Genomic DNA, 57,671 nt, shown 5'->3' on the forward strand with positions numbered 1-57,671 from the left:
TGATAATCATTCTCATTTGGGGTAAAGTCTTATCCATGCTCGCTAACAGGTTAAATGGTTAACAATGAACACAAAAAAAATTCCCTATAATCTTGCTCTTATCCTGCTCACCACTGGAGCTAGCTTAATTCTTGGTCTTTTAAGCTTTAGCGGCATGTTTGCCCTTGTTCCTGTTTTGCCTTTTGCGATCGCAACATTCGTACTCTCCGTAGCCTATGAGGCAGAAATTTATTTACAAAATATCAAAGGCGCTCTAAGTAAACTTTTTAAATACAATTACTTGCAAAACCAGCTGGCAAAAGAATTTTTGCTGGAGCACTTCCCTAAAAACATCAACCACCCAGATTGCCCACCCTTTTTTGTAAATTATGCCGCGTTACAATTAAAGCTTAAAAAGGCACCTAATAAAGCAGAGAAAAAACATATTAAGAAATTACTCAAGGAGATGGAGCAACAATTTGCCTTGCACTTATTTTCCAACGCAGAAAACATGCCTATTTCAGAGGGTACAAACCAATTACACGTTTGGTTAAGCCAACATAATCAAGCTGCCTGGCAAGCTGATTTCGAAAAACGACGTCGAAACGTCCAAATCGTTGCCGCATTTAGCTCGCTTTCCTCTCTGTTTATGGGATTAGGAAGTACCTACCTTATCATGGAAGCCTTTAGTGCCATTCCCTGGATTGCCGTTATCCCCTTTGCTTATTGGCCGCTTATAATTGTGCCTATGGCAGCGGTTGCGGGAGCGGCTTATGGTTTGTTGACATACAATACAGTTACCGATCTTATTAATAATGACACCATCACGAACTGGTTTACGAGAATTCACAAGCATTTTAAAGAAGAGCGCTTTTCTGTGCGTAACCTGTTTATGGCGTCGATGTCCGCATTGCTAGTGGGCTTAGCAATCGCCCTTACAGTTTGTACTGCAGGCACTTGGTGGACTATCGCAACGAATGCACGTCCATTATTCGACTGGATGGGTAAAATGCCCAAGTTTGTCATGGGAGTTATAACCCCTTTGATTACAGGACTTTCGGCTCTGGGTTTTAATATTCAAAATACAGCTGAGTCAATCGAAAAGTTAGACAAATCCATCTATGCAGAAGAGACCAATTCATCTACTAGTACCTATGATTCAATAAAAGAAACATGGAATGGCCTATGGGAAAATAAAAACTGGCTCCAGGTATTTAATCCATTCAGAATTATCAAAGCACTAACCATTACTCCATTGCGTATAATGCTGTTTATGGGACATTTAGTCAGTATTGCACTAACCGCCGATCGGATGCCGGGAATTCCACAAATTTGGGCGGCATTAATTGCTTTTATTAGCGAAGGCTTTGAAGATGCACACTATTTCATTGGACGTGGGCATGTAGGAAAGGCCTCTGCACCACAAGACATTGAGGACATTAATACCTTTACGCAAAAAATGCTAAACAAACGGCTCCGCGAACAAGGTGAACACAGTTATGATCTCGACATTCCGGCAAAAATATTGTTTGCTCTGGCAACACCGCTGGATATGTTAGCCTCCAAATGGGATTCCATGGCGGCCTGGCTAATTCCTGTTAATAAGGAGGTAAAGCCACACTCCCTTGACCCTGTAGCAAAAAATCAGCAACCAGAGCTTAATCTCGATCTATCTGAAAATTGGCGAGCAGAGCATACGGTTGGATTGATTGAAAAGCACATACAAAAACATTTAAATGGCGTATGGTTTGGCGCTGAGACGGCAGCACAGAAGGAAATAGCGCTTAGAGCGTTGCAACAAGAAATACGTCGTGCCAAGAGTAAAGATTTAGACGAGATACTTACTTCAGAAAAAACCAAACCGGTATATAATCAACATCGCTTATTTGCGCATAAAGATGAGAAGACGACTACTCAAATCTTTGTTGAAGAGTTATCACAACGGGTAACATTGGCTAGTTAAAGATTACATGATAGTGATATCTGGAGTGCCCTTGCCTCTCACTCGAACTTATGGATACCGCGGTCACGCCGCGGTAATTCATCGGTATTATTTATTAAAAATGTTTAAGACTAATTAGATGAACTCAAATAATTAAATTAAAACAAGGTGTTAAACCGTTTACACCACAAAAAGTCAGATTTCACCGCGTAAATACACGGTTACCTACTCTAAAAAAATCGCAAGAACTACTAAGAATATGATAAAGTAGCTCGCAAATTAAGCGATATTAGGGCTGTTCACATAATAAATAGCCCCTAGTGGAAATTCAGGCGTCAAGAGAGGCATAAATGAAGAAAAGTTTGATTAGGAATTCAAGGGCCTGGTTCGTCATGGGCCATGATTTAACCATGGCGCTATTTAGTTGGTTTATTGTCCATTCGTTAATTTCAGGACAGCCTGATACATTTTCCCTGACACAATGGCTAAGCATTACCGTAGCCTTTACTATTTCCATTAAATATTTTCGTGTGTATGCGGTTGTTTGGAAAAATGCTTCCACCAAAGATGTAAAAAGAAACATTTATACCGTATTGACTGGCTCGATTTTATTCTTCTTTCTGGAGTTCCTCTTTAATAGGCTCGCGCTAATTTCGCGTTCAGAAATTATTTTCTATCCAGAATTAACCTTAATTCTTATCCTGTCAAGTCGTTATTTTTATCGCCAACATTTACAATCCACCCCCAAAAATCGGGCACCAGGAACAGGCTTGATTGTAATTGGTTCGGGAGCTGGCGCAAATTTATTCTTACGCGAAAATGATACACGCTTAAATCCCTACAAAATTGTCGCCATACTCGATGATAACCCCTTGCTGCATGGTACCTTAATGCAAAATCACCCCATTATAGGTTCCACTGATTTATTATTATCCCCCAAGTTCATACAGCGTTATCCGGCAGATGAACTATTAATTGCAATTCCTTCATTGCCCAAGGAACATTTACAAGACATCTATAAAAAATGCAGTGCAACCGCTTATCCTGTAAAAATATTACCGTCACTAATGAAGATCCTTGAAGGCTCAAGCCCTACAGCGCTAGAGCAGATTAAATTAGAAGACTTATTAGGGCGTGCGCAAATTGAATTAGCATGGAATGAAATTTCTACTACCATTTATGAAAAAAGAGTGGTGGTAACCGGAGGTGGCGGCTCCATCGGCTCCGAGTTATGTCGACAAATTGCCAAACTTAATCCAGAGAAACTAATCATTATTGATAACTCCGAATTCAATCTCTATCAAATTGAACATGAGTTACGACAGAATTTTGAAAATCTCCCACTGCATATCAGTCTTACTTCGGTTCTGGATAAGCATGCGATTAATCAGCTTTTTGAAAAATTTAAACCACAAATTGTGTTTCATGCCGCGGCATATAAGCATGTACCCATGCTTGAGGAGCAAGTGCGCATCGCAGTCATGAATAACGTGCTGGGCACACAAGCCGTTGCCGAAGCCAGTGTCGACTTTAATGTGAATAAATTTATTCTGATTTCTACTGATAAAGCAGTTAACCCAACCAATATAATGGGTACTACCAAGCGTGTAGCTGAAATTTATTGTCAAAATCTCAATGGGCATTTCGCAACTCAATTCATTACCGTTCGCTTTGGTAATGTACTGGGTTCTGCTGGCAGTGTGGTACCACTATTCAAAAAACAGCTAAAGGAAGGTGGACCGTTAACGGTAACTCATCCTGATATTACGCGCTATTTCATGACGATTCCGGAAGCTTGCCAGCTCATTTTGCAAGCGATGGTGAATGGCCATGGCGGCGAAGTATTTGTGCTGGATATGGGCGATCCCATTAAAATTAACTATCTGGCAGAGCAAATAATAAGACTCGCGGGGAAAGAACCACACCGTGATATTCAAATCAAATACACGGGTCTGCGCCCAGGTGAAAAACTGTATGAAGAACTTTTTCATGAAACAGAACAACTACGCCCAACGATGCACGAAAAAATTCTACAAGCCAAACATCGCGTTATGGATTGGCAGCAATTGATACATGCTTTTGATGCGATTGAGCAGGCATGTCACACCATGAATGAGCGGGAGTTACGTAAGTTATTGGTGCAACTGGTGCCCGAATATTGCGAGAAAACAGAAGCATTGCCTTCGACTTAATGGATGCTTGTAGGCAAAAGAAGTTCTATGAGTAAGAAAAGATAGTTGATAATGAAAACCTGGTTGCAAGCAACCAGGTTACTAGAGTGTACCATTTTACTTGGCCAGATCAGTTCACTTCACAAAACAAAATGCATCGATGAATTCAACAAGCCGTTTAATCAGCTTATGACAATCCAGCTATAGTCATAGTAATTTTAAACTCATTAGCGCTCTTTTATGCTTTTAACGCCGGGATCGATAAAAGATTTGTCAATTTTATTTGCTTTTTTCACGTTTACTTTATGGTGGAATATTACGATGATACCCCTAGTTAATTTCAACGAAATTTATTAGGGGCACTTGTTTCTCTTTTACAATGAATGCAATAAAACAATCACTTTCAACAGCTATTTTGTGCTTCGATTTTTAACAGTCCTTGCAGCATAGAAAAGGCGCTCGAAAACAATACATGAGACTTCTGAATGAGTACTAACAATGATGATGCTAAAATAAACTCAAAAAGGTTAATTACGCCTAAATAAGGGATATTCAACTCTGTCAAAAAAAATGCTAACAAAAAACCTTGCAGCGATAAGAAATATGTATTTAACCCCAATCGATAATAGAAAAATTGGATAAAGCACATCAATAAACAAACTATAAAAGTACCATAACCTACTATCATGTAGTTATTAGAATAATTTAAAATGCCTATCAAGCCAGGTAATGAGGAAAATATTGTTCCTTGGTTTATGTCGAGGTAACTCTGAGATACCTTCGAATAAACACTGATTTTTTGCGTTGTTTTTTGAAAAATTGCCTTTTTAAACAAATCTGTACCACCATCAGGATAGGCAGTTGTAGCCAAAATTCCTTCGATCCCTATCCACCGACTAACGGGTAATGACATCACTTGTTGCAACTGAGATTTTAAATTGGATTTATTATGAACTATTAATTCATTCAGTATTGAGCCATCAGATTGTTCATTAATAGATGTGGGCTTGTGTAAGGGGGCATAAAAATAATAACTACACAACATACTCACCGAACATAATGAGATAATTACAAGAGCAACATAAGTGCTCAACAATTTTTTATGTTGCGTAACCAACTTATAAGCCCCCTCTTTTTTTAACAGTCCTTGCCGCATCATAGAAAAGGCTCTCGGAAACAATATATGAGACTTCTGAATGAGTACTAACAATGATGAGGCTAAAATAAACTCAAAAAGATTAATTACGCCTAAATAAGGGATATTCAACTCTGTCAAAAAAAATGCTAACAAAAAACCTTGCAGCGATAAGAAATATGTATTTAACCCCAATCGATAATAGAAAAATTGGATAAAGCACATCAATAAACAAACTATAAAAGTACCATAACCTACTATCATGTAGTTATTAGAATAATTTAAAATGCCTATCAAGCCAGGTAATGAGGAAAATATTGTTCCTTGGTTTATGTCGAGGTAACTCTGAGATACCTTCGAATAAACACTGATTTTTTGCGTTGTTTTTTGAAAAATTGCCTTTTTAAACAAATCTGTACCACCATCAGGATAGGCAGTTGTAGCCAAAATTCCTTCGATCCCTATCCACCGACTAACGGGTAATGACATCACTTGTTGCAACTGAGATTTTAAATTGGATTTATTATGAGCTATTAATTCGTTCAGCATTGAGCCATCAGATTGTTCATTAATAGATGTGGGCTTGTGTAAGGGGGCATAAAAATAATAACTACGCAACATACTCACCGAACATAATGAAATAATTGCAAGAGCAACATAAGTGATCAACAATTTTTTATGTTGCGTAACCAACTTATAAGCCCCCTCTTTAAATAAAATAAAAAAGCATGGAACTATCCACACGATTAAAATAGAGCGGCTTAAAGCAGTTATGGAAATCAAACATGCAATAATCATAGCATAATGCCAATTTTTATAATTATGCGCTATGGCGTCCCATCCCATTAAATGGGCTATTAATAAGGGTAAAAAGAATATCAAGCCCCAAGTTAACAGAAAATTAAGGTGGAAAGGAAAAATAACTGTAGGTAAAAGACCGACCATATAAAAATGGGTTTTGAAATTAATACAACTTATTACCAAACAAATACAAACGAGCAAACCCCAAATTTTTCCAGGATTTTTTAGATACCACATAGGTACTACGTCTGTTTGCTTTTTTAATGATAGAGCATCATTATTGTGATAAAAAAAGCGGCGATAAAGATAAAATGCAAAATCAGCGGCTAAAATACCTAAAGCGGCATAACTTGCAACCATTAAAGCCCTGTCCCAATACAATCCTATGTTGGAAACATCGTTCCAATAGCCCGTAGGCTCTAAAAAATCTACCCCTAATACTAAATAAAACATTAATTTCAGCCAAATTCCTAGAAATAACATGATTTTTAAGTAGAAAAATAAATAGCTCTGAGAAAGAGATAAGCATGACATTAATAATGTTAGCCATATAAAATTAAACACAGAATAATAAAAGGCAGACCCTTCATAACTAGAAACACCACATAAAGAGAAAAGGAACAAACCCATTATTAAAATGATCGAATACTTCATTGACATCAATTTGCTTTGCATTTATTTTCTCTCTATCTCGCTCGTAAAATCCGTCAGAAAACCAGAAGATCGTCCGTGAATGATTTTATAGCCATCGTACACGCACACGCCTGTGCCTATGTATATCTTATACCCACTTACGTGCTCTCTTACGCGTGTCAATTTTCAGTTTTTTTTACTAACAGTACTTTTCCTATCTTTTGAGTGAATATATTTCTTATTATCCTAAAAAATCGATGCAGACTTTTATTAAAAAGTGCATTAAAAATAATATGATATGTATTTATTTTTGTAAGTTTCTGGGGTGCCAGTTTCATCGCTTGGAAAAAATATTTCATTCCCAATTTATATCTCCCTGACCGCCAGTGCGTTCTGCCAGAAATTAAATAGGCTTGACTTAGAATTAATGGTGCCAATTCTAGTAATTTATTATCAGTCGTATCTTTTAAAACAGCTGACATTAATGTAACAAATTCATTAGCACGCTCAGTTGAGGTATTTGCAAAACTTGCTGATTGTTCGTGTACTCGATGACGACCAAGAAGTTCAGGCAGCCTTTTAAAAGTTCCCAGCGTCGCCAGTCTTATATGATATTCAAAATCACCAAGCAAAGAGTAGTTACTATCCCATCCCCCTATTTTACTAAACGCAGATTTCAGGAAAAAAGATCCTACAGCAATGGGGGTAATGCCGCGAATAAGCATTTGATAGTAATCATAATCAGGCGTCGTAAGTTTTCTTATAATCTTAGATTGATTATCAATTAAAAAATTATCACCATAAGTTAATACGATGTTGGAATGTTTATTGAACTCGCGTATTGAACGACTTACCGCGTTTTTCTCCAGCGTATCATCTGCACTCAAATATCCGATAATGGAACCTTGACTCATTGCCCATCCTTTGTTCAAGGTTCGAGCTTGTCCCATATTTTGATGAGTTTCATAAAAGAAACGTCCTTGATATTTTTTTAAAAAATCCGCTGTTTCATCTGTAGAACCATCATCCAAGACAATAAGCTCAATATGGGGATAGTCTTGAGCTAAAACGCTTTCTATTGCCTCCTCAAGGTAAGGGAGAGCATTGTATGCAGGGATAACTATTGAAACTAACTGTTCTACACTATCACTCATGATTATCCCTACCACTAAAATAAAACAAAGAAATGCTCATCATAAAAATCCAGTAAATAATCCAGGTTAGAGCAAAAGCATAAGCCACTCTAACTAATCCAAAGGGCCTTAAAATATATGCCTCAGAAATACAGATATTGCGCATGGAACAACCAATTACCGTGAACTAATGATCAACCTGTTCTTCTCGAGTATAATCTGAGTAAAGGCTATTTTGGAAATTCCGTTTGAAGCCGTAAGTAACCTAGCTCTTTTTCCAAGGTAGATTGACTATATAAGATCTATCTGTAGATATTAAAAAGACTACATGTTTCTATTTTTTTCATACAACCATGAATAACAGCTACTACGCACGCTCTAAAATCTACGACACAACATAACTTCCTTATGGAAAAAATTATATCAATACCATAGTCTAATTACCAGTAGGAGAGTTTTCCAAAATGGAATAAGTTTGAAGGAGGAATCATTTCATTTGGGGAAACTCTATTCTTGGTGTTTGTTTTTTTATTATGCTAGACTTCGCAGCTAATTTAGCTCGAACTTATAAGTCTAATAAGCTTTTGGACACTAATTTTACCCCTGTTGATTCTTTACATATATGCAGTGAGTCAATTCGCAAAAGAATATCTTAGAGCAAAAAAATAAGGAATTTATACTTAATGAGAAATAACAATTTTTTATTTAATTTTGCAGTCTCCTATTCTGGAGGCGGTTTTAAGAGACTTTTTGCTTACGCACAATGGTTTAACCAAAATGGAGGAGCGACGTTTATTATCCATCCTCATTGCACATATTTAATTACTGAATTTCCACAGAATCGCTTCATTGTTGTAAAGCAATCTAAATTACAACGCGTGTTTAATGACTGTAATTATTTAGAGGAGGTTAAGAGAAAGCTAGGGACTCCTGATGTCTATTATTCCTATGGAATACCTATTTATACTCCTTTTGGCAAAAAAAATTGGTTTCATTTAAGCAATGTTTTACCTCTTGGTTCAAAAAATATCCCTCTTTCTTTGTTTGATAAGCTAAAGCTTGGTTATCTTGGGAGACGAATTGTAAGTACTTTTAATAATGCAGATATCATTTCAGCGGAATCACAATTTTCGATTGATTTGATAAAACCCCATTCTTTGAAAAAATTAATCGTGTCCGTTAATGGTAGTGATGATGAGTTAAAATATATCTCATCTGATTCCGCTATAGAAAAAGAGAATATTGCTGTAGTACTCGGCACTTATCGATATAAAGCTATTGAAGACTCATTTGGTATTTTTGAAACCCTTAAAGAAAAAAACCCAGGCCTAAAACTAGTAATAATTGGTAATAAAAAAATGGTCCCAAAGCATATTCAGGAAAATAAGCAGGTGATAATGACTGGATTGCTACAACGAGAACGTGTTATTGAATATTTACAAAAATCAGAATATTACATTTCTACCACCTATATAGAAAACTCGTATAATGCAGCATCAGAAGGCATTTTTTTTGCTAATGAATCATTTATTTCTGATATTGCTCCCCACAGGGAACTGTTATCGTGCCTTCCTTTTGAAACAAGATCTATTCATAATATAAACAGGTCATTTCTTCACGTTAAAAAAAGTGATATTTCACCGATAAATTTAAAATCATGGGACAATGTTGTTGTGGACATGCTGAAGCATTTTTCTTAATAATTAATCAATATTTTTGATAAGAACAATTTAACAGGAATCTCACTCACTGAGTTTCTTTAGTTGTACTCCGTGAGAAAATCTCTTAACATCTGCCATTGGATAGCTTTTTCATTATGGAACCATGAAGCGCTAGATAGTAAAATTCAACCAAATCAATAGAAGAAATAAGTGAAAATTTTAGTTGTCTCACAATATTTTTGGCCAGAAACATTCATTATTAATGATTTAGTACAATGCCTTGCGGCTCAAGGACATCAAATAGAGGTTGTTACTGGTAAACCTAATTATCCTGAAGGTACTATTTTTGAGGGATATTCCTCTTCGGGCTGTACCACAGAGTTTTTTTCTGGGATTCCAGTTCACCGAGCACCACTTTTACCACGAGGAAAAGGGGGTAAGAAATTATTATTAAATTATCTTTCTTTTATCTTAAGTGGTCTCATCTATTTTCCTCGATTTGTAAAGAAAAAGAAATTTGATGCTATTTTTGTATTTGTCCCCTCTCCAATTACCTCAGTGATTCCTGCCATCTATTTAAAATGGCGTTTACGAGCACATCTTGCCGTTTGGGTTCAGGATCTTTGGCCCGAAAGTGTGCAAGCGACCGGATTTATTCAAAATAAGCATTTATTGCGATTAATAGGATATATGGTAAAAAAAATTTATGCTGCCTCGGATACCTTATTAGTTCAATCAAAAAAATTCCCGGCGATGATGGAAAAATACACCCCCCTGGAAAAGGTTCGCTACTATCCTAATTTATTTTTAGAGCCTCCAGAAACAGAATCTATGTCTGCTAAAGATGTGCCTGCTGCTTTATTATCAGAGTTAGAATCTAATACTTGCTTTGTTTTTGCCGGGAATTTAGGCACTGCTCAGGCATTAGAAACCATTCTTAATGCCGCCGAGAAAATAGCGTGTTTACCACAATGTAAAATTATTTTGATTGGCAATGGAAGCATGAGTGATTGGTTGCATCAGCAAATAACCCAAAGAGAAATTAAAAATATATCACTTCCTGGCCGCTTTCCCGCATCTCTTATGCCCGTTATTTATTCTCGAGCAGCAGCTCTTTTGGTAACCCTAAAAAAAGATGAAATTTTTTCTTACACAATTCCAAGTAAAGTCCAAGCTTATTTAGCAGCAGGTCGTCCTATTTTGGCTGCATTAAATGGTGAGGGAGCGAGAGTCGTCGAAAATGCGCAAGCCGGATTGGTATCTTCAGCAGAGGATGCCACTGCGCTAGCTAAGAACATAGAAAAAATATATCATATGCCTGCTGCAGAGCGTGAACAATTGGGACAGGCAGGGAGAGCATACTTTCTTGAACATTTTGAAATGACCAAACAAAGTCATCGACTCATTGAAATTCTTAATAATAAAATTAAATAGAGGTAAACTAATTTGAAAATTCTGGTTTTAGGTGTAACCGGTATGCTGGGAAGTGCAGTGTTTCATACGTTTAACCAGCAACAGAGTAATTTTACAGTTTGGGGTACTTTAAGGAGCAGGGAAAATCTTAAGTATTTCCCAAGTTCTTGCCATTCTCATTTGATCTCTGATATCGATGTACTTGATTTTGATGTGTTATGTAAAGTATTTGCACAAGTTCGCCCTGATATTGTTATCAACTGTATTGGATTGATTAAGCAATTATCAAACGCGAAAGACCCCTTATCTGCGTTACCCATCAATGCCATGTTCCCGCACCGACTCGCCCACTTGTGCGGTCTATCTGGAGCGCGCTTGATTCACGTTAGCACCGATTGTGTTTTTTCAGGGGATAAAGGGTTTTATACCGAAAACGATAAGTCAGATGCAGAGGACTTATATGGTAAATCAAAATTTATTGGCGAACTTACGGAGTTTCCGCATGCGATTACCATCCGTACCTCAATAATAGGTCATGAACTCAATAGTAAGGCAGCCTTGGTTGAATGGTTTCTTTCACAACAAAGTACAGCCAAAGGCTATGTGAACGCTATTTTCTCAGGTTTGCCCACTTTTGAATTGGCGCGAGTGATGCGTGATTATGTTATTCCTAAACCTGAACTTTGTGGTCTTTATCATGTTGTTGCAAATCCCATTAATAAATATGAGTTGATTTCATTGATTGCTGAGATCTATAAGAAAAAAATAAATATTGTAGCAGATGAAGAAGTTAAAATTGATCGCTCTCTGAATGGAGAGCGGTTTAAAGAGGCGACCGGTTATGTTGCTCCGGCTTGGCCAGAATTGATTACCTTAATGTATGAATCAAAAAATTTGATGTGGAGTTAATTTAGCATGTTCAATGATAAGACCCTTCTGATTACTGGTGGAACTGGCTCCTTCGGGCATGCCGTTTTAAAACGTTTTTTAACATCTAACATACGTGAAATACGCATTTTTAGCCGTGATGAAAAAAAGCAAGAGGATATGCGTAATGAGCTAAAAAATGACAAAGTAAAGTTTTATATTGGTGATGTACGCGATTATTCAGCAATCGCTGAAGCGATGACTGGTGTGGATTATGTTTTTCATGCAGCAGCCTTAAAACAAGTTCCCTCCTGTGAATTTTATCCTATGGAAGCAGTGCGTACTAACGTTCTGGGTACCGATAATGTTTTGTCCGCAGGAATTGCTGCAGGAGTGCAAAAAATAGTAGTATTAAGCACAGATAAAGCAGTTTACCCAATTAATGCCATGGGTATTTCCAAGGCGATGGCTGAAAAGATTGTTGTCGCAAAATCACGCGTTGTTACCAATAATGGCCCCATTATTTGTGCTACCCGTTATGGAAATGTGATGGCATCAAGAGGCTCGGTTATCCCGCTTTTTGTAGATCAAATAAAAGCAAAAAAAGCATTAACTATGACCGATCCTAAAATGACCCGTTTTTTAATGTCATTAGAAGATTCTGTTGATTTGGTGTTGCATGCTTTTGATCATGCCAATCAGGGTGATATTTTTGTTCAAAAAGCTCCGGCCTCAACCATTGCTGACTTAACACAAGCATTAATTGAACTCTTTAAAAGTGACAGTGAAGTTAAAGTTATTGGAACTCGTCACGGAGAGAAACTGTATGAGTCGTTAATTTCTCGCGAAGAAATGGCTAAAGCAGAAGATATGGGAAGATATTATCGTATTCAAGCGGATAACAGGGATCTAAATTATAATAAATATTTTGTAGAAGGTGAGGAACATATTTCTGATTTTGAAGATTATACGTCACATAATACTCAGCAACTTAGCGTGCCTGAGATAAAAGACATGCTTCTGAAATTGGATTTTATTCAAAATGCCTTGGATAATGCTCCCACAGAATTGTACTAACCTATCCGCTTGGTGGCTGTAGGTCCACAAGACCTCAAGCCACCTCAGAGCGCCATGTTGGGCTATGAACTAACCTACATCCACTTAGAGATGGTTCACGTTGAGTTAGCTGATTTAATTAATTGCCAATTTATAGTTTTTACTTTCCTGCTTAAAATAAAAAACCGCAACAACGGCCATGAGTAGCCAATAGATAAGATAGGTTAATGCAAAAGCATAAGTTACACCAATTAATCCATAGCTCCTGGAAAATGAATAACTCAAACCAACAAAAACCACACTTAAAATAATTTCCGTTATAACGTATGTTTTTGTCCACGCTTTTGCCAGCAGCAAATAGGTAAATAACCAACTTGCAACGCGAAAAAAATCACCTATAAGTTGATAAGAAAACAACTCCGTTGCAGGAGTAAAGGTTTTACTGTAAAGAAGATTAATTATAATCCCTCGAAAAAGGTAAATACATATAAGCATGACGCCAACAAGAGGCATAAGAGTTCTAAAAGCACTAGTGATCTCTTGTTTTAATGCTTTGGGAGTCTGCAACTCAGATAATCGCGGTAAATAATAAGTAGTTAAAGCCGCAGTGACAAACAATAAATAAGCATCGGATAAACGTACAACCGCTTGCCAATAACCCACGTTTTCCCAACTAAATAAAGTATTTAAGTCATTGCGAACTATGATTTGTGCAAGAGACACTGTTAAGGTACTTACGCTACTCATAAATGAATAACGCAATAAATTAGGTAGATATTTTTTTTCGATTTTAAAAGAAAATAAGAAGCGAAACCAATCCTTACCAAAAACAAACAGCAATGAAATAAAAACAGACGATGCTTGAGCAACTACAAAGGCGAGTAAAATACTTTTTAATGGATATAAGAGCGCAACACCACACACAATGATAAAACTAAGTACACTGCTTATGATGGTAACCGTTATAAATAGTCGTATTTGGCCAAAGCCATTTAAAATAGAACAAAGTAATAAATGCATGGCAATAAATAATTGAGCAACAGCCATCCAACGCATCAAATAAGCAAATTCAGTAGAGCCTAAAATCCATTCAGACAGTTCCTGACTGAATGTTACGCCAAACAGCATCGTTGCAAGTGAGAAAAACAATGTATAGAACGTTGCCGTTGGCAAAAACTTTTGAAGTTCTTGTGTATTAGCATATTCAGCAACGTACTTAATAACGCCTAAAGCAATGCCTCCGCCTGCGATGGTAGCAAAGATATTAACCAACGCCATAAATTGCCCTAAGATAGCGACTCCCTCGGGACCGGTGTGCATTGCTATTATTTTTAGGCTCAATATACCTGTTAGAATTTTAACCAGGGTTGATAGCCCGGAAAAAAATGATGTCTTTAATAATTTATTATGAGTTTTCATTAACCTTGTAACTTTCTAAGCGTGGACTTACAACAAAATCGAGTTTCATTGGTTGCTTATCAACGACTGATTTAATTTTAGGCTATTATAAGAAGCAACCATGATTCTTGCCACCAAATTTTTTATAAATGTTCGTTGATAGAAAAACTCCATGGCTTTTAAACCTGTTTTGGAGACTATATTCCATGCCTGGCTTGTGGATATAACTTTATTCCAATTTACCAAGATCTCTTAAGCGACCATTTTTTAATAATTGCAACCGATAAATAAGACTCTCCCACGCCAAACTAAATTGCTGCAAAAATCGAGACTGCATAGCTGGCAATTCAATAAATTTGTAGGTAAAAGAAGCAAAGGGGATAAGCAACGCAATGACTAAGAAACAGACTACAAATTTTATAAAAAAAGGGGCCTGATATACGTGAGGGCCTAATGTTTTGTCAACTAATCTTAATACCAAATATTGCATTAAATAAACACTGTAGCTAATTTGCCCTAACGCAACCAATGGCTTTAGTGTTAATAATTTAGGCTTAGCAAAGACAATGCAGAGGAATAACAAGCTAGTTAAAATGAAATGTTTAAAATTAAAGACATCATTAGTAAAAACGGAAAAAAGAAGCAATGGAATGATTAAATAAGAAAAAAGCCTGGAAAAGCGCAACTCCGCTAATTTGGGATAATAATGCAGGATTAAAGCGGCTAGAGCGCCACCGATAAAAAAAGGCCAAACAACTTTTACAGCAGGGTAGGTATAGAAATCGCGTAAAGCTAAAATGATTACTAATCCTAAAAGAGTGAGTTTTCGCTTGGTAGAGTTCAGTGAAAGATAATAGATCAGAGGTAGAATAAGATAAAACCTCCACTCATAGCTTAATGACCAAGCAACACCTATTAATTCTAAGGCATTATATTTTTGAAAAACTAAAAGCTCATAAGTGGGCGGATACAGATCGGTATTATTACCAATAAAACCGAAACTGAGTACGTTAATGCAACGCGTAAAGATATCCACGTAGCTCAATATTGGGGTTTCCATAAAGCGAAAACTTAATGCAATGGTGCATAAAGACAAAAATAGATAAAGAGGTACTATACGTCGAATTCGTTTTTGATAGAAGCTTTGAAAATCAAGTGTTCCCTGGAGGGCTTTTCCAATAAATAAATAGGCGGTTAATGCAAAAAATACCTGCACCCCCAGCCCTCCAATTCGATTACCGGTGGCAGGTAGCCCTGGAATGTGCAAATAAGATAAAAGGATTTGATTCACATGACAGCCAACTACAGCTAAGGCAGCTATGCCTCTTAACCCTTCTAAATACTGTTCATTATGATGACTTGTAGCTTGGATATTAAAAAATGGCTTCCATATGAGCATAGATAATAGCGCAATAACAAAAAAAATAAGGAAAAAAAATACCTGCACTACAATATGAAGCATAAATTATCCGTAATAAAAAAATTTATCGTGAAATGACTTTTGAAGCAGGAAGGGTATTGTCTCAAACCTCCCATCAGAAGTCTATTTTTATTAAATTTAGAAAATTAATTATGCAAAATCTAATTGCATTAGCTAGAAATATTTTACCGATAAGTGCATAGAAAAATTCTAATAGCTGTGTTATAAACCAGGGCTTAGCTTTATGTCATGACCTAGATATGTTTTGAAATCAACGCTCGCTTTAAAAGTGGATCCTTATAATTAAGATGAGTTTAGAATGTTAAGTACTCTGCAAAAAAACTGGCGCTATCTGTTCCTTGTACCCTTTTTTCTTATGGCCTTGCTTACCGCCTTTTTAGCAGAAAACAGTATCGATCAATTTAGTTCTGGAGCATTAATTGCTTCGCTCATTTTAATCATTTTAGGATTAATTCCTGGATTTGTTATGGCTTTTTCTAACGTATACGTCAGAATCCTATTAGCCACTACCCTGCTCTTTTTTTTCATTATCAGCCAGATTAAAATCCTCCCACTATTACCCTTCGGATTAAAATATCGTTACATTGCGGCCTTGGCTGCTGTCTTAATTGCAGGCCTCTTATATTTGTGTCGCAATTATTTAGACAAGCTATTATTTATTTTTTTTGGAACACTTTGGCTGGGGAGCCTTTTCATCCCTAAGCATCCTCTGCTGACAACGGAACAATTCAAGCTGGAAAAAAAGACAACGAATGCAAATCTAGCACCTTATATAGAAATTGTTTTAGATGAACATATAGGGCTTGAGGGAATATCCACAGAAAATGAGGGAGACAAACTTGCTAGCGTCTTAAGGGATAAATACCTTAATTTAGGTTTTAAAGTCTATGGTAAAACTTACAGTCGTGATTTTCGTTCCATAGCCTCATTTGCAAGTTTTTTAAATTTTAAACCAATCGATGATTTACAGTCTCATATTTCACATGATTATGAAAAGGACAAGCATAGCCTTACAAAAAATGCTCTATTTGAAGAGTTATCGAAACAAGGGTACTCTATTCACGTGCTACAAAGTTCTTATTTAGACTTATGCACAAAAAAGGAAAACTTCAATTTAGCCGAATGCATCACTTACAAACATACAGCCCCTGTACCCGGCAACCCATCGCTTAGTAATCTAGAACGATCGATAGGGCTATTAGAACAGGTATTTAAAAAACTACATCTCGACTTTACACGAATTGAGCGCTCTAAAATTTGGGCCAAACTTAATTTACCTCGATTAGAAGCACAAAGCATACTATCTCCCTCAACTGCTGCGTTCCAGGCTTTTGATGAGGCATTGGCTCTTGCTAAAAAGGTAGAAGGAAATAATGCCTACTTTATTCACCTGCTATTCCCGCATGCTCCCTACGTATTTAATAAAGATTGTCAGTATCTTGGTGAAGCTGAAGATAAAACAAAGGCTTATTTCGAACAAGTAAGTTGTAGTCATGCGTTAATTGACAAGTTTTTAAATGTATTAGCAAAAAATCCAGCTGCTGCAGACAGTACCATCATAATTCACGGAGACCATGGTTCAAGAATTGAAGAACCCGATATTCGGCTGAACTATGTTTTCACCCCAGAAAACATTATTAAAAACTATAGCGCGTTTTTTATAGTCCGCAGCCCCTTAGATAAACCAGTTTATGATTTATCACAAATATCATTAGATCAATTATTGAAAAATATTGTTTTTAAAACTAAACCAGACGCTCATGATGACTCACAGCGTACAATTTATATTCGTAGTGGTAAAGACTTTGATTTAGGTAAACACTCGATGCCTAATTTCCAAAAAGGTAAGGTTGTAGCTGAAAGCTAACTTCCTATTTAAACTAGGCTAAAGAAAAAAGTCATCCCAAAGGGATGACGGCTTAACTTAATGGCAGTGCCCCAGAGGGGCAGAACAAGTAATCTGAAAAACTATAAAAACCTTAGGGACCTTGCCTAGCCTATTTTTTTCATCAAAAAAAGTGTTCGCGAAGTTTCTTGAATGGCTCGTTCCTCTACTATGGTATAGTAATTAGAAAAAGTATTTCTGAAAGATTCCAGCTGGTAATTCGGGAAAATATCCTCTCTGCTTGCTAAAAGGCGTTGAACTTGTGAGTCTTCCTTTGGTACGAACTCTATCAGCAAATAATCGCCTAATCCGGAGAAATATTCAGCTATATGTTCAAGAGGAACATTATTAGAAATAGCTAAATGATGGATTAACGCCAAGGCCATAATTAAATTTACCTTCCCGCCTCGTTCAAGCAAGCCATCCCTCTCCGTTTGTTGCCAACCCAAGCTTGAACTGGGGTTAGTTAAATCCTGTAGTAGGGGTAGAATGGATTGGTCCTTATCCTTTTTTATTTTTTGATAATTGGTCTCTACTGCCATGGGATCGATATCAAAGCAAATAACATTTGCTCCTGCATCGGCAATAACCCGACTGTAATAACCATTATTTCCCCCCAAATCCCAAGCAGAACGTGCTCCAGAAAGAAGAAATAATTCTTTAACCGTCTCGGCCTTGTGTTTGGTTGCCGCATCCGAATAATTGGTTTGATTATAGTAATCACCCCATTCGGTTTTTATTGGCGACCAGGTTATTTTTTTAATTAGGGAGCTAAGGTTATCAATCAGGCCAAGTAAATTTATTTTAGAAATTTTCTGACTGCGCGTTGCTTTTACATTGGCCGCATTACTATATTTTTGCTGAACTTTTGCATGCGCATGAATGTGAGCAAAAATAGAAAATGAAAACTTGCTTTTAAAAGGTAATAACTTACTTGCCAGGTCAAGTGGTATACCATCAATATATTGCTGAGTAAGCTTGCCCATGCGGATATCTACTTTAGCCATTAATAATAATGGCGCTAAAAAGTGCCTACAGAACTGGTTATAAGCAACCCATGGTTCCCCTTCCTTATAGAGCGCAAAAGAAGACGTATCAATAAAGATAGGTTTCCCATGATGGAATTGAATATTATAAGCACTTGCATCTTTTAAAATCATTCCATATTCAATTGCACGTTTTGCAATTTCAAGTGTCAATAGTGCCGCATCTTTAAACTGAGAAAAGGACCATTCATAACAATACGATATAAATCCTATTTCTTCCGGCTTTAAAACCATTTGAGCTTGTTGGTTGAATGCAAACTCAAGGGCAACTTCCTGGTGAGGAATTAAATAACCTTTAGATTGTAAGTCCTTATATAATCCGGACGTCATAAGATGCTGATAGTCGGTGTAACCCGCTGCCGTAATTTGACGATAGATTTCCCCATTCAACGTATAGACTTGTCCACAAGGATCACGGAAAGAAGAGCGATGCCCTTCTACTTTATTGAGAAATTGATTAGGCTTGTTGGCTGTCATTATCATCTTTTATCTTTTCACTCCTGGAAAACAATTTTGCCTTTAATTTATGCCAATAAGTTTTTAATATAAAAAGACCACCGGTAATTGCTGCAATAGTGGACTGAATGATTAAACTACCTGTTCCAGGATCTAAATAAGCATACGCGTTAGAAACCCATATAAAAGATGAAAGTGCAATAAGAAGGTATTTCATATTGTTCCCTTATGAATTTTGAAATTATTGAATGCCAAAATTATTCTATTTTGACCATATAACTCGATTAATATAATCAACATAACTCGTTACAATTCGGACCATTTTTTTCGAAACACAACCACCCTCATAATCTGAAACAATGTTAAAGGTGCGTGCACTGTGATTATGTTGAGAGGTGACAATACGCACAGCATCCAAAACACTAGCTGATTTGAGTCCACACATAACCAAGGTCGCATCATCCATTCCTTCTGGACGTTCATGCGTGTTGCGAATGGTCACCGCAGGAAGATTTAGTAGAGAGGCTTCTTCGGTAATTGTGCCACTATCAGATAAAACACAAAATGCTTCCATTTGCAGTTTAATGTAATCGAGAAAACCAAACGGTTTTAAAAAGCGGATGCGCGAATCCAATTGGGTGACATTGAGACTCTCTAATCTTTTTCTGGTGCGAGGATGAGTGGAAACCACCACCGGCATATTATAGGTTTGTGCCAAAGTCTGTAATGTATCTAATAAATCCTGCAAGTTTTCGGGAACGTCTACATTTTCTTCACGATGATTGCTGACTAAAAAATACTGCTGGGGTTGTAAATCAAGTTGTGCCAATATGTTTGATGGTAAAATCTTGGGCATAAAATGCTCAAGTACTTCCTGCATATGAGAACCTGTTTTAATGATTCTTTCTGCTGGTATTCCTTCACTGATTAAATAGCGACGAGCATGCTCTGACAACACTAAATTGATGTCGCTCAAATGATCCAGTACTTTGCGGTTTAATTCTTCAGGAACACGTTGATCAAAACAACGGTTACCTGCTTCCATATGGAATACCGGTATTTTACGGCGTTTAGCCGAAAGAACCGCGAGGCAAGAGTTAGTATCGCCATAAAGTAAAAGGGCATCTGGCTTTTCTTTTTCCAATACTTCATCGGCTTTCTCAATGATGCGCGCGATGGCTTGAGCGGCAGTATCTCCTGCTGCTTCTAAAAAATAATCAGGTTTACGGATTTCCAAATCATCAAAAAAAATTTGATTAAGTTCATAATCAAAATTCTGCCCTGTATGCACTAAAACATGGTTTGTATGCTTATCAAACTCAGCAATGACGCGTGACATCTTTATTAATTCAGGCCTGGTGCCCACAATGGTCATTACCTTAAGCATTTGAAATATCCTACTTTAAAAACATGATAAGGGACGTAAATTACCATAAAATGAATCATAATAACAGGACACTCAATAGAACATTTACTTCAATATAAGTGCTTCAACAAGGTCTACGATTTCCTTTACCAAAGGCAAATTCCCACGTGTTTCAACATTTAATCGCAATAGCGGCTCGGTATTGGAAGCGCGCAAGTTTAGTCGCATTTGTTCAAACTCCAGGCTAATGCCATCGGTCCGGTCTATTTTAGGCTGTAAGGCAGAAAAATGAGCCTCTACTCGCTCCATCACTAACATCGCATCGGCAACTTCATAGTTGATTTCTCCGCTGCAAGGAAAGGCGCTAACACATTCATCAATGAGACTTTTTAACGACTTGCCAGTTTGACTCACTAACTCAATCACTAATAACCAAGGAATCATGCCACTGTCACAATAAGCAAAATCACGGAAGTAATGATGCCCACTCATTTCACCACCATAAATCGCATTTTCACTGCGCATGCGTTCTTTGATAAATGCATGCCCAGTTTTGCATTGAATTGCCTGGCCATTGGCACGCTGAGCAATATCAATAGTATTCCAGGTAAGGCGTGGGTCGTGAATTATTTTGCCACCAGGATGTTTCTTGAGAAAAGCTTCGGCTAATAAACCGACCAGATAGTATCCCTCCATAAATTCGCCCTGATCATCAAATAAGAAACAACGATCAAAATCACCATCCCAGGCAATACCCATATCTGCATGATGCGCCTTTACCGCCGCTGCAGTTGCTTGACGGTTTTCCATTAATAAGGGATTGGGAATACCATTAGGAAAATCGCCATCCGCATCGTGATGAAGCTTAATAAAACTAACGGGAATATTTGCCGCGTTAAAACGCGCTTCGATGGCATCAATAACATGTCCTGCAGCACCATTACCCGCATCAACGACTAGTTTCAATGGTTTTAATTGGTGTGGGTTAATATAACTCAGTAAGTGCTCGACATAAGCATCCAAGATATTTAATTGCTTATATTGTCCTTTTTGCGCAACAGGTTGAAATTCATTTTTTAGCACCAGCTCTTCAATGGCTTTTAAACCAGTATCGCCGCTAATAGGGGCGGCCCCCTTACGAACTAATTTCATGCCATTGTAGTCAATAGGGTTATGGCTGGCCGTAACTTCGATTCCTCCATCAACGCTTAAATGGAAGGTAGCAAAATACACCTCTTCGGTGCCAGTCATGCCGATATCAATAACATCTGCCCCAGCATCCATGATGCCGCGTGCTAAAGCCTGTTTTAAGGGTTCGCTACTATGGCGCACATCACTGCCCACCACCACAGAATTTGCGTTTAGAAATTGCGTGTAAGCAAAACCAATGCGGTATGCAAGCTCTTCATTCAATTCGATGCCGAGCTTACCGCGAATATCATAAGGCTTAAAACAGGCGAGTTTCATGAAAATTAACCCCTTCCATAGTTATCTTGAAAACGTACAATATCATCCTCACCCAAGTAATCACCGCTTTGCACCTCAATCATCACCAAATTAAGGACTCCAGGGTTTTCCAAACGGTGTTTGCAGCCTACGGGAATATAAGTAGACTCGTTAACGCCAACAAAAAACTCTTCTTCACCATTAACAACTTTAGCCATACCGCTGACCACAATCCAGTGCTCGCTGCGATGATGATGCATCTGCAGGCTTAAGCTTGCTCCGGGTTTTACTTCAATACGTTTTATCTTAAAGCGTTCGCTTTGCTCGAGTATGGTATAAGTTCCCCAAGGGCGATATACCGTGCGATGTAATTTATAGGCTTCATGACCACATGCTTTTAATTGGGTATAAATATGCTTTACATCCTGCGCCCGTGACTTGTCGGCAACGAGCAACGCATCAGGGGTATCCACAATTAATAAATTATCAAGCCCCACCGCGCCAACCAAGCGATTATTACTTCTTATGTCGCAGTTGGTCACTTCGTGCAAAAACACCTCACCATCACCTTCCAGGCGATTGCCTTGCGCATCAGGCTCAATCAATTCATCAATAGATGTCCATGAACCCACATCGCTCCAGCCAATCTGGCAAGGGATTACGGCGATATTTTTAGCTTTTTCCATGACCGCATAGTCAATAGAATTATCTGGAACTTGAGCAAAAGTTTCTTCATCTAACTCTAAACCAACGACATTTTGATGATGCACCAAGTGCGACTGAGCAAAGCAAGTACGTACTGTCTGCAAAATTTCAGGGCAATGCTGTTCAAGAGCGCGCAACATGGCACCAGCGGAAAATAAAAACATTCCTGAGTTCCAGAGGAAGCGGCCGGAAATTAAATATTCCTGAGCTTTGTCTAACGCGGGCTTTTCTACGAAACGTACTACGTGATTGGCTTCCGCTTCAATGTATCCATATTCTGTTTTAGGCTCAGTAGGCGAAATACCAAAAGTGACCAGCTTATCATTACCAGCCAACTCTAAAGCATCATTCACTGCCCTTTGGAACGCATCTTGATTCAGAATTAAATGATCCGCAGCCAAAACAAGCATCATCGCCTGCTCACCATACAAATGAATGGTGTTCAGTACTGCGGAGGCAATGGCTGCTGCCGTATTACGGCCAAAAGGCTCCATAATGTATGAGGTTGCAATATGATTCGCATTGACCTCAGAGCTTTCTTCAATCATTTTAAATAAAAACTCTTTATTCGTAACGATCATTGCTTCACGTACATTAGGTAAAGAGGCTCCGCGAATAAAGGCTTTTTGAAATAAACTTTGTCCGTCTGCAAGACGCATAAAGGGTTTAGGATGTAATTCACGTGAAACTGGCCAAAGGCGTGAACCCGCGCCACCACAAAGAATGATTGGTATTAGTTGCATTCCTGAGTTCCTTTTTTTGCAGGCCCGTACTCTGTTAACATTTTTTGTCAACAATTACGGACCTAAACTTACCTACGCGCTCTGCTGTACTAATTCTCGTGCATGTGAGCGTGTTTGTTCTGTTATTGTTAAGCCGCCCAACATACGGGCGATTTCATCGATTTTTTCCGCTTGTTGCAGTAAGAAAATACGGGTGAATGTTTGGGTATTATCACTACTCTTTTCCACCATAAAATGGTTGTGAGCTGAAGCCGCAACCTGGGGCTGATGAGTAACACAAAATACCTGTAAACGTTCGCCTAATTTACGCAACATTTGTCCAACTAAGGCCGCAGTGACACCGCCAATGCCCACATCTACCTCATCAAATAACAAGGTTGGTGTTGAACCCTGTTGGGCCGTGATCATTTGAATGGCTAAGCCAATTCGCGAGAGTTCCCCACCGGAGGCAATCTTACTAAGTGCATCAGGCTGCATACCCGGATTGGTGCATACTTTATATTCAACTTTATCCATCCCATGCGCATACATCTTGTCTAATGGGGTTATGTCAATTTCAACCCAGCCCTTCGGCATCCCTAACTGTTGAATACTGGTGGTGATTTCCTGAGCTAATTTGGGAGCATGCTCTTGTCTGCCCCGTCTTAAATTGTTTGCCGCTTGTTCATAAGCCGCCACCAAATCATGGTGTTTTCGTTGTAGCTCTGCTAATTTACCTTCGCGGTCTTGTAATAGGGTTAATTCATTTTGTAAGCGTTGTGCATGCTCTGCCAGTTGGCTGCTATCAACATGATATTTTCGCGCCAATTGATGAATGATACTCATGCGGCTTTCTATTTCATGCAAACGCTCTGGATCAAGATGCACACGCTCGGCAAATTGTTGCATTTCACCAATGGCTTCCTCACATTGGATTAAAGCACCATTAATTAATTCATAGGTATTTTTGATTTGCGCTTGCTCTTGCGGTAGTTGGCTAAGCAATTGCAAAATATGATTTAAGCTCGTACACACATTCGGCTCATCTTCAGCATTTAATAAATCATGAATGTGTTGGCTATGTTGCAGGTATTCTTTCGCATGGTGCAACATTTGATGCTCTTGGTACAATGCCTCAATTTCATTCTCTTGCAAATTTAAAGAGGAAAGCTCTTCAATTTGAAATTTTAGTAATTCGATGCGATCGGCTTGTTGCTCTAAACCTTGTAAGCTATCCATTTCTTGTTGAACCTTTTGGCACTGCTTATAAAGCCGAGCCACTTCATCACACAAGCTATGATTTTTCGCGTACTGATCTAATTGCTGGCGATGGGTGGCATGCTGCATCAGGGTTTGTGTCTGATGTTGTCCATGAATATGCACTAGCTTTTCGCTAAGTTCTTTAATTTTTTGTAAGGGAAAAGGTTGTCCATTAATGTACGATTTTGAACGCCCTTCGGCATAAATTACGCGGCGTAAATAAACTTGGCCATCATCACAAGAAATATCTTGCTCGGCAAGCCATTGTGCAGGCTCAGAATTTTGATGCACGTAAAAACCTGCAGTGATGTCGCATTTATCCTGACCGGGACGAATTACTGACGCATCGGCGCGTTCGCCTAAAGCCAGCAACAAGGCATCGATCATAATCGACTTACCTGCCCCAGTTTCCCCGGTAAAAGCGGTCATTCCCTGAGTGAAATCTAATTCCAGGTGTTGCACGATTGCAAATTGTTCAATGCACAAAGTTGTAAGCATGATTTATCCCTGATGTGTGGATTCCCAACCAAGCTTGGATCGTAATGTATCATAGTAATGATAATCAAGAGGATGCAGCAATCGTAACTGATGTGCGTCTTTTTGAATCGCAACTCGCTGTCCTGATTTCACCATACGCGACTGATGCCCATCACAACTTACACACAGATCTGTCTCATTGCTTTCATTAATGTGTAATTCAATTTTTGATTCACCATCAACGACCAAGGGACGTGAACTTAGACTGTGTGAAAACATCGGCACCAGCACAATTGCATTCAATTCAGGATGCATAATTGGCCCACCGGCAGATAAGGCATAGGCAGTAGAACCCGTGGGGGTCGATAAAATCATACCATCAGAGCGATAATGACTAACCAACTGCTCATTTACGTATACGGAGAATTCGATTAAATGTGTTTCATTACCGCGTGATAAAACCACGTCATTTACGGCATCACCTTCAAAATAAGTCTCGTTATCATCATAGATCCGAGTATGCAATAAGAAACGTTTTTCTTCTCTATATTGTCCCGCCAATACCGCACTAAGCTGGCGTTCAATATCATGAGGTAAAATATCAGTCAAAAAGCCCAGGCGACCACGGTTGATTCCGATAACCGGCGTATTTACTTTCGTCGCCATGCGAGCGGCGGAAATCAAACTACCATCCCCGCCAATCACAATGATCAAATCGTTTTTTTCACCCATCTCATTTTTAGTTAAGACCGGTAATTGCACATCAAAACCCAGCAAAGTATCAACGTCTTGATAGACGCTGACCTTTTGGCTTTCCAAAAACTCAACCAAGCGATTTAAGCTGTCGTTAACCCCTGGGTTTGCACGATGTTGGCGTGCATATAAAATCACACGCTTAAATCTAGTTTTATTCGTCACTGTTTGCTCGAGATGCTTTTTTGCGATCATGTTCTTTCAGCGATTTTTTACGAATACGGATTGAATTAGGAGTTACTTCAACCAATTCATCTTCATCAATAAATTCCAATGCTTGTTCCAATGTTAATCTGATTGGTGGCGTTAGAATAATATTTTCATCAGTACCTGAAGCCCGCATGTTGGTTAATTGTTTTTCTTTAGTCACATTCACTACCAGATCATTATCACGGGCATGAATACCAACCACCATACCTTCGTAACAAGGTGTTTGGTGTTCGACAAATAAACGTCCGCGCTCTTGTAAGTTAAACAAGGCAAAAGCACGTGCAGCCCCTTGGCAATTGGCGATTAATACACCATTCACACGCTTACCAATTCGTCCTTTATACGCAGGACCGTAATGATCATACACGTGATACATCAAGCCAGTACCGGAAGTAGCAGATAAAAACTCGCTATGGAAACCAATAAGGCCACGAGTTGGTATGATGTAGTCCAAGCGTACTCGCCCTTTTCCATCCGGAACCATATCTTGCATTTCACCACGGCGCTCACCCAACTTTTCCATGATTGCCCCTTGATGGTTTTCTTCCACATCAACGGTTAAACGCTCATAAGGCTCTTGTTGTTCGCCATCAACTTCATGCAGAATTACTTCCGGCTTACTGATTGCAAGCTCATAGCCTTCACGACGCATGGTTTCAATCAGAATAGATAAATGCAATTCTCCACGGCCTGAAACACGGAATTTATCCGGATCCTCGCAGTCTTCAACGCGTAGGGCCACATTGTGTAATAATTCAGTATCCAAACGCTCACGAATTTTACGTGAGGTAACAAATTTACCTTCTTGACCGACAAAAGGCGAATCATTTACCTGAAAGGTCATGCTGATAGTTGGTTCGTCAACTGAAAGTGCTGGTAAACCTTCAACCATGGATGGATCGCAAACTGTATCAGAAATTTTCAAGCCTTCGATACCCGTAATCGCTACGATATCACCGGCACTTGCCTCTTCAATCTCAACACGTTCCAAGCCTCTAAAGCCTAAGAGCTGTAATAAACGACCAGTACGAATGTTGCCTTCTTTATCCATGATTTTCACAGGCGACTTAGCTTTAATTTGACCACGAGTAATACGGCCAATACCAATAGTTCCTACATAAGATGAATAATCCAAAGAACTGATTTGCATTTGGAATGGGCCTTCAGCATCCACTTGTGGAGCCTGAACTTTATCAATAATGGTTTGCAGTAAAGCACTCATGTCCGTAGCTTCATCTTCAAGATTCAGCTTCGCATAACCATTTAATGCAGAAGCATAAACAACTGGGAAATCTAACTGCTCATCTGTTGCGCCAAGATTGTCAAATAAATCAAACACTTGATCCATAACCCAGTCAGGGCGTGCTCCAGGGCGGTCAATTTTATTGATCACAACGATTGGATTTAATCCACGCGCAAATGCTTTTTGCGTTACGAAACGGGTTTGTGGCATAGGGCCATCTACCGCATCAACCAACAACAACACACTGTCTACCATCGACAGAATTCGCTCAACTTCACCACCGAAGTCCGCATGTCCTGGGGTGTCAACAATATTAATTTGATGATCATTCCAATACACACACGTGTTTTTAGCTAAAATAGTAATGCCTCGTTCTTTTTCCAAAGCATTAGAATCCATAACGCGCTCGACTTTAGGTGCGCGTTCATTAAGAGTACCTGTTTGTTGTAAAAGTTTATCAACAAGGGTGGTTTTGCCATGGTCTACGTGTGCAATGATGGCAATATTGCGAATCTGTTCAATCATAAATAGCCTTTAAAGGAAAAAACAATGTATTTGTTCATAGATTCGACATTATACATCAATAGGCAACTAAAACCTATCCGGCACGTTAATAAAGCTAAATTCAATAGACTATCCGGGCCTATGTTTAGCCACATGTAAAATAAAAACTACTGATTTGTCTTAAAATACACATAAATACTGAAGCTTTGCTAGACTAGTAGTGTGAGCGCTTAAAACGGGGGCTATATGCAACCATTAATTTTACATCCGACTGATATTAGCCAATGGCATGCCTTGGTTAATGAGGCTCAAGCTGCAACTCGGCTTGTACTCAATGAAAACACCGAAAGTTATTTAGTGTTTTTATTAATGCGTTTTTCTCAAGGAACTAAGCTCATTGAATCAGTTATTGCTCTCGACTTTTTAGAGTCGGTCCATAAACCCCGCCCCATAAAAACACAACATCTGCGTGATGTCGGTGATAAAAGCTTATTATTCTGTGGTCTTTTTCCTGGAATTGCCAAGCAACGCCACGTCAGTCTCAGTTATTTTTCAGAAATGGGGCAGGCAGCTTATTTAAGCGTGAGTGAATTGGAGGCCAAACCGTCCTCCGAGCTTTACATCGAACTTAGTGAGCAATTTATTAACTTACAACAAATCTTGCGGGCAATGCGTGGGCAATGTGTGCAGTTAATTCAAACAGATTGTAATCTATTGTCTTCGATAAAATTAACATTACAATAATATAGTAATAGATACTTGGTTGCGTGCAACCAGGAGCTACGCCTATTTATGAAATAGCATGGTTACATCAATCGCATCGAAGAGATATTCCTGGTTACAAAAATCACACCGAATATCTATTTTGCCCTGCTCTTCTAATAACTCCTGAGCCTCTTTCTCGCCAAGGATATTAATAACCTGCCGCATTTTCTCCAAACTGCAACGGCATTGAAATTGGGTACGACGACTGTCAAAAACGCGTACCTCTGTTTCATTATATAGGCGATACAGTAGCGTTTGGTTATCTAAAGTTAACAATTCTTCTTCACTTACGGTTTGCCCTAGTTGTACCGCATACTCCCAGAACTGCTCTCGTTGCACCGTATCTTGCCCTGGCATTAATTGCAATAACATCCCGGCAGCAGCATTTTCATTCACCGCAAGCCAAACACGTGTAGATATTTGTTCGGATTGAGCGAAATAATTCATTAAATTTTCACTCATTGATGTGGACTGTAAAGGCACCATACTTTGGTAGGAGTTGGTTTGATTATCTTGATTAATTGTCATCACCATCTGTCCACTCAGGAATGCTTTAGCATAATCCTCAGTTTCCAAAGACTCTTCAAAACGAGCAAAAGCCCTTACATTCAACTCATGATCACATTGAACCAAGAGCAAAGACAGACGCTTGTCCCCTTGAAATTGTAAATTCAAACTACCTTCAAATTTAATGCTGGATGCAAGTAATAAGCAGGAAACAATGGCCTCACCCAACAAGTTCTTAACCATAGGCGGATAATTACGTTGCGCCATAATCGCTTGATAGGTTTGTTCAATGTGTACTATTTCACCACGAATATTGGCGTGTTCAAAAATAAAGCGTTGCAGGGTATCGGATTCTTTCATAACAAACTCAAAGACATTATTACCTTGATATTCTATCTTAATTTTCCCCATAACCCAAATAAGCCATAGACAAACTCCGCTTTTCTGTATGGAAATGAGAATAATCTTAACACTATTTTTATTCTTTTTTAGTGGAGAAATTCCTACAGTGAACTATGATTAAAAGGATCCCACATAAAAAAGAGAGGACTTATCATGATTGATAAAAACATACTAATACCAATTATTAAAACCTTAGATAAAGTCATTTTAGGTATAGAGGAGGTTGAAGAACCTAAGTCATTGGATGCACGACAACAATTTATTGAAATTGACACAGAAGAAGAGTTTGACGTAGAGCGCTCGATGAATTAATTATTGATTCATCCTGTCAGAGAAGCAATAATCGCTCTTTTTGAGCGAGAACCAGAAAGATGCTAAATAGCCAACAAATGGCGGCCGTAAATTATATAGACGGGCCGTTATTAGTTCTTGCAGGAGCAGGTAGCGGCAAAACACGAGTCATCACGCAGAAGATAGGCTACTTAATTAATGCGTGTGGGTATGCGGCCAATAGTGTATGTGCTGTAACATTCACCAACAAAGCAGCCAGTGAAATGCGTGCTCGGGTGGCCGCAGTTCTTCCTGCCGCAAATCGGCGGGGATTAAAAATTGCCACCTTCCATACTTTAGGTTTAAGCATGATTAAGCGCAACCTGGCTTTATGTGACCTAAAAAAAGGCTTCTCCATCTTTGATAGCGAAGATTGCTTACAAATATTACGCAGCTTTTTGCCTGCCAATAAGGCAACTGAGCGTGAATTTCTGATGCAGGTTCAACAACGTATCTCGCGCTGGAAGAATGATCTACTTACTCCAGAGGAAGTGTTGCGCAATCCTTCTGATGCCCTTTTGTATGCTGAAGCAGCCGTACTCTATCCGCGCTATCAACAAGCCTTGAAAGCATACAATGCAGTTGATTTTGATGATTTAATTCGCCTTCCAGTAACCTTATTAAAAGAACATCCTGCGGTTCGCGAATATTGGCAAAATAAAATTCGCCATTTATTGGTCGATGAATATCAAGATTCAAATACCAGTCAATATCTTTTGGTCAAACTACTCACCGGCCTGCGTTCCCAATTTACCGTTGTGGGCGATGACGATCAGTCCATCTATGCCTGGCGAGGAGCAAAACCCGAAAACTTACAACAATTGCAAGAAGATTATCCTCAGTTAAAAATCATTAAATTAGAGCAAAACTATCGATCAACCAACATTATATTAAATGCGGCAAATCATCTCATTGCGAATAACCAGCATCTTTTTGATAAAAAATTGTGGAGTGATCTGGGGCAAGGCGAGTTATTGCGAGTAGTTCGTTGCAAAGATGAAAATGATGAAGCGGAGCAAGTGATCGCAGATTTAATTAGCCATAAGATGCGAGCCAGAACTGAGTATGGTGACTATGCAATATTGTATCGCGGCAATCACCAATCACGGATCTTTGAAAAAGTACTGCGCCACTATGGTGTCCCCTATCACATTAGCGGTGGCCAATCCTGGTTTGCCAAAGCAGAGATTAAAGACATCTTCGCTTATTTAAAATTATTGTGTAATGACGCGGATGACGCCGCCTTCTTAAGAGTCATCAATACGCCTAAACGAGGAATTGGGGAAGCAAGCCTCGATGTTCTGGGGAACTATGCACAAAACCGTGGGCTTAGTCTTTATAAGGTAATGGATCATTTGGCACTCAGTGAACGTATCGCCGAAAAGCCACGGGCGGCCTTAGTGCAATTTAAATCCTGGATGGAAGAAATAAAAAAACGCATTGCCTCATCCGATGCCATAGTGGAACATTTAAAGCAAATGGTTGAAGACAGTGGCTATGAAGCCTATATCTACGAACAATGCGACACACCCGCTAAAGCGCAAAAACGGATGGATAATGTCTGGGAGTTATTGGAATGGGTTGGCCGTTTATTAGCAAAAAAACCAGAACATACCTTAACCGATGTTATCAACAAATTAATCTTAATTGACATCTTGGAACAATCTGATGAAGAAGATAATGATTCGATACAGCTCTTGACCCTCCATGCATCAAAAGGATTAGAATTTCCTTTTGTGTACCTGGTGGGTATGGAGGAAGAATTGCTGCCGCATCGAGTCAGTATTGATGATGACCAAATTGAAGAGGAACGACGTTTAGCCTACGTAGGCATTACTCGGGCGCAAAAGGGTTTATGTTTTACCTTGGCAAATCAACGACGTAAGGCTGGAGAAATGCAAGATTGTCTGCCCAGTCGATTTCTAGAGGAATTGCCCACGGAGTATCTGGAATGGTTTGGTAAAAAAGTAGCGCCTTGTGAAGAGCGTTCAAAAAACTTGGCTAAATCGCATTTAGCTGGTATTAAAAATATGTTGAATGGTTCTTAGCTGCTTTGATATATCATTCAATAAGTTCCTCTTCTTCGTTCGAGATGACTTATCTCAGGACTTGAGCCACATCGGAACTCCATGTTAGGTCATGGGTTCAACCGACAAGTTATTGCCAAATTTCCGTAGCATAAGAGTAGTGATGACGTATTTCAGATGCCCTGATATACTGAATTTTATGAAAAGAAATATTATCCTACTCATCGTTTCTTTTGCCATGTTTATGGAAGCTGTTGATACCACGATTATTAACACAGCGATTCCTGTCATGGCGCATAGCCTCAATGTAAACCCTATTGATTTGAAATTAGCCCTGATTAGCTATCTGCTAAGCCTTGCTATTTTCATCCCTATTAGTGGCTGGATTGCCGATAAGTATGGTATTAAAAAAGTATTCATCACCGCTATTTGTGTATTTACCTTAAGTTCTGCCTGGTGCGGGTTCACGCAAAGTCTTGGCGAATTAATTTGTGCACGCGTTATCCAAGGCCTGGGTGGCTCCTTAACGATGCCCGTGGGCCGACTTATTATTTTACGCACTTTTGAGCGCCATGAACTCATTGCCAAAATGAGCCAGGTCGTGATGGTCGCAGCATTAGGAATGATGTTGGGCCCTTTATTAGGGGGGATCATTTCCTATCATTTCTCTTGGCGCTGGATCTTTTGGGTCAACATTCCTGCGGGCATCTTGGCCATCTATCTTTCCCATAAACGCCTGCCTTTAATGCCATGCCGGCAGGTTCCACCGTTGGATAAGTTAGGCTTTGTACTTTTTGGTAGTGGCCTGGCCTTACTTACCTTTGGCTTATCTATGCTTAGCGAATCCGACATTGCTCGCTCTCATACTCTGGTAGTTCTTATTTTGGCAGCCATCTTGCTGGTTGCCTACATCAAACATTCTCGCCATAAAAAGCACCCCATTATTAAAGTAGAACTGCTGCAATTGCGCACCTTTGCGGTTGCCGTCAGCAGTAACTTATTTGCTCGATTAAGCTTTGGAGGGACTCCCTTTTTACTGCCCCTACTCTTGCAAATTGGTTTAGGTTATTCCTCACAACTATCAGGATTCTTACTTACACCAATTGCCTTAGGGGTGTTTTTGGTTAAACCCATGTCAGTATACATCCTTCGTTTGTTTGGCTATAAAAAATTACTCATCTTAAATACAATGTTGCTTAGCATTGCCTTATGGTCTTTGTGCCTCATTAATGCTTCCTCATCAATTTATGAGATTAGCTTGCTTACCTTTATTTATGGTTTCTTAATTGCGCTGCAATATACGGGAATGAATTCTTTAGCCTATGCCGAGGTCAGCGAAGACAATATGAGCGCGGCAACCAGTATTATGAGCACCATTCAACAATTAGCTCAAAGTTTTGGGGTTGCGGCCGCTGCCATTATTATTAGTATTTTTACAATTAATCAGCAATTATCGCTTAAAGCACTCCATCAAACCTTCGCAATGCTGGGAATTCTGACGTTTTTATCTGGGGCAATATTCTTGACGCTCAAAAAAAATGATGGTGAAGAACTACTTAAACCTGGATTATAGGTTAGATATTTCCGAAAAAATCCCCTATTATGTGCGCGCATTACCTGCTTTTTTATATTAAATTGAAAAAATTTAAAAATATTTAATAAAAAAACAGCACAATTAATAAAATAATGCTACAATGGGCTGGTAACAATTTAGGAAATTATCATGTCAGAAAAAATTCGCGGTACAGTAAAATGGTTTAATGAGTCCAAAGGTTTCGGATTTCTAGAAAGTGGCGGTACAGATTATTTTGTGCATTTCAGTGCAATCCAAGGTAGCGGGTTCAAAACTCTTGCCGAAGGTGCAACTGTAATGTTCAAAGCTAGCAAAGGTCAAAAAGGACCACAGGCTGAAGACGTAGAAGTAGTTTAAACCTTATTTCTAGCGCTCCGTTCATACTTAAAATGTTACATTTTAGTGTGAACGGGGCGTTTTTTTTTGCATTTTTTTTTGCAAGCCCCATCTCTATACTCTAAAATAACGGGTTGAATGATCCTGCGCCATTAATCCAATACAAGGAATCGTATGATGAGCAAAAAAATTGCCGTTATTGTTGGAAGTTTACGTAAAGAATCTTATAACCGTAAAATGGCCCATGCGCTCATGGCCGCAGCCCCTGAATCATTAAACTTAGACATTGTTGTATTTGCCTCTGCAATTGCCTTGGATATCCATGACAATTGCACTAAAATAGCACACTAGCGTTCACCCCCGCTGCAAATAACTGGAAAAAATAAAGGTAAAAAGGTACATTGCAGCTCTTAGTAATACACAAATTCCCATTGAGGAAGAGAGGAATAATGCAAAAATCAGCACAGGTAACAGAAGACCTATCAATTGTGGAATCATTTCCGCTTGCCATTATTGTAGGCGTGTTCAATCGACACATAACTCAGAACTTACAGGATGGCGTAATTACTCAGCTACAAAAGCGCGGCATTGAAAAAGAACATATTAGTGTCTATGAGGTTCCTGGTGCTATTGAAATTCCTTTGATCGCGAAAAGATTAGCGATGTCTAATTCGGTACAATCAATAATAACATTAGGTTCCGTTATTCGCGGTGATACCAGCCACTATGATCTGGTCTGCAACATGGCTAGCGAGGGCTGTATGAACGTTTCATTAAAATATGATATCCCAGTCATTTTTGGCTTATTAACAACCGAAAATGAAGAGCAAGCTTGGGATAGATTAGGCGGAAAACACGGGCATAAAGGTATAGAACTGGCGAATGCGGCGATATCCATGCAACAACTTTTAAATCAATTACCGCAGTAACTATAGGTAGTAACTCATGGCCAATCAATACGAACAATTTGAGCAGCGTAAACAAGATCACATTAAGCTTTCCCTAATGCATGAAAACCAAACCGCTGACTTAAGTAAATTTGACAGCATTTATTTAGTTCATGATGCCCTGCCCGATCTTAATTTTGATGAAATAAATATAGCGGGCATGCGATTTGGCCAAATTGTCGCCAAACCATTTCTAGTAAGCTCAATGACGGCAGGACATCACCGAGCAGAACATATCAACCATCATTTAGTTGAAGCCTGTTCGCAAAGTAATTGGGCTATGGGCGTTGGGTCTCAACGACGTGAACTGATGGATCCTAAGGCGGCATTCGAATGGACTCATCTACGCCAGAGTTTTCCAAAGGTACAGTTATACAGCAATTTAGGGATTGCCCAATTAATAAATACCCCGCTTGCCGACATTCAACGTTTAACCGATGCATTACAAGCAAATGCATTAATCATTCATTGCAACCCATTGCAAGAATGCATGCAACCCGAAGGCACAACGGATTATAAGGGCTGCTGGAAGGCTTTAGAACAATTAGTTAAAAAGTTCCATTTACCTATTATTATCAAAGAAACAGGCTGTGGTTTTTCTCAAAAAACCATGCAGCGCTTGACTGATATCGGTGTTGCCGCACTCGACATAGGCGGCTTAGGTGGTACGCACTGGGGACGCATTGAAGGTCACCGAGCAACTCAAGACCCTATACGTCATCAAGCAGCAATTACCTTTAAAAATTGGGGCATTGATACTGTGACTGCGGTACAGCAAGCTACGGCATTAAAACCTGCTTTTGAAATTTGGGGATCTGGTGGTGTCGCTAATGGCTTAAATGCGGCGAAGTTATTTGCGTTGGGCGCTTCTACGGTCGGTTATGCGAAACCAATGCTTGAAGCAGCCATGGACTCTACAGAACAAGTCCTTTTGCAGATGCATACGATTGAATATGAATTAAAAGTTGCGATGTTTTGTACCGGTAGCCGTGTGCTTGGCGATTTAACACAGAAACTTGCTTAAAGAATCAGACTACGTTTACTGCTAGCTGATTTGATTGCTGTTTAAGGAAAACCTGGTTGTCAGCAACCAGGCTACATTATTTGATAATCTGTGGTTTTATTCGACTACTTCTTTCTTTTCTTCAAGGCTTCGCGATAAGCCAAGCTTCTCTTTCAAACGTGCTACTGCATCAGGATCATATTGACGTGTTGTTTTATGTTTTACAACAACCGCTGATCGCGCAGGCGGGGCTGAAGCTTGTGCGGAATACGAGCGAGCTGGATACGTAGGAAAATAATCATCTGAAGCAACTTGTTGGCTCGATGTTTTCGGCTGATAGCTTGACTGTTGCTGGTTTGAGTTATATGGCGTTGTGCCTTTTTCTGCCATCAATTTGCGCGCATTGCGAACGCTTTTTTCAACTCGTTTTTTAATCTTTGCAGCAGCATGATCTGCTTCTTCAGCACTGACCTCAGCTACTTCATTACCCTGCAAATCGACGCGCATTTCACGTGCTTTCAAACAGGCTAAATAGTCAAGACGACGCGTAAATAATACTACGGCCTCCCTGAGCTTACTCTTAGAAATACCAACCTCAGCAGCTTTATCTGCATGCAGCAAAATATCATTCATAATCCCAGCCTTTAATGGACGGATTCGTAATGAATTATCAAACGCAGCAGGAAAATTAGCCGCAAGCCATAACAACGCATCAGAGCGTGCTTTTTTAGACTGGTTTTTTTGAGTTTTATTAATAACAGCGGTGCGCGGGTGCAGCTCCTGTTTTCTCATCAGTGTACCCTTTAGAAATTGGTTGCTCTATTCGAAAATAATATGCTCATTCACCTTCTGAATGAGCGCACAATGTACAATGTTTAAAGGTTGTTTGCAAGTACTCTAAGTAAGTTCGTCTTTTTCCAAGAGAAACATCAAAACTCAGGGTAGAAAAAAATCCAATATTCGGCCTATAATTAATTTAAATTGAAACTACTATGCATATCTATGAGACGATTATTTATAGCTTTCTTTTGTGCCTTTCTGCCCTGGACTATTTTTCTTATGAATGATAATCCCGGAGGTGCCTTCGTTGCCTTGGTAATGCAAGCAACACTAATTGGCTGGCCATTTGCCTCGGTGTGGGCTTGGCGTACCCAATACCCCTCCGAGGATAAGGACACAAAAAAAAAGAATCCTTAATACCAAAATCCTCACCAATAATTCGCATTGAACAATAAGGAATACCATGTTAACTCGTGTTATCGTAAATGGAGCCAGTGGTAAAATGGGGGCATTGGCTTGTGAAACGCTCAACGCTCATCCTGAATTTACCTTAGTTGCTCAACTTGGCCGACAAGATAATTTAGCGCAAATAATTCATGATACCCAAGCACAGATTGTGGTTGATTTAACGCGAGCAGATACGGTGTATCAAAATAGCCTGACCATTATCAATAATGGGGCTCGTCCCATCATTGGTACCTCAGGGTTACTTCCAGAACAAGTAAACGAGTTAGCTATAAAATGTGAAGAGCAAGGTTTAGGTGGCGTTATTGCTCCTAACTTTTCCATTAGTGCCGTTTTAATGATGCTTTTTGCAGCAAAAGCGGCAGAATACTTTTCTGAAGTAGAAATTGTCGAAACCCATCACCAGCAAAAATTGGATGCACCTTCCGGTACAGCATTAAAAACCGCAGAAATGATTGCCGCCGCAAGGAAAGCCCCAAAGAACCAGTTAAACTTAAAAGAATTAATTCCTGGCGCTCGTGGCGGCACCCATTGTGACATTAATATTCATTCGCTGCGTTTACCCGGAGTCTTAGCTCGCCAGCAAGTCATTTTTGGTAATGCCGGAGAAACTCTTTCTATTACTGATGACAGTATCAGTCGCAATTGTTTTATGCCCGGTATTGTCTTGGCGTGTCAAAAAATTATGACTTTAAACAGGTTAGTTTATGGTTTAGAGCATTTATTGTAGGGCCGACTGATGCTGGCAACCCAAACTATCTCGGCTGGTCGGTAAAGCCCTGTATTGACAGTGGCGCAACGGTGTTTGCTGAGCTTTTAAGCCCAGCAAACAGTTTACTTTATAAATGTTCCTTAGCTAAGCACCATTAGTTGCGAGCAACGATGGTATTTATAATGATAACTCGGTAACTTTTTTCGATTGCTTGTTCCTCTCAAACAGCTTGGTCCAGTTAACAGTTAGCTTATCAACGAGCTCATCATGTTTTAATACAGATGCTTCGATTAGCTGTCGCAACTCATAAACTGACTTTGTAGCCTCGGTACGCGAGGTATCCTGTACCGGTCGGGATAATATAATTTTCATGATTCCTGCCATACGAACGATATTATTAGGACCCGCTCGCGGATCATCCATTAACTTTTTAATGTCAACAATACCAGCCGGTGCGCTACGCTCTGAAGCAAAAAAATACCACGACTTTTTCTTCTCCTCAGGAGCCGGAATAAATTGCGTCATATCGTTAAATAATAAAAATAAGGTATCGTAAAGCGCGGTACATTTCTCCTCACCTAACTCTGCGGCAATCAAACTACACCCCAACTGCTCTTTAGGTAATATTGGCGACCCCGTACTAACCTTTCTAATTTCATTATTGGTGGCAAGGCGGTCATCATAAACTAAAGCTTTGTCATGATTTAAACGTCTAATAATTTCCGCAGCGATATCGGCAGGTAAATACTTGCCTGGTGTTTTTATGCCCTCCGAGCCGGGGGCATTATGCCCTGCATGTTCATGATGATGACGTGAAAGATAAATATCTACAAAGATATTAACAAAGTTAATGCGGTCTTGCTCTACATCACCATATTCAGGCCAGACCCCATATTCATACTTGTACCGGCACATTGCGTCAGTGTGAATTGATTCTATTGCCTTTCTATCCTTACCACTGACGCATGAGCCAAAAGAATAATCTTTAGAAACAAGAAACATTAATTGTTCTAAAGAACTTAAAAATAATTCTCGTCCGCTATAATCCAAGAAATTGGTTGTACCAACTCCCGAATTTAAAACGGCTTTGTAGCTCAAAAGAAGCGGCTTTAATTCTGGGATAGTTTTCTGCCGTATCTCCATAGCACTCACCACCGCCACGATATTCGGATCCGAAGCAACCGTGTAAAGTGCTATTTTTGCCGCATTAAATGGATGGTTCGTTTTTATTATTCGGGATGCGAAGGGATGCTGTTCCATTTCGGCATCCGCTATGTTCTTTAAATCACCATCAGGTAGCCATTTTGAAATATTAATCAATGGCAGGCGAATGGGACTAACTAAGGTTTGTACTAAAATAAATTGTTCCGGCGTTGCTTTTGCTGTTGCCCGTGTTAAATTTCTAGAAGTGTACAGCCGCATCACTTCAACCGGCCATTTATTAACACCATCGCGTGGCACAACATGACTTCCACGATACTTTGCTGCATATAAATCCTGTAAGTTACCTTCTTCATCCATGATATGTGAACTATGTACCGCATGATTGGGAAGCATTGGTAAGAAACGATGACGACTACATATAAAGGAAAGCACCGCCTCAAGACTTTCGTTACTTTTAAGAGCATATTCTAAAAAATACTGTTGATGCTCAGGCAAAACCCAATACCATTGAGGAAGCGTCCTAACTTGCGCCAAAGTATCCTTATATTCTTCACGTGCCAGCATCGGCTTAAACAACTTAAATCGTGCATCGATTTCTAGCTCTGACTCGTTGGAAAGGGCCATAATCATTTTTTGCTGATGTATGGGTAACTCTAAAAACCACATCGGTAGTGGTAATACTTGCCCGGCAATCTGCTGCAAATCATTATTCAAATTAATGGCATTTAACTTAATCTCTTCCCATTTATCGAGAAATTTATCAAAGTCATCAACTAAATCAGTAAGGTCTGAAGGTAAATTGCAAAAATATGCTTGCCTGAAATGAAGCGCAGGAGCAGAAAGCTCCTGAAACCAATGCGGCGTTTTAGGACAGTTTTCTGCTTTTATTTGGCGAAACTCGTCTAAGGTCTCTGGCTCATAGGGCAGCAAAACCTTATCCACTTGCACGGTGCCCATAGGCGTTAACGTTACTAAATCAGGACGACCTCGTAACATCAAAACATATTGTTCCGCTTCATTTAATAATTCGGTTGCATCCTCTCCAGACTTATTCCAAAGCAAACGGATTGTGTCGACAAGGCTGGTTGTGAGAGTCTTTAACTCTATTTGTAGCTCAGAAACACGCGTTGCCGTATTCGCGTTAAAATTATAGACCTGACGGCACTGCTCGATGTGCGTTCGAATCACCTCAACAGGATAATGAGGATCCGTCCATGGGCGTGGGCATGCCTTGAGAAGATATTCAAATGCGTGGCAATAACTATCGACCTTTTTTTGATAACTTAAACGGTAGTCAGGCTTATGAGGGTCATAGGCTTCCACGACATAGCCAGGAAAATAACCTTGTAAAGTAGATACCAGCCCCGTAAGCGTACCCTTGGGTACACGCAAAATTCCTTTTGTCATTGATAATTTCCTTACTACTTAATAGTCCCTGGATTCCCTCGGAAGTAATTTACTTTGAAATATTTTTTCAAATAAGTACTCCTGTATCACTACTATTATTGTATAAATGTTTCCACGAAACAATTACAATGATCAACTTAAATTTACAAAAAAACATGAAAAGGAGTTTGCTAATGGGATACATAGTGCAACATTATGTAGGTGGTCAATTTGTAAACGACACGAACACCACAAGTCACCCTATTTATAATCCAGCCTTGGGCGAAATCATTGGACAATTACACTTCGCCTCCAAAGCACTTTGCGATAAAACCATCAGTACGGCAAAAGAAGCGGGCATTGCCTGGGCACAAACACCTGCAATTAAAAGAGCCCGCATTCTTTTTAAATTTAGAGAGCTAATGGAAAAGCATCAACTGGATTTAGCCCGTTTAGTAACCCAAGAACACGGCAAAACCATTGATGATGCCAAAGGTTCGGTCGCCCGCGCCATTGAAGTAGTCGAATTACATTGTGGACTGCTCAATCAACTTAAAGGCGATTATTCTACAGAGGTAGCTGGCGGTATTGATTGTCATACGCTCAGACAACCTCTTGGCGTTTGCGTAGGTATTTCACCATTTAATTTCCCGGTAATGGTTCCCATATGGATGATGATCCCCGCAATTGCCTGTGGTAACTCCTTTATATTAAAGCCCTCAGAACAAGATCCTTCTGCTTCAGTGCGTTTATTGGAATTATTAAGTGAGGCGGGTTTACCAGCAGGTGTTGCCAACTGTTTACAGGGTGATAAAGACACGGTGGATTATTTAATTACCCATCCTGATGTTGCAGCAGTTACTGCTGTAGCCTCAACGCCAGTAGCTCAGTCCATTTACACTAAAGCAACCGCGCATGGCAAACGTGCTCATACTTTTGGCGGTGCCAAAAACCATTGTGTGGTCATGCCTGATGCGGATATGGATCAAGCTGCATCTGCAATAGTAGGCGCAGCTTATGGTTCTGCCGGTGAACGTTGCATGGCCATTTCCGTTGCTGTAGCCGTAGGTGATCAGGTAGCGGATGCCCTAATTGCCAAAATGACACCACAAATCCAAGCAATGAAAATCGATGCCGGTGATGTAGCTGATACCGACATGGGACCATTAGTGAGCAGCGCGCACCGCAAACGAGTCATGGCCGCAATTGATCAAGGCGTGCATGAAGGTGCGCAATTAATTATTGATGGTCGAGCCTATAAACAACCCGCTCATCCCCAAGGCTTTTTCATCGGTCCCTGCCTATTTGATAAGGTCAACGAGGAAATGTCCGTATACCAAAATGAAATCTTTGGTCCGGTATTACTCGTCGTGCGCGTTAATGACTTTGAACAGGCGCTCGACTTAGTCAATAGACACCAATTTGGTAATGGCACCGCGATTTTTACTCGTGATGGATACAGTGCACGTGAATACTGTCAACGTGTGCAAGCAGGAATGGTTGGTGTGAATATCCCTATCCCCGTGCCTGTAGCAAACCACCCCTTTGGTGGCTGGAAACAATCATTTTTTGGTGACATTAGCTTACATGGTGATGAAAGCATTTATTTCTATACCAAGTTAAAAACTGTGACCAGTAAATGGCCTACGCATGCCTTAAAAGGAAGTGCGTTTATTATGCCAACCCATGATTAAAACATAGGTCGATTATTCGAACGGAGAATTAGATGGCAAAAATTGGATTTGTCGGACTTGGTCATATGGGTTTACCTATGGCCACAAATCTCATTAAAGCAGGACATCAGGTTACAGGATTTGATTTACAACAATCAGCCCTGGAACGTTTTGCAGCAAGCGGAGGCTTAATTGCAAAAGACATTGCTGATGCGGCCCGTGGACAAGAGGTAGTCATTACCATGTTGCAAACAGGGCAACAAGTGTTGCAGGTTTGTCATGGTACTGAGGGCTTGTTCAGTACGATTGCTAATAACACCTTATTTATTGACTGCTCAACTATCGATGTCAACAGCTCACGAGAGGTGCACCAGCTCGCTAAAACGAAACAGCTTCAGGTGGTGGATGCGCCAGTATCTGGAGGCACAGCTGGGGCTAGCGCAGGAACGTTAACCTTTATGGTAGGGGGAGAAAACGAGGCATTTCAACTTGCCCAGCCAATCCTTGCTGCCATGGGACAAAAAATAATCCACACTGGTGCTGCAGGAAGTGGGCAAGCAGCAAAAATTTGCAATAACATGATTCTCGGTATTTCCATGATTGCCATTTCTGAAGCCTTTGTTCTCGCAGAACAATTAAATCTATCCCCACAAAAATTATTCGAAGTAGTAAACAATGCTTCTGGCCAATGTTGGGCGATGACGAAATATGCTCCTGTTGCAGGGATTCTGGAAAATGTACCTGCCAATAATGACTATAAACCTGGGTTCGCTGCAGCCATGATGCTTAAAGATCTATTACTTAGCCAAGACTGCGCTCATGCAGTTAACACCAACACTCCCTTGGCCGAAAGAGCAACCGCTCTTTATCAGCAATTTATCGATCAAGGGCTTGGTGATAGCGATTTTTCAGCTATTATTAAACTAATAGCTCGTGGAAAAGAGGTTTAACATGCAAGCGAAACCATCACCTCACCTCCTAACTCATACAGAAGAGTCTTTGGCTGAATTTTGGTCTGAAATTGCCCAGCAAACAATTCAATGGATGCGTCCTTGGGACACCGTACTTTCCGGTGATTTTAAACAAGGAACGATTCGTTGGTTTGAAGGAGGAAAACTCAATGTTAGTGCTAATTGCCTAGACCGCCACCTGCCCCATAAAGCAAATCAAACTGCAATTATCTGGGAAGGAGATGATCCGGCGCACCATAAGGAACTAAGTTTTTCTGAATTGCATGCGGAAGTATGCCGTATGAGCAATGTGCTCAAAAAACTCCACATTAAAAAAGGAGATAAAGTCGCAATTTATTTGCCAATGATTTCCGAAGCAATTATTGCGATGCTTGCCTGTACACGCATTGGGGCCATACATACGGTCATATTTGCCGGCTTCTCTGCCCATGCGTTACAACAACGTTTAATCGCATCCGAATGCAAATGCATAATCACCGTAGACAGCTTTTTTCGCGGAGGTAAACCTGTTGGACTAAAAGAGCAAGTTGACGAAGCCTGTGAAGGCATCTCCTTACAACGTCTTATTATTAAAAATAGCAATTCCGAGATTCACTTTGATAGAAATCACGACCATTGGTGGCATGAATTAAGAGAGCAGGTTGATGCTCATTGTGAACCTGAACCTATGGATGCCGAAGATCCTTTGTTCATCCTGTATACCTCCGGCAGCACTGGCCAACCTAAAGGGGTCGTACATACGACAGGGGGATATCTTGTCCAAGCTGCTTACACGCATCAACTTATCTTTGATTGTAAAGAAGATGAAGTATTTTGGTGTACTGCGGATATCGGCTGGATCACGGGACACAGCTATGTGGTTTACGGCGCCTTGTGTAATGGGATAACCAGCCTGGTTTATGAGGGGATACCCACTTGGCCCGATGCTTCTAGAAATTGGCAAATTATTGATAAACACCAGGTGAATGTATTTTACACAGCCCCAACCGCCATACGTGCGCTCATGCGTACCGGTAATCAGTGGCTGGGCTCAAGCAGTAGAAATTCTTTGCGCTTGCTAGGCTCCGTTGGAGAACCCATTAATCCTGAAGCCTGGGAATGGTACTATCAACAAGTAGGTAAAGGTAAATGCCCAATTGTAGATACCTGGTGGCAAACCGAAACCGGGGCAATTATGATCAGCCCCCGCCCTCATGAACCCTCCATCAAACCGGGTTCAGCCAGAAAACCAATTCCAGGAGTAATTCCGGTCTTGTTAAATGAACAACATGAGGAAATCACTGGAGCAGGCGAAGGATTTCTGGCGATGAAATATCCTTGGCCCTCTATGGCAAGAACAATTGCAGGAGAGCATCAACGTTTTTGTCAAACTTATCTACACAATGGTTATTACATTACAGGAGATGGCGCCAAACGTGATGAAGATGGCGATTATTGGATCACCGGGCGTGTAGACGACGTCATTAATGTCTCTGGTCATCGTTTGGGCACGGCAGAAATTGAGAGCGCCTTGGTCAGCCATATCATGGTTGCAGAAGCGGCCGTCGTTGGTATTCCTCACGATCTCAAAGGCCAGGGTATTTTTGCTTATGTCATTCTCAAAGATGAGGTCACCCTCAGCAGTACTTTAGAAATGGATTTAATTGAGCAGGTGAAAAAAGAAATAAGTGCCATTGCTAAACCTGATGTCATTCATTTCACCAGTGAACTTCCCAAAACACGTTCCGGTAAAATAATGCGTCGTTTCTTACGTAAAATCGCCTGTAAAGAAGTTCAGCATATTGAAGAACTAGGTGATTTATCAACATTAGCCAATCCTCAATCAATTGAAATCCTCTTAAAAGAGCTCAGTAAGTAACCCATTTGTCCTGGATGCAATAAGGCATCCAGGACAAATGATGAGCATAATTCTGGATCTATTTTCACAAAAGTTGTATCATTAAATTACCGCATGCTTTTATTTGAGACAAATTATGTTTAAAGTGACCTTGCATCAAGAAGACTATGCTTCTATCGCAGAGGAAGTACGAAAGCAATTGCGGAGCGCATTGCCCGCTAGTGAATTTGCTCGCGGAGAGATTCTTTTTGGCCCAGAGTTTATGGCCCCAGCATTGCGCATTGATACTCCTTCGACAAAAGTTGAATTTAGCGAGAAGGAGCAAAAATACATAAAGGAACTACGAGCTCAAATTAATCACAGCGACATTAGTCCGGAAGAAAAACGACAAAAACAGCAGCACCTGGATAGTATTATTCTCTTTGGACAAATATTATTTGCCCAATCATCCTGCCTGCATTTCTTGAAAAAACCCGTTCATCAACCGAAACCAGATTCAGCAAAGACATCGGCAGATATGCCAGAACTTAAAGCCCTTTTAAAGAAGTTAACAAATCTGGCCGAAAATGAGGGCATCCAGCATACATCCTCAAGATTTGAGGTTTTATCAAGAAGAAAAGAATTTAACCAATGCTTATCAGAAATCAAGCGTGAACTCAAAAGCATGTCATTGAGTATGGAAGAGAAGAAAACATTTTTGCATAACCTACATAAGGCTCGCGACTTTTATTTGCAGGCGAATGATTTCAACTTTACCTATGCAAATAAATCAAGCCGAAATTTTTCAGCATTCTTAACTAACTATGAATATTATGGTTCTAAAGTTTCATTAGCCGCATCGCTTATTGCCGTTGCAGCCACGGCTCTTGCGCTTATCCCGCCATTGGCTCCCATAATGGGTCCTATTGCCTTAGCAGCTACGTGCATTGGCATGGCAATTGGTGTACCTTTGGCATTAAAAACCGTAGGCACAATGATTTATAATCTTATTCGCTTTGGTGCAGCCCCTACACCGACGGAGTTGGCAACAACCGCATTAGTAGGTACCAGCATCGCATTAATGGGCGCTGGAAGCTTCGTGTCCGCGGCATTACAACAAGGTTTAATAAGCACTACCGCGGCAACGGTAACGCAAAGCCTGAAAACAATCAATGATACGATTAAAATGGTTGGTAGTATTGGTGGCAGTATTATGGCCGATCAAGCCCGCCAAAAAGTTAATCAATATAAAGCCGAGTTGGCGGATATGCAGAAGGATGAGCCCAGCAATGATTCAGCATATCAGCCGCAGACAGGTTAATCAATTGAGCCTCACTTACTTAAAAGGAAGCCGTAGGCTTAAGCCTTGCAGCCCAGCCTACATGCATCTTAAACCTCGAAGCGGGATACGTTTACTGTAAATCCAGCCACTGATTTAACAAAAGAATCAACTCATCCACTCCTTCTTTTTTCAAAGAAGAAAAAGCTTGAACACTGATTAAATGACTGGCAAGTTCATAATGTTTACGTACTTTTAAAACTGTATTTTTGACGTCACTGCGGCTTAATTTATCTGCTTTAGTCAATAGAATATGCACAGGCAATTCACGATTCAATGCCCAATCGATCATCATTTGGTCTAGATCTTTTAAGGGATGGCGCACATCCATTAACAACACCAAACCTCTTAAGCTTTGTCTGACATCAAGATAATGTGCTAAATGCTTTTGCCATTCCATCTTTATTTGCAAAGCGACCTTGGCATAGCCATATCCTGGCAAGTCCACCAAACGGCGCTCATCATCAAGAGAGAATAAATTAATTAATTGAGTTCGTCCTGGCGTTTTACTGGTTCGAGCTAAGCCTTTAATTCCAGTCAAACAATTTAACGCGCTGGATTTCCCTGCATTGGAGCGTCCTGCAAAAGCGACCTCATAGCCAGTATCGTCAGGCAAATGAGTTACTCGCGCGGCGCTTTTTAAAAATACTGCTTTAGCATAAGGATTTTCTAACATAAAATATACGGCATTGGGATTTAAACCCAGGCAGTGTACCATTGTTTTACGCTTTTATATAATTTTTGCAAAAATTAGCGTGCCTTAGCCTTAATACAGAGAATTTCATGAAAAAATTTGCACTAGCAATTATTCTGTGCGTCCCGCTCCCCAGTTATGCGCAAGAAAATACCCCAACAATCACAAATAAGGCGATGGTCTGTAGCGCCTGTCATGGACTATCAGGCAATAGCCCCAACCCCGAATGGCCCAATCTGGCGGGGCAACACCCCAAATACTTCATCAAGCAACTAAAAGAGATGAAAGATACATCGCTACGTGATGCGCCCACCATGAGCGGCTTAGTTGCCACTATGAGTGACCAGGATATGGATGACTTAGCAGCATATTATGCTAAAATACCTTTGGTTCAAGGAAGCACTCCTAAAGAATTTCTGCAACGCGGAGAACAGCTTTATCGAGGAGGCGACTTTACAAAACGGATAACTGCCTGTATTGCTTGCCATGGTCCGAAAGGTACGGGTAATGCTCAAGCTGGCTTTCCAGTACTTTCTGGCCAACATGCTGCTTATACACTATTGCAATTGCTCGCATTTAAAAACGGCAAACGCAAGAATGATTTAAATCATATTATGCAAGACATCAGCAGCAGGATGAGCCGAGAAGATATGGAAGCTGTAGCACATTATATTGAAGGTTTACACTAGGGAATTTAAACATGTTAAAAAAACTATTTTGTTTCTTCTTACTTTTACCCACAATGGCTTTTGCTGCGGCTTTTGTTGAAGGCAAAGATTATGTTGTGGTCTCTAATCCTCAGGCCGTAAAGAGCAAAGCGCCTATTATTCAGGAATTTTTTAGTTATGGTTGTCCTTGGTGTTATAAGATAGAAGCACCACTACATCAATGGGTAAGCTCCTTGGGGAAAGGTGTCGAGTTTGAACGTGTTCCCGTGGTATTTAAACCCAGCTGGGAGCTGTATGCTAAAGCCTATTACACTGCGAAAACGCTTGCGCTGTCAGATAGATTAAACCCCTTATTATTCAAAGCCATTCAGATAGATAGAGTACCTTTAGAATCGAAGCAAACGATGGTTAATTTCTTTGTTTCCCAAGGCGTTGATCGGGAAATTGCGAAAAGTGCTTTTGAAAATTCACCAAGCATTGATATGAAAGTACAAACGGGTATGTCATTAATGGGTGCTTATCAAATTAGTGCAGTTCCCGCATTTGTGGTCAATCAGAAGTATAAGACTGATTTGCAATTAGCAGGGAGCCCTGAGCGTTTGATGGAAATATTGAATTATTTGGCAAAGAAATCAGCTTAAGAATATTGAGTCTCAGGAACCCTTATTAGCACCACGTAATAAGGGTTCCTCCCCGCGTTCAACAACATACTATTATCATCACGGACAAGAGAGCTATTAAATTCGCATAATGCAATGGCATTGCTTTACACCCCATCTCCGGGATTTTCCAAGCTTAAAATTCCAGTGTTAAAATCATAAGCAAAAAGCTCTGCATAGCGTCCCCAGTCAATCATGGTACGTAAAACACGCTCGGCTTCTTTTTCACTTAAATAATCTTCGAGCTTACTTAAGAAACGTTCTTCAGAAACGCGATGACCTACTTTTTCATCTAAAATACGGCTGATGTAGCGGGCCAATGGTACTTTTTCTAATAAGCGTTGGGCGAATAATTGCTTACGCTCTTGTAAATCTGCTTCCGAAAATTGTTTACCTAAATCACTTAACTGAATATCCCCTGCTGAAACTTTTGCAAAACCTAAAATTTCCAAGGTTTCTAAGATTGGGAACAGATCGTCAATATTCATCATCAATTCATCCGCCAACTCTGGCAAATCAATGCGCTCTTCAAACGAGGTCATCGTTTCAATCAAACCGGTTAATTCAGAAGGTTCCACATCGGGCAAACGATAACCTAAACCAATTTGACGTTCACGTTGAGCGCGCTGAGCCTTTTCTTTAGGGCCTGTCGTCATTAAGGTATAAATCTTATCAACCAAGGCACGAAACTCTGGCGATTCAGGGTCGCGTGGTTGTGGTAAAGTTACGGGTAACTCCGCGCGAATGTAGCCAGGATCATTACCAAAAATGACTATGCGATCCGCAAGAGTGGCCGCTTCGTCAATATTGTGGGTTACTAATAAAATACCATTAGTGTTGGTTTTCTTTTCTTTCAATAACTCCAGCAAGTCTGATTTTAAGTTTTCCGCCGTCAATACATCCAATGCTGAAAACGGCTCATCCATTAATAAAACATCTGGGTTAATAACTAACGCTCGGGCAAAACCAACCCGCTGCCGCATTCCCCCTGAAAGTTCTTTAGGGAACGCAGATTCAAAACCATCAAGACCAATGATATCAATTGCCTCAATTGCACGATGGCGACGTTCTTCACGGCTAACACCTTGCGCCTCAAGGCCTAATTCCACATTTTCCAAAACAGTAAGCCAAGGCATTAAAGCAAAGGATTGAAATACCATCGCAATCCCAGCAACCGGGCTGGTAACAGGCATTCCGCGATAGGTTACCGTGCCACTTGAAGGAGGGACAAGACCGGCAATGATTCGCAGTAGGGTGGATTTACCTGAACCCGACTTACCTAATAATGCGACGATTTCGCCTTCTTGTAATTTAAAATTAACATCTTCAAGCACCAGCAAATCTTGCTCGGAAGCTTTTTTGAAGGACTTACGTAAGCTTTCTATAGCAATAATAGTTTCAGGCATAATCGTCTCAAGCTAGCGAAATGGTAAACAGACCCTAATTAAAATTAAACCGCTCTTCTGCCAAACGGTACAATGGGCGCCAAATAAGGTGATTAAACATCAGTACATACAAACACATCATTGCCGTACCTAAAGCAATTTTGGGAAAATTACCGGTTGCCGTACTGGCCTGAATGTATGCCCCTAAGCCCGTTGCTTTCAAGGTAGTATTACCCCAGCTCACCCATTCAGCAACAATACTGGCGTTCCAAGCACCACCTGCAGCAGTAATTGCCCCCGTTATATAGAACGGAAAAATTCCCGGTAAAGCTAAACGCTTCCACCAAAGCCAGCCTTTTAAACCAAAATTATTAGCCGCCAGGTAGAGATCGCGTGGGATTGATGACGCCCCCGCAATGACGTTAAATAAAATATACCACTGGGTGCCCAAGATCATTAAAGGCGTTACCCAGATTTGTACGTTTAAATTAAATTCAACTATAGCAATAACAAATAAAGGGTAAAATAAATTGGCAGGAAACGCGGCAACAAATTGAATTACTGGCTGGATCCGTTGTGCAAGACGTGGTCTTAAGCCGATCCAAACGCCAACCGGGATCCAAATTAACGAACTTAATATAATCAGAATAATAACCCGAGTACCTGTGGCTGCCCCCAACAAGAATACATGCAGGATGTCACTCACTTTCAGTTCGGCTAAGATAAATCGTAATAAAAACCAGCCCCCGCTAATCACACAGACTAAAACCGTGATATTCCAAAAACGATCGAGGAGCTTTTGTTTTTTTAAATCGACTTCCTTTATTTCCTTAGACTCACTGATACGAAACCAACGCGCATTAACAAAATTATCGGTCAAGACATTAATCATCTCCGCAAATTGCTTCATGAGGCGACTACCACGCATCCAGTCGATCAACCAGGATTGGTATTCTGCGTCATCGGGTGATACTTCAAATTTAAACTTTTCAGACCAGGCAATTAAGGGACGAAAGAGTATTTGGTCGTATAAAAAAATAACGATGACCATCGTTAAAATCGCATAACCAACCGCATGCAAATCTTTTTGTTGTATTGCCAAAGCAATATAAGAACCCATGCCAGGCAAACGGATATTTTGATGCGCCACCGAAATGGCCTCGGATAAGACCACGAAAAACCAGCTCGCGGACATAGATATCATCATATTCCATAATAATCCAGACATGGAAAAAGGAACTTCTAATTTCCAAAAACGCTGCCAGGAAGAAAGACGAAACATAGAAGAAACTTCCTGCAAATCATGAGGAAGCGTTTTCAATGATTGGTAAAAACCAAAAGTCATATTCCATACTTGAGCGCAGAAAATAGCAAAAATTGAGGCGCATTCAGGGCCTAATAAGCTGTTTGGAAATAAATGGATAAAGCCGGTGACCGTAATCGATAAAAAGCTCAAAACAGGTATTGATTGTAAGATATCAATAGCGGGAATAATTATTTGTTCAGCACGCCGATTTTTAGCCGCCAGAAGCCCTACGGTAAAGGTAAAGATGATGGAAAAGAACAAGGCAATAAACATACGGATTACCGTACGCAATGCATAAAAAGGCAAATTTTCTGGCTCGAGAGAAATGGGTATTTGGTCTCCTAATTGATAAGGAGTTGCCATTTGTGAGCCCGCCCAGCCAAAAAAGAACAGTACTGCAAAAATTAAAATTAATAACAGTAAATCCCAGCGATTGATAAATCGACCAACTCTATCAGGATTAGCAAAGTAAAACCGACTGTTGCGCACAATGCCCCCTTAATTATTTTGTCGATATAAAACACGCGAGGATAGCATAAACGGTAGGTAAGTCATAGGTAAACACCTTCTATTCCCGTGAACATTTGCGCTAACAATTAACCTGCTCTTGGTATTATTTGGTTTATAGAAGACCAAATTCGAGACTCATCAAGGCGCCGTTGGCGCACAGGCCGAAGAAGTCGGCGACTGGTCATGTTCCGTGTTACACTAAGAGCGTGTAATATAACCTGTTATCCGCAGGCAAAACCGCTCGCACCTTCTTCGGAGCAATTTATACAAAGCAACCGCTTACCGAAAACCTGATTGATACTGTTCAAAATAATTCCTTTTTACTTTTGAACTTCCTACAACCTCAAGATTTTAATGTGATTTTCACAACATGAAGTATCTACTACTATATTTTTAAGGTATTGACTGTTGATACTATGAAAATGATAAAATTCATTAATACAAATACTTCAATAAGTTACATAAAATTCAGGTTGCAAATTGTGCAGCCTAGGCTACTAAAGGGTTGCAGTCATGCCGCGGGAAATTTCGTACCTTCATGAACCAACCCCCTTTTTATGAAAATTTTTAACACTTTATTTTTTACAGAAAGCCGATGTGTTTGGTTCTTTTTGTGATTCTTCATAGGTAAGAGTATTATTCCCGCTATTAAAAAAATTATTACCATTCATCAATCTCGTTAATGCTTTCATTTTTACTATATCATTATTCCTTTCTTCAGTAGTTCTATTCAGAAGGCAATCCATTTGAAACATAGAAAGCTCTCCAGCAGGAAATCTTAAGCTTGCGTCTATATCTTTTAGTTGTTTATCTTTAATATAGTTATTGATAGTTTTTAGAAATTCTGTTTTACCCTTTTCCTCTGCGATAGCTAAAGCGCTACATAAACCATAATTTATTTCAATTTTTGAATTATTCAATATTTTATTGAATAATTCTTCATTATCTTTTCCTACACAAATTGCAAGGGGTGAATATCCATCTGTTCTAATTTTGTTAGGATCAGCATTATAGCTTAATAGTAGTTCAACGCATTTGGTCCATCCTTTTTGACAAGCGTAACTCAAAGGAGTGCTTTCATAACTTAGTATTCCTTGTACTTGATTGATAACCTCTGGCGCATAATTTGACGTATGCTTCAAAAAGAGTTTTGCTGCTTTAATATTTGGTTCACCTTTATCCATCATTATCAGATTACTAATGGCTGCGAAACCGGAATGACATATTACAAACGGATTAGCTTTCGCGTTTAAAAGACTTACCATTTCTTGATTACGATTATCGATACACGAACGTATTAAAAGTGTCTCCCCTTTGGTATTTTTAAATTCAGGGTTTGCTCCATTGTTTAACAATAACTCAAATACTTCTGAAAATTCTTTTTGATAAGCAAAAATCAAAGGGTATGTATAGTCATTTTTTATTTTTATTTTCATATTTAAATCTATATTTTTAACTTCCTCTAAAAATATTTTTAAAGCACTTACTCGATTATTTGCCAGAGCAAAGGTAAAAATTGATAATGTGTCTGAGTTAAATTTAGCGACCGAAATTAAGTTATACAAATCTTCTTTCTTTATTTTTTCGTATTCTTTTCCTACAATAAATATTGTAATCAGTGTTTTTTTTGCTTCTTCTTCGAGTTTACGCACATTGGTAATAGTCTCGAGAAATTCATTATTATTTATATTAAAATCTAACAAAGATTTTTGATATAAATATTCTGTTTTGATGGCTTCAGATGGTTTTATTTTTCTTAATGATTGCGCTTTTTTGATGTGGTTTTTAATTTCAGCAATTTTAGTGCTTTCATTCATTACTTTAATTGTTTTTGTCTCAAATCTTGATTCCTGAGCTATTAAAGTATTTTTTTCCTTTTTAATTAAGGGTTTTTCCTGAAATAATTTTTTTTCAACATCTAGCTCATGTTGTTTATTTTTCATACCTTCTAAATGAACTTTAAAATAATTTAACCGAGTTTTACTTTCAAAAATTTCAAAATAAACACCTATATCAATTTGCTTGATAGTTTCTTCTAATTTATGTTGATAGCTATCATAAGATTCGATTTTTTCGTCAATTGAATCTACAGTCTCAATTTCTTTGCTTTGCTCATATAAATTTTTTAAATTGCTTTGATATAGATTTTCAAATTCTTCAATCTTATTTTTATAAATGGTTTTTGTTATTTCAACAAAGGGTAATATACCTGTAAAACAAAAGTCTTTTATTCCAAAATCTTCAACTAACAAAACGTTTTCTAATTTGTCTTTTATATTAAGAAATAGAAAACTTCCATTTCTATCAAAAAATGCTCGTGCAACTATTTTTTCATTAGTTTTATTTCTTTCTTTTTCAAACTCAACCGTAATATGAAATTCTGCATTTTGATCTGATTCTCGCAAATTTTCATAGATACTAATATGATAATCAGATACTGTATAATAAACACTCTCTATCATTAATCGACTAGCTTGTTTTTTTTTAGGGTTCAATAAGTAATACTTTTTTTCTTCATTACTAATAACATTGTAAGTCGAAGTTATTAAAGAAGACGCATTTTTTTTTGCTGTATCTTTTACTAATTTATAAATTAAATTTTCCATTTATATACCTTTCTTTTTTTTTGATTTTCATTTTTTTACACAAAAACAACCGTCGTGGATAACCTTTTTATGCAAAATTTTTAGCCTGATTTTGAATTCATTACTGTATTTTCAATTTCTTCAATAGCTTCTTGCGCAGGCAAGAATTGTACACCAAAAGACAAGAGAATCCTATAAGCAAACATACTGGTATTATTTTAACCTCAAGGCGCCGTTGGCGCACAGGCCGACGAAGTCGGCGACTTGTCATGTTCCGTGTTACACTAAGGTTCTGTATTTTAACCTGTTCCTTGTATGCACCTTACCCTGAAAAAACTTCTGCTCAAAAATGAGAACTGGTACCGCTACCGCCAGTTTTATTCAGAACACGGAGGAATCAGAGAATGTGTGGACTACAGCATCAACTAACGGGATTACTCCGTCTTTTTTTCACAATCAATAACGCCAGTCGAACTCATTGCTTATAAACAAAGCACACCTACTCTTTTTTTACTGAAATTCAGACAAACAACCAACTCCCAATCCTAAATTAGGCTGTACAAAACAATGCCTTTTTACTTTTGAATTTCCTGTAACCTCGAAATTTGCCGTTTTGCAAACCCACAATGATATAAAAGGATTCTGCTACAAAGTCGTAAATAACGTGAGTGAAACACGCTACATCCGATAAACTTAAAATAATTTAACCTAAAATTGAACTTTTAGTTTCGTATGGTGTCAAAAGGTATGAGCATTTCCCCCGAATGCTTAGCTTCGCTTTACCCCCCTCTTAAGCGAAGCGACGTTTGGATAAATATCCAAACACGTAATTTGCCCCGGTCACTCACCGGGGATTTTTTTATTTAAAAAAAATGAGCTACACTGAAGCTATTGAGTTTTAACGCAATCGAGAAAACACATGAAGAAACACGTTTTAAATGCTACAAGCTCCTTGGTTGTCGCTTTAGCTCTGGGTTCACCGCTAGCTTATGCAGGCCCCGATCTTGCTCCGTTAATCGTTTGGGTTAATGAAGCGGTTGTCGCCACCAACACCTACAGCTATAAAAATTATTTACAAGATCAAAAACAAATTGCCAAATATTTTACTGCCGAGGCCTGGATTGCTTATACAAAGGCACTAAATACATCTCAATTACCAGAGGCAGTACAGAAAAACCTTTATTATGTCAGCGCAATACCTACGGAACCACCAGTAATTACACCTATTGATGCAACTCACTGGAACGCGGTCACCAAAGTACTAGTCGTTTACCAAAACCCTCAGTATCAACAACATCAAACGCTTAAAGTTACGGTAACCTTTGGGGTAGCTCCATCTGGCCAAGGAGTTCGTGGCTATAGCATTACCAACCTGCAAGCTGTCGTCACTAAACCACCTTGCCAGTGCCCTATTGACGAGGAAATGGCACCACCACCTAATGTAGGCAATGCCAAACAATAATACCCAGCTGCAAAACAATTAAGATGCCGATTAAAATTAAAATCACATTTAATTTTTTCGGCATGGTCACATCTAAGGCGGATTGCTCGGGATGGTTGGGATTGTAGTAGATATCAATTTCTTCCTCCTCCTTAAACGCAACCGCCGCTTTATACGCAATACGACGTGCATATTTGCTGTTAGGGGTATTATGCGCGGTATCTAAAAACAGATATTCTCCGACTAAATCTTTATCATGCACGTGGTAGGTATATTCAATTTTTGGCCAAACACTGTGCCCTGCTTTAGTCCACTCGCAGCTGGTTACGCGCCCCTTTGCCTTTAACCAGTTTGTTGCCCGCACTAAAGACTGTCGATCGCGCCAAAAATGTATGAAGATACTCAGCAAAACCACCAACCACCCCAAATCCAGCACCCATTGCCAAACAGTAAGCCAAGTCATCCAGGAGTCCTATAAATGTCATGTATTTAATAGAGTATATAATGAGATGTAAGGATTTACGCGAATAAGATTCTTCACGCTTTTTAAAGTAGCATTTTCAAGTATCTTGAGTATAATCTTTGTCAATCAAGACGCGAAAAAAGGACTCACGCAATGACTGTTAAAACTCCACTGCATACAACCCATTTAAAATGTGGTGCTAAAATGGTTAATTTTCATGGATGGGAGATGCCGCTGCATTATGGCTCCCAGCTCAATGAACATCGGCAGGTACGTCAAGACGCAGGGATTTTTGATGTCTCGCATATGACGATAGTTGACATACTTGGTGCCGGTGGTCGTCTGTTTCTACGTAAACTATTAACTAATGATGTCGATGCTTTAGATCATCATGGCAAGGCACTCTACAGCTGTATGTGTAATGAACATGGCGGCATCATTGATGATCTAATCGTCTATCAACGTGCTTCCGACAATTACCGTATCGTGCTTAACTCAGCAACACGGGACAAAGATTTGGCTTGGATTCGCAAAGTGAGCGAAGGCTTTGCCATAGGCTTACAAGAACGCCGCGAACTCGCCATGATTGCCATACAAGGCCCTAATGCCATCGAGAAAACCTGTTCTATTCTTAATCCGGCACAAGTTGATGCGGTATCTACCCTTACCCATTTCGAGAGTGTTGATGTAGAACAATGGTTTTTTGCACGCACAGGCTATACTGGTGAAGATGGCCTGGAAATTATTGTACCTCAAGATCAAGTAGTCCAATTATGGGATGATTTAGTGCACGCCGGGGTACAACCTTGTGGATTAGCTGCGCGCGATACACTAAGGCTCGAAGCAGGAATGCTGCTGTACGGCCAAGATATGGATACTTCCACCACACCTTTAGAGTCAGGCCTGGCTTGGACCATTAAGTGGGAACCCACCGAACGCAATTTTATTGGCATGGGCGCATTAGTATCACAAAAACAACTGGGTATTAAACGCAAAATAGTTGGATTAACCCTATTAGATAAAGGGATTATGCGCCAAAGCCAGCGCGTTGTCATTGACGGCCAAGCTGATGGCGTGATTACCAGTGGTAGCTTTTCCCCAACCCTTGGACATTCAATCGCTCTCGCACGTGTACCCGTTGAAACAGGTACAGAAGTAATGGTTGATATACGAGGCAAATTAATTCCTGCAACCGTAGGTAAGCCGCGTTTTGTAAAATATGGGCAAGCAATATAAGCAGAACCACCATCTCCTCGGTAAACACGGGGATTTTGATATACGTTAGAAAATTAAGGATGAATGCAATGAACGAGTTAAAATTTACCTCAACCCACGAATGGCTTAAAGACGAACCAGATGAAGTCATCATCGGAATTACAGACCATGCCCAGCAATTATTAGGCGACATGGTTTTTGTCGAACTACCCGAGGTAGGTGATAAAGTAGAGGCAGGAGATGAATTAGGCGTGGTGGAGTCAGTAAAAGCAGCATCAGACTTTTATGCACCGATTAGCGGTGTAATTACTGCAGTCAACGAAGCAGTTGTTGAAAATCCAGCTATAGTCAATACAGACCCCTATCATACTGGCTGGCTTGTTAAGTTGAAACCTAGCGACCGCAACGAAATTGACAATTTATTAACTGCTGAAGAATATCAAAATGAGACAGTTGAGGAACACTAATCATGCCTTATATTCCCCACACACCTAAAGATACCCAACAGATGCTTGAAGCCATTGGCGTGCGTGACACCCAGGCTTTATTTGATGAAATTCCTGCATCCCTACAATATGCAGGTTTTCAACAAATCCCCGCAGGCCTCAATGAAATGGAGATGTTAAACGAAGCACGCATGCAGGCTGATAAAAACCATAATGGAATCTGCTTTATAGGCGCAGGATGCTATGAGCATCATATTCCTGCTGCAGTGTGGGACATTGCATCCCGTGGTGAATTTTTAACGGCTTATACCCCTTATCAAGCCGAAGCCAGCCAAGGTACCTTGCAGCTTTTATACGAATTTCAAACCATGATCTGTGAACTTACAGGTATGGATGTGGC

The 57,671-nt window shown here is 39.6% G+C and carries 46 protein-coding genes (1 of these 46 running past the window's edge); 26 read left to right on the forward strand and 20 right to left on the reverse strand.

Annotation, left to right across the window (positions count from 1 at the left end; translation table 11 throughout):
• Positions 1-64 precede the first annotated feature (64 nt).
• Together ACQY7T_RS02385 and ACQY7T_RS02390 are read left to right on the forward strand one after the other, a co-directional pair.
• Entirely contained in the window at positions 65-1,942 is a 1,878-nt protein-coding gene (locus ACQY7T_RS02385) for a hypothetical protein (RefSeq protein WP_428411116.1), read from the forward strand.
• 329 nt (positions 1,943-2,271) lie between these two features.
• Positions 2,272-4,113, forward strand: coding sequence for a polysaccharide biosynthesis protein (locus tag ACQY7T_RS02390; protein ID WP_428411117.1), 1,842 nt, complete (start codon positions 2,272-2,274; stop codon positions 4,111-4,113).
• A 382-nt stretch (positions 4,114-4,495) separates the two neighbouring features.
• On the opposite strand, the gene ACQY7T_RS02395 is transcribed toward ACQY7T_RS02390, so the two are convergent.
• Positions 4,496-6,481, reverse strand: coding sequence for a hypothetical protein (locus ACQY7T_RS02395; protein ID WP_428411118.1), 1,986 nt, complete (start codon positions 6,479-6,481; stop codon positions 4,496-4,498).
• Positions 6,482-6,840: 359 nt separating this feature from the next.
• A complete protein-coding gene (locus tag ACQY7T_RS02400) occupies positions 6,841-7,815 on the reverse strand; it encodes a glycosyltransferase (RefSeq protein WP_428411119.1) in 975 nt (324 codons plus the stop codon).
• A gap of 662 nt (positions 7,816-8,477) precedes the next feature.
• Between ACQY7T_RS02400 and ACQY7T_RS02405 the strand changes: the two genes are divergently transcribed.
• The 4 genes from ACQY7T_RS02405 (at position 8,478) to ACQY7T_RS02420 (ending at position 12,812) form a co-directional block, all read left to right on the forward strand.
• Positions 8,478-9,494 (forward strand): glycosyltransferase, encoded by a 1,017-nt coding sequence (locus ACQY7T_RS02405; RefSeq protein ID WP_428411120.1) that lies wholly within the window; start codon positions 8,478-8,480, stop codon positions 9,492-9,494.
• Between the two features lie 171 nt (positions 9,495-9,665).
• On the forward strand, positions 9,666-10,889 hold the full coding sequence (locus ACQY7T_RS02410; RefSeq protein WP_428411121.1) for a glycosyltransferase family 4 protein: 1,224 nt from the start codon (positions 9,666-9,668) through the stop codon (positions 10,887-10,889).
• 12 nt (positions 10,890-10,901) lie between these two features.
• Positions 10,902-11,777 carry a dTDP-4-dehydrorhamnose reductase family protein gene (locus tag ACQY7T_RS02415; protein ID WP_428411122.1) on the forward strand — a complete coding sequence of 292 codons (876 nt, stop codon included), beginning with the start codon at positions 10,902-10,904 and terminating at the stop codon, positions 11,775-11,777.
• Positions 11,778-11,783: 6 nt separating this feature from the next.
• Positions 11,784-12,812: an SDR family NAD(P)-dependent oxidoreductase gene (locus tag ACQY7T_RS02420; protein ID WP_428411123.1), complete on the forward strand. Its 1,029-nt coding sequence runs from the start codon at positions 11,784-11,786 to the stop codon at positions 12,810-12,812.
• A gap of 114 nt (positions 12,813-12,926) precedes the next feature.
• Here the strand turns inward: ACQY7T_RS02420 and ACQY7T_RS02425 are convergent, their stop codons facing one another.
• The gene (locus ACQY7T_RS02425; protein ID WP_428411124.1) at positions 12,927-14,210 is read right to left on the reverse strand and encodes an O-antigen translocase; all 1,284 of its coding nucleotides are present in this window, start codon (positions 14,208-14,210) and stop codon (positions 12,927-12,929) included.
• Between the two features lie 208 nt (positions 14,211-14,418).
• Positions 14,419-15,651 (reverse strand): acyltransferase family protein, encoded by a 1,233-nt coding sequence (locus tag ACQY7T_RS02430; RefSeq protein WP_428411125.1) that lies wholly within the window; start codon positions 15,649-15,651, stop codon positions 14,419-14,421.
• A 277-nt stretch (positions 15,652-15,928) separates the two neighbouring features.
• Between ACQY7T_RS02430 and ACQY7T_RS02435 the strand changes: the two genes are divergently transcribed.
• Entirely contained in the window at positions 15,929-17,497 is a 1,569-nt protein-coding gene (locus tag ACQY7T_RS02435) for a sulfatase-like hydrolase/transferase (RefSeq protein ID WP_428411126.1), read from the forward strand.
• Positions 17,498-17,622: 125 nt separating this feature from the next.
• Here the strand turns inward: ACQY7T_RS02435 and ACQY7T_RS02440 are convergent, their stop codons facing one another.
• From ACQY7T_RS02440 to typA, 8 genes are all read right to left on the reverse strand, one after another.
• On the reverse strand, positions 17,623-19,038 hold the full coding sequence (locus tag ACQY7T_RS02440) for an SAM-dependent methyltransferase (RefSeq protein ID WP_428411127.1): 1,416 nt from the start codon (positions 19,036-19,038) through the stop codon (positions 17,623-17,625).
• Positions 19,019-19,234, reverse strand: a complete 216-nt coding sequence (locus ACQY7T_RS02445; protein WP_428411128.1) for a hypothetical protein — start codon at positions 19,232-19,234, stop codon at positions 19,019-19,021. Before ACQY7T_RS02445 ends, ACQY7T_RS02440 begins: the two co-directional genes overlap by 20 nt.
• A gap of 45 nt (positions 19,235-19,279) precedes the next feature.
• Complete coding sequence (gene wecB, locus ACQY7T_RS02450) at positions 19,280-20,404, reverse strand: non-hydrolyzing UDP-N-acetylglucosamine 2-epimerase (protein WP_428411129.1); 1,125 nt, start codon at positions 20,402-20,404, stop codon at positions 19,280-19,282.
• Between the two features lie 84 nt (positions 20,405-20,488).
• Positions 20,489-21,850, reverse strand: coding sequence for a phosphomannomutase CpsG (locus ACQY7T_RS02455; protein ID WP_428411130.1), 1,362 nt, complete (start codon positions 21,848-21,850; stop codon positions 20,489-20,491).
• A 5-nt stretch (positions 21,851-21,855) separates the two neighbouring features.
• Positions 21,856-23,277 (reverse strand): mannose-1-phosphate guanylyltransferase/mannose-6-phosphate isomerase, encoded by a 1,422-nt coding sequence (locus tag ACQY7T_RS02460; protein ID WP_428411131.1) that lies wholly within the window; start codon positions 23,275-23,277, stop codon positions 21,856-21,858.
• A 72-nt stretch (positions 23,278-23,349) separates the two neighbouring features.
• The gene (gene recN / locus ACQY7T_RS02465) at positions 23,350-25,014 is read right to left on the reverse strand and encodes a DNA repair protein RecN (RefSeq protein WP_428411132.1); all 1,665 of its coding nucleotides are present in this window, start codon (positions 25,012-25,014) and stop codon (positions 23,350-23,352) included.
• Positions 25,015-25,017: 3 nt separating this feature from the next.
• Positions 25,018-25,941: an NAD(+) kinase gene (locus ACQY7T_RS02470; RefSeq protein WP_428411133.1), complete on the reverse strand. Its 924-nt coding sequence runs from the start codon at positions 25,939-25,941 to the stop codon at positions 25,018-25,020.
• Positions 25,901-27,724, reverse strand: coding sequence for a translational GTPase TypA (gene typA, locus ACQY7T_RS02475; RefSeq protein WP_428411134.1), 1,824 nt, complete (start codon positions 27,722-27,724; stop codon positions 25,901-25,903). Before typA ends, ACQY7T_RS02470 begins: the two co-directional genes overlap by 41 nt.
• Before the next feature lie 225 nt (positions 27,725-27,949).
• Between typA and ACQY7T_RS02480 the strand changes: the two genes are divergently transcribed.
• Complete coding sequence (locus ACQY7T_RS02480) at positions 27,950-28,447, forward strand: hypothetical protein (protein ID WP_428411135.1); 498 nt, start codon at positions 27,950-27,952, stop codon at positions 28,445-28,447.
• 42 nt (positions 28,448-28,489) lie between these two features.
• On the opposite strand, the gene hslO is transcribed toward ACQY7T_RS02480, so the two are convergent.
• Positions 28,490-29,335 carry an Hsp33 family molecular chaperone HslO gene (gene hslO / locus ACQY7T_RS02485; RefSeq protein ID WP_428411180.1) on the reverse strand — a complete coding sequence of 282 codons (846 nt, stop codon included), beginning with the start codon at positions 29,333-29,335 and terminating at the stop codon, positions 28,490-28,492.
• 195 nt (positions 29,336-29,530) lie between these two features.
• Between hslO and ACQY7T_RS02490 the strand changes: the two genes are divergently transcribed.
• The 7 genes from ACQY7T_RS02490 to fni all read left to right on the forward strand — a co-directional run bounded on the left by ACQY7T_RS02490 (position 29,531) and on the right by fni (position 35,614).
• A complete protein-coding gene (locus tag ACQY7T_RS02490) occupies positions 29,531-29,689 on the forward strand; it encodes a hypothetical protein (protein ID WP_252579836.1) in 159 nt (52 codons plus the stop codon).
• A gap of 59 nt (positions 29,690-29,748) precedes the next feature.
• Positions 29,749-31,755 (forward strand): UvrD-helicase domain-containing protein, encoded by a 2,007-nt coding sequence (locus tag ACQY7T_RS02495; protein ID WP_428411136.1) that lies wholly within the window; start codon positions 29,749-29,751, stop codon positions 31,753-31,755.
• A gap of 178 nt (positions 31,756-31,933) precedes the next feature.
• Complete coding sequence (locus tag ACQY7T_RS02500; RefSeq protein WP_428411137.1) at positions 31,934-33,307, forward strand: DHA2 family efflux MFS transporter permease subunit; 1,374 nt, start codon at positions 31,934-31,936, stop codon at positions 33,305-33,307.
• A gap of 150 nt (positions 33,308-33,457) precedes the next feature.
• On the forward strand, positions 33,458-33,664 hold the full coding sequence (locus ACQY7T_RS02505) for a cold-shock protein (RefSeq protein ID WP_058534402.1): 207 nt from the start codon (positions 33,458-33,460) through the stop codon (positions 33,662-33,664).
• Positions 33,665-33,817: 153 nt separating this feature from the next.
• A complete protein-coding gene (locus ACQY7T_RS02510; protein WP_428411138.1) occupies positions 33,818-33,994 on the forward strand; it encodes an NAD(P)H-dependent oxidoreductase in 177 nt (58 codons plus the stop codon).
• Between the two features lie 98 nt (positions 33,995-34,092).
• Positions 34,093-34,572, forward strand: coding sequence for a 6,7-dimethyl-8-ribityllumazine synthase (gene ribH, locus ACQY7T_RS02515; RefSeq protein WP_428411139.1), 480 nt, complete (start codon positions 34,093-34,095; stop codon positions 34,570-34,572).
• Positions 34,573-34,588: 16 nt separating this feature from the next.
• Positions 34,589-35,614: a type 2 isopentenyl-diphosphate Delta-isomerase gene (fni, locus tag ACQY7T_RS02520; RefSeq protein WP_428411140.1), complete on the forward strand. Its 1,026-nt coding sequence runs from the start codon at positions 34,589-34,591 to the stop codon at positions 35,612-35,614.
• A gap of 96 nt (positions 35,615-35,710) precedes the next feature.
• On the opposite strand, the gene ACQY7T_RS02525 is transcribed toward fni, so the two are convergent.
• The gene (locus ACQY7T_RS02525) at positions 35,711-36,385 is read right to left on the reverse strand and encodes a ProQ/FinO family protein (protein WP_428411141.1); all 675 of its coding nucleotides are present in this window, start codon (positions 36,383-36,385) and stop codon (positions 35,711-35,713) included.
• A gap of 451 nt (positions 36,386-36,836) precedes the next feature.
• On the opposite strand from ACQY7T_RS02525, the gene dapB reads away from it, so the two are divergent.
• Entirely contained in the window at positions 36,837-37,568 is a 732-nt protein-coding gene (dapB, locus tag ACQY7T_RS02530) for a 4-hydroxy-tetrahydrodipicolinate reductase (RefSeq protein ID WP_428411142.1), read from the forward strand.
• A 159-nt stretch (positions 37,569-37,727) separates the two neighbouring features.
• Here dapB and ACQY7T_RS02535 read toward each other — a convergent pair whose 3' ends face one another.
• Positions 37,728-40,121 carry an oxidoreductase gene (locus ACQY7T_RS02535; protein WP_428411143.1) on the reverse strand — a complete coding sequence of 798 codons (2,394 nt, stop codon included), beginning with the start codon at positions 40,119-40,121 and terminating at the stop codon, positions 37,728-37,730.
• Positions 40,122-40,294: 173 nt separating this feature from the next.
• On the opposite strand from ACQY7T_RS02535, the gene ACQY7T_RS02540 reads away from it, so the two are divergent.
• From ACQY7T_RS02540 to ACQY7T_RS02555, 4 genes are all read left to right on the forward strand, one after another.
• Positions 40,295-41,794, forward strand: coding sequence for a CoA-acylating methylmalonate-semialdehyde dehydrogenase (locus tag ACQY7T_RS02540; RefSeq protein WP_428411144.1), 1,500 nt, complete (start codon positions 40,295-40,297; stop codon positions 41,792-41,794).
• A gap of 32 nt (positions 41,795-41,826) precedes the next feature.
• The gene (mmsB, locus tag ACQY7T_RS02545; protein WP_428411145.1) at positions 41,827-42,723 is read left to right on the forward strand and encodes a 3-hydroxyisobutyrate dehydrogenase; all 897 of its coding nucleotides are present in this window, start codon (positions 41,827-41,829) and stop codon (positions 42,721-42,723) included.
• A gap of 1 nt (position 42,724) precedes the next feature.
• Positions 42,725-44,602 (forward strand): acetate--CoA ligase, encoded by a 1,878-nt coding sequence (gene acs / locus ACQY7T_RS02550; protein ID WP_428411146.1) that lies wholly within the window; start codon positions 42,725-42,727, stop codon positions 44,600-44,602.
• 115 nt (positions 44,603-44,717) lie between these two features.
• Complete coding sequence (locus ACQY7T_RS02555) at positions 44,718-45,881, forward strand: hypothetical protein (protein WP_428411147.1); 1,164 nt, start codon at positions 44,718-44,720, stop codon at positions 45,879-45,881.
• 91 nt (positions 45,882-45,972) lie between these two features.
• On the opposite strand, the gene yihA is transcribed toward ACQY7T_RS02555, so the two are convergent.
• Positions 45,973-46,575, reverse strand: coding sequence for a ribosome biogenesis GTP-binding protein YihA/YsxC (gene yihA / locus ACQY7T_RS02560; RefSeq protein ID WP_428411181.1), 603 nt, complete (start codon positions 46,573-46,575; stop codon positions 45,973-45,975).
• A 107-nt stretch (positions 46,576-46,682) separates the two neighbouring features.
• Between yihA and ACQY7T_RS02565 the strand changes: the two genes are divergently transcribed.
• Positions 46,683-47,282 (forward strand): c-type cytochrome, encoded by a 600-nt coding sequence (locus ACQY7T_RS02565; RefSeq protein ID WP_428411148.1) that lies wholly within the window; start codon positions 46,683-46,685, stop codon positions 47,280-47,282.
• Between the two features lie 11 nt (positions 47,283-47,293).
• Positions 47,294-47,902, forward strand: a complete 609-nt coding sequence (locus tag ACQY7T_RS02570; RefSeq protein WP_428411149.1) for a thiol:disulfide interchange protein DsbA/DsbL — start codon at positions 47,294-47,296, stop codon at positions 47,900-47,902.
• A 125-nt stretch (positions 47,903-48,027) separates the two neighbouring features.
• Here ACQY7T_RS02570 and ACQY7T_RS02575 read toward each other — a convergent pair whose 3' ends face one another.
• The 3 genes from ACQY7T_RS02575 to ACQY7T_RS02585 all read right to left on the reverse strand — a co-directional run bounded on the left by ACQY7T_RS02575 (position 48,028) and on the right by ACQY7T_RS02585 (position 53,727).
• The gene (locus ACQY7T_RS02575; RefSeq protein ID WP_428411150.1) at positions 48,028-49,326 is read right to left on the reverse strand and encodes an AAA-associated domain-containing protein; all 1,299 of its coding nucleotides are present in this window, start codon (positions 49,324-49,326) and stop codon (positions 48,028-48,030) included.
• Positions 49,327-49,360: 34 nt separating this feature from the next.
• The gene (locus tag ACQY7T_RS02580) at positions 49,361-51,100 is read right to left on the reverse strand and encodes an ABC transporter permease (protein ID WP_428411151.1); all 1,740 of its coding nucleotides are present in this window, start codon (positions 51,098-51,100) and stop codon (positions 49,361-49,363) included.
• A gap of 596 nt (positions 51,101-51,696) precedes the next feature.
• On the reverse strand, positions 51,697-53,727 hold the full coding sequence (locus ACQY7T_RS02585; RefSeq protein ID WP_428411152.1) for an ankyrin repeat domain-containing protein: 2,031 nt from the start codon (positions 53,725-53,727) through the stop codon (positions 51,697-51,699).
• Between the two features lie 898 nt (positions 53,728-54,625).
• Here ACQY7T_RS02585 and ACQY7T_RS02590 point away from each other — a divergent pair.
• On the forward strand, positions 54,626-55,168 hold the full coding sequence (locus ACQY7T_RS02590) for a DotI/IcmL family type IV secretion protein (RefSeq protein ID WP_428411153.1): 543 nt from the start codon (positions 54,626-54,628) through the stop codon (positions 55,166-55,168).
• Here the strand turns inward: ACQY7T_RS02590 and ACQY7T_RS02595 are convergent.
• A complete protein-coding gene (locus ACQY7T_RS02595; protein ID WP_428411154.1) occupies positions 55,143-55,610 on the reverse strand; it encodes a DUF3592 domain-containing protein in 468 nt (155 codons plus the stop codon). The genes ACQY7T_RS02590 and ACQY7T_RS02595 overlap by 26 nt on opposite strands.
• A 153-nt stretch (positions 55,611-55,763) precedes the next feature.
• On the opposite strand from ACQY7T_RS02595, the gene gcvT reads away from it, so the two are divergent.
• The 3 genes from gcvT to gcvPA form a co-directional block, all read left to right on the forward strand.
• Positions 55,764-56,846: a glycine cleavage system aminomethyltransferase GcvT gene (gene gcvT / locus ACQY7T_RS02600; protein ID WP_428411155.1), complete on the forward strand. Its 1,083-nt coding sequence runs from the start codon at positions 55,764-55,766 to the stop codon at positions 56,844-56,846.
• 68 nt (positions 56,847-56,914) lie between these two features.
• Positions 56,915-57,292 (forward strand): glycine cleavage system protein GcvH, encoded by a 378-nt coding sequence (gcvH, locus tag ACQY7T_RS02605; protein ID WP_428411156.1) that lies wholly within the window; start codon positions 56,915-56,917, stop codon positions 57,290-57,292.
• A 2-nt stretch (positions 57,293-57,294) separates the two neighbouring features.
• On the forward strand, positions 57,295-57,671 hold the 5' portion of the coding sequence (gene gcvPA / locus ACQY7T_RS02610; protein ID WP_428411157.1) for an aminomethyl-transferring glycine dehydrogenase subunit GcvPA. 994 nt of this gene lie beyond the right edge of the window; only the first 377 of its 1,371 coding nucleotides appear in the window; its start codon is at positions 57,295-57,297; the stop codon falls past the right edge of the window.

The sequence above is a fragment of the Legionella sp. genome (assembly GCF_965140895.1).
Lineage (GTDB): Bacteria > Pseudomonadota > Gammaproteobacteria > Legionellales > Legionellaceae > Legionella.

Bases quoted from the DNA above. Each gene is read 5' to 3' on its own strand.
- ACQY7T_RS02385 (WP_428411116.1), top strand. From the start codon at position 65: ATGAACACAAAAAAAATTCCCTATAATCTTGCTCTTATCCTGCTCACC.
- ACQY7T_RS02390 (WP_428411117.1), top strand. From the start codon at position 2,272: ATGAAGAAAAGTTTGATTAGGAATTCAAGGGCCTGGTTCGTCATGGGC.
- ACQY7T_RS02395 (WP_428411118.1), bottom strand. From the start codon at position 6,481: ATGTTTTATTTAGTATTAGGGGTAGATTTTTTAGAGCCTACGGGCTAT.
- ACQY7T_RS02400 (WP_428411119.1), bottom strand. From the start codon at position 7,815: ATGAGTGATAGTGTAGAACAGTTAGTTTCAATAGTTATCCCTGCATAC.
- ACQY7T_RS02405 (WP_428411120.1), top strand. From the start codon at position 8,478: ATGAGAAATAACAATTTTTTATTTAATTTTGCAGTCTCCTATTCTGGA.
- ACQY7T_RS02420 (WP_428411123.1), top strand. From the start codon at position 11,784: ATGTTCAATGATAAGACCCTTCTGATTACTGGTGGAACTGGCTCCTTC.
- ACQY7T_RS02425 (WP_428411124.1), bottom strand. From the start codon at position 14,210: ATGAAAACTCATAATAAATTATTAAAGACATCATTTTTTTCCGGGCTA.
- ACQY7T_RS02430 (WP_428411125.1), bottom strand. From the start codon at position 15,651: ATGCTTCATATTGTAGTGCAGGTATTTTTTTTCCTTATTTTTTTTGTT.
- ACQY7T_RS02435 (WP_428411126.1), top strand. From the start codon at position 15,929: ATGTTAAGTACTCTGCAAAAAAACTGGCGCTATCTGTTCCTTGTACCC.
- ACQY7T_RS02440 (WP_428411127.1), bottom strand. From the start codon at position 19,038: ATGACAGCCAACAAGCCTAATCAATTTCTCAATAAAGTAGAAGGGCAT.
- ACQY7T_RS02445 (WP_428411128.1), bottom strand. From the start codon at position 19,234: ATGAAATACCTTCTTATTGCACTTTCATCTTTTATATGGGTTTCTAAC.
- wecB (WP_428411129.1), bottom strand. From the start codon at position 20,404: ATGCTTAAGGTAATGACCATTGTGGGCACCAGGCCTGAATTAATAAAG.
- ACQY7T_RS02455 (WP_428411130.1), bottom strand. From the start codon at position 21,850: ATGAAACTCGCCTGTTTTAAGCCTTATGATATTCGCGGTAAGCTCGGC.
- ACQY7T_RS02460 (WP_428411131.1), bottom strand. From the start codon at position 23,277: ATGCAACTAATACCAATCATTCTTTGTGGTGGCGCGGGTTCACGCCTT.
- recN (WP_428411132.1), bottom strand. From the start codon at position 25,014: ATGCTTACAACTTTGTGCATTGAACAATTTGCAATCGTGCAACACCTG.
- ACQY7T_RS02470 (WP_428411133.1), bottom strand. From the start codon at position 25,941: ATGATCGCAAAAAAGCATCTCGAGCAAACAGTGACGAATAAAACTAGA.
- typA (WP_428411134.1), bottom strand. From the start codon at position 27,724: ATGATTGAACAGATTCGCAATATTGCCATCATTGCACACGTAGACCAT.
- ACQY7T_RS02480 (WP_428411135.1), top strand. From the start codon at position 27,950: ATGCAACCATTAATTTTACATCCGACTGATATTAGCCAATGGCATGCC.
- hslO (WP_428411180.1), bottom strand. From the start codon at position 29,335: ATGAAAGAATCCGATACCCTGCAACGCTTTATTTTTGAACACGCCAAT.
- ACQY7T_RS02490 (WP_252579836.1), top strand. From the start codon at position 29,531: ATGATTGATAAAAACATACTAATACCAATTATTAAAACCTTAGATAAA.
- ACQY7T_RS02495 (WP_428411136.1), top strand. From the start codon at position 29,749: ATGCTAAATAGCCAACAAATGGCGGCCGTAAATTATATAGACGGGCCG.
- ACQY7T_RS02500 (WP_428411137.1), top strand. From the start codon at position 31,934: ATGAAAAGAAATATTATCCTACTCATCGTTTCTTTTGCCATGTTTATG.
- ACQY7T_RS02505 (WP_058534402.1), top strand. From the start codon at position 33,458: ATGTCAGAAAAAATTCGCGGTACAGTAAAATGGTTTAATGAGTCCAAA.
- ACQY7T_RS02510 (WP_428411138.1), top strand. From the start codon at position 33,818: ATGATGAGCAAAAAAATTGCCGTTATTGTTGGAAGTTTACGTAAAGAA.
- ribH (WP_428411139.1), top strand. From the start codon at position 34,093: ATGCAAAAATCAGCACAGGTAACAGAAGACCTATCAATTGTGGAATCA.
- fni (WP_428411140.1), top strand. From the start codon at position 34,589: ATGGCCAATCAATACGAACAATTTGAGCAGCGTAAACAAGATCACATT.
- ACQY7T_RS02525 (WP_428411141.1), bottom strand. From the start codon at position 36,385: ATGAGAAAACAGGAGCTGCACCCGCGCACCGCTGTTATTAATAAAACT.
- dapB (WP_428411142.1), top strand. From the start codon at position 36,837: ATGTTAACTCGTGTTATCGTAAATGGAGCCAGTGGTAAAATGGGGGCA.
- ACQY7T_RS02535 (WP_428411143.1), bottom strand. From the start codon at position 40,121: ATGACAAAAGGAATTTTGCGTGTACCCAAGGGTACGCTTACGGGGCTG.
- ACQY7T_RS02540 (WP_428411144.1), top strand. From the start codon at position 40,295: ATGGGATACATAGTGCAACATTATGTAGGTGGTCAATTTGTAAACGAC.
- mmsB (WP_428411145.1), top strand. From the start codon at position 41,827: ATGGCAAAAATTGGATTTGTCGGACTTGGTCATATGGGTTTACCTATG.
- acs (WP_428411146.1), top strand. From the start codon at position 42,725: ATGCAAGCGAAACCATCACCTCACCTCCTAACTCATACAGAAGAGTCT.
- ACQY7T_RS02555 (WP_428411147.1), top strand. From the start codon at position 44,718: ATGTTTAAAGTGACCTTGCATCAAGAAGACTATGCTTCTATCGCAGAG.
- yihA (WP_428411181.1), bottom strand. From the start codon at position 46,575: ATGTTAGAAAATCCTTATGCTAAAGCAGTATTTTTAAAAAGCGCCGCG.
- ACQY7T_RS02565 (WP_428411148.1), top strand. From the start codon at position 46,683: ATGAAAAAATTTGCACTAGCAATTATTCTGTGCGTCCCGCTCCCCAGT.
- ACQY7T_RS02570 (WP_428411149.1), top strand. From the start codon at position 47,294: ATGTTAAAAAAACTATTTTGTTTCTTCTTACTTTTACCCACAATGGCT.
- ACQY7T_RS02575 (WP_428411150.1), bottom strand. From the start codon at position 49,326: ATGCCTGAAACTATTATTGCTATAGAAAGCTTACGTAAGTCCTTCAAA.
- ACQY7T_RS02585 (WP_428411152.1), bottom strand. From the start codon at position 53,727: ATGGAAAATTTAATTTATAAATTAGTAAAAGATACAGCAAAAAAAAAT.
- ACQY7T_RS02590 (WP_428411153.1), top strand. From the start codon at position 54,626: ATGAAGAAACACGTTTTAAATGCTACAAGCTCCTTGGTTGTCGCTTTA.
- ACQY7T_RS02595 (WP_428411154.1), bottom strand. From the start codon at position 55,610: ATGACTTGGCTTACTGTTTGGCAATGGGTGCTGGATTTGGGGTGGTTG.
- gcvT (WP_428411155.1), top strand. From the start codon at position 55,764: ATGACTGTTAAAACTCCACTGCATACAACCCATTTAAAATGTGGTGCT.
- gcvH (WP_428411156.1), top strand. From the start codon at position 56,915: ATGAACGAGTTAAAATTTACCTCAACCCACGAATGGCTTAAAGACGAA.